Genomic DNA, 57,671 nt, shown 5'->3' on the forward strand with positions numbered 1-57,671 from the left:
GATGGCTCGACTCCAGCTCGGCCCGGCTCACGGCGGTGGTGCCCGCCAGCGCGAGCGAGCCGTGCGTGGCCAGCAGGAGTGCGGAGTCCTGGGCCTCCGAGCCGAGGGCGCCGGGGTGGTGGCTGTAGATGTTCAGTGCGCCGGGCATCCTGGGCGGGTTCGCGTCGGGCATCAGCACGGTGGACAGGATCGCGGTGTAGCCGTGCCGCACGGCCGCCGCGGAGAAATCCGGCCACCGCTTCTCCGCCTTCAGATCCTCACTGCGGATGTAGCCGGGGCTTCCGCTGTCGGCCGCATCGACGCAGGGCCCCGTTCCGGCGCGATACTGCACCTCGTCGAGCTCCAGCGCCACCTCGCCGGTCGAAACCGGGGTGTGGAAGGTCCCGTCCGGGGCACGGAGGGTGACCGACACCAGATCCGCGCCCGGGATCACCCAGTACGCGGCGGCGACGACCTGTTCGAGGACCTGGGCCGGTGTCGAGGCGGCAAGGAGCAGGCGCGTGAGTTCGACGAACTGGCCTGCCAGCGGGCCCGAGGTGTACTCGCCGGAGCCGAATCCGTCCTTGTCGCGTTGCCACAGTCTTTCGTCCGCCATCAGCTGACCATCCCAGTCGGGTTCGGTGTCCCTCGCGGGATACCCGGTGGTGCCGCCCGTCAACCCCATGACCGTCCTAAGTGGACGGTTCTACGCGCTTGCGAAGCAGGCAGAACACGTTTCCTTCGGGGTCGGCGAGCACGTGCCACGACTCCTCCCCGGTCTGTCCGACGTCGGCGGGCCGGGCCCCGGCGGCGAGCAGCCGCTCCAGCTCCGCGTCCTGGTCGCGGTCGGTGGGGTTCACGTCGATGTGCAGGGGGAGTTTGCCCGGTTTCGGGTCGTCGCTGCGGCTCAGGATCAACGTCGGCTGCGGGCCGCCGAAGCCGACGCCGGGCGGACCGATCTCGATGTCTTCGCCGTCCTTGCCGATCTCGACGTATCCGAGCACTTCGCACCAGAACGCCGCCATCCGGACCGGATCGGCGCAGTCGAGGATGAGTTCGGTGATACGGCAGGCCATACGGCCGAGGATAGCCCGGTTGAATCCGCGCGGAACGGGTATCCGGGTGCGTCGAGTTGATCCCGAACCGAGGAGGCGGCCGTGGCGGGCGACGTCGTGGACTTGATCATGCAGGACCACCGCGAGGTGGAGCGGCTGTTCCGCGAGCTCGAGCGGCATCCCGAGAAACGGCCACTGCTCGTCCCGGTGCTCTCGTCGCTGCTCACCGCGCACAGCCGCGCCGAGGAGGCCGAGGTGTACCCGGCCGCCAAGGGCGAGGAGGACGAGGCCGAAGACGTCGCGCACGGCCAGAAGGAACACGCCGAAGCGGAGCAGTTGCTCGCGAAGCTGAACGAAACCGAGCCCGAATCGAAGCAGTTCGAGAAGGTGCTCTCCGACCTCGTCGAGGCCGTCACGCATCACGTGAAGGAAGAGGAATCCACCGTCCTGCCGAAGATGCGGCGTGAGCTGAACGAAGCCCGGCGACGCGAGCTAGGGGAGGCTTTCGTGAGCAGCCGGACCGCGCATCTCGGCGACCGTCCCGGTGAGGCCACCAAACGGGAGTTGCTGACCCAGGCGCGCAACGCGGGCGTGACGGGTGCTTCGAAGATGGACAAGGACCAGATCGCGCGCGAGGTGGCCAAGTCTTCCTGATCGCGACGGTTGCGGACCGGACCGTCCCCTTCTACCGTCGATGAATGGCGATCGACTCCGAAGCAGGGCAGGCCGCTCCTCTCGTCGTGGTCGAGGCGGCCCGCTCCGAAGACGCGATCACCGTCGAGGTGGCGGGTGACATCGACATTTCGACCAGCCCCCGGCTCCGGGCCGAGCTGTTCGAGTTGGTGGCACACGGCCCCGGCACCGTGGTGGTCGACATGACCGGTGTCGGTTTCTGCGATTCGTCGGGGCTTTCCGTGCTGGTGCAACTGAACCGGCAGTGCCAGGAGTCCGGGGTGGACCTGCGTTTCGCGCCGTCCAAGGTCGTGCGCCGGGCCATCGAGCTCACCGGGCTCTCGGCGACGCTGAAGATGGCGGGCGACTAGCCGACGACGCGGACGGTGCCCAGCTCGGGATCCGCGGCATCGTAGATGAACATCCCCGCCCGCACGCCGGTGTGGAGATAGTCGATGATCGCCTCGGTGAACACCTCGCCGGGAGCGATCGCCGGAACCCCCGGGGGATAAGGGCTGATCATCTCCGCGCTGACGCGTCCCTCGGCCTTGTCCAGTGGTACGTGCTCGGCCTCGGCGAAGAACGCGTCGCGCGGCAGCATCCGCATTTCCAGCGTCAAGTCCGCCCCGGAGGGCAGGTCGACCGGCGGGCGCCGCTCGAAGTCGTGGTCCGTCAGCCCGCGCAAACCGTGCAGCAGGGCGGAAACGGTGTCCTCGTCGTCGGCGTGGGTGATCTGCGTCGCGATCCGCCGGTGATCGGACAACCCCACGTGCAGGTGGCGTTCGGCGAGATGGTCCGCCGCCTGATAACCGGTGATGCCGAGCTCGGCGACGTCGATCACGATCTTGAGGGGATCGTGTTCGAAGGCGAGCGGGTGGAACTCCTCCGCCAGCGCGTGGAGACCGGAGATGCCTTCGATCTCTTCGCGTGCCCGCGCCGCCAGCGTCAGCGCCTTGCCCAATAGTTCTTCGCCGTGCTCGACCATCTGCCTGCGCCAGCCGTCGAGGGAGGCGAACAGCAGGGCGGAAGTGCTGGTGGTGCCCAGCAGGTCCTCCCTGGCCTTGAGCAGGTCGGGTGAAACGCGGTCACCCCGCAGGTGGAACACCGAGGCCTGCTCCAGCCCGCCGCCCATCTTGTGCGTGCTGGTGACGCACAGGTCGGCTTCCCCGTCCATCGCCCAGGTCGGCAAGTCGTCGTGGAACGGGTAGTGCGCGCCCCACGCCTCGTCGACGATCAGCGGCTTGTCCGCGTCGTGCAGGGCACGGGCGACGCCCCGGATGTCGGCGCAGGTGCCGTAGTCGGTCGGCGTGATCAGCAGCATGCCTTTGACGTCGGGGGCCTCCGCCAGCGCCGCCTTGGTCTCTTCCGGGCCGGGCGGATGCGCCAGATGGTGCTCCTCGTCGTACCGGGGGCGCACCCAGACCGGATGCACCCCGCTGATCACCAGGCCGGCGACGACGGATTTGTGTGCGTTGCGCGACACCAGGAGCCGTTCGCCCGGGCCGGCGACGGCGAGCATGGCGCTTTTGACCGAAAGCGAACTCCCGCAGGTGGAGAAGAAGGTGTGCTCCGCGTCCACCGCGTCGGCCATCAGCTCCTGCGCCTGGCTGAGGATGCCGCGTGACATCCTGCGGTCGTCCAAACCGTTGAGGGTCAGCAGATCCGACGCGAACGCGTCGCGGCCGAGCAGGTCCAGCACACGCGGATCGGCGCCCCGGCCCTGTTTGTGACCCGGCGGGGTGAAGGCCAGGCCGCCCGCGCGGCGGTAGGCCTCGATGGCTTCCAGTACCGGTGCGCGCGAGTGGTCCATCCTGCCTCCGATCAGCGGCCGAGGGCGTTCTGCAGTTCCTTCTTGGTCATACTGGAACGGCCCTTGATGTTGCGCTTCTTGGCCTCGTTGTAGAGCTGATCCTTGGTCGGCCCGCCGGGACCCTTCCGGTTGCCGGACCGTTGCCCGCCGCGCTTCTGCGGGGAGGTGTCCTTGGTCGAGCTCTTGCTCGCCGTTTTCGATTCACCTGATTGCGCGCGGTTCTTGTTGACCGTTCGCGCCGCGATCTCCTCCGCGCGGCCGGTGCTCGCGCCGCGTTTCTTCTGCGACGACTTGATGTGCTCGTACTGACGTTCGCGTTTGTCGCTCCAGCTCTGTTCAGGCACGGCTCCTCCTTCGTCGTGACCTGCGGATACCCCTTTCGCGCGCCGGTGAATCGGAAGATCACCCGTCCAGGTCAGCGCGGTCGGCCCGGCGGCGGATGTTTGCCCTGCCCACATCCCGGGTATCAGCTCGACAACGCACGTACGGACGTATGTCAGTCCACAAGGGACGGAGGTTAACTTCGATGAGCGCCCCGCTCCTCATGGAAGACGTCGACCGGACCGTCTCACAGGAGCCCATGCCGCCCGCTCCCCGGGAGCGCCGAACACGGCGGAAGGACGACTACTCGCATTGCCGCCCCTGGTTCGACGAATTGGCCGCGCTGCCCGACGGCCACCCGGACCGGCGGCGCCTGCGGGAGCGGCTGATCCTCGAACTGCTGCCGATCGCCGAGCACATCGCCGTCCGGTTCAGCGGACGCGGCCAGCCGAGGGAAGACCTGATCCAGGTGGCGCGGATCGGTCTGATGAAGGCCGTCGACCGGTTCGACCCCGCACAGGGCGGGGAGTTCCTGGCGTACGCGGTGCCCACGGTGATGGGCGAGGTACGACGGTTCTTCCGCGACACCGGCTGGGCGGTGCACGTCCCGCGCGGGATGCAGGAACTGCGCACCCGGCTCACGCGGGCGACCACGGAACTGACCCAGACCCTCGGCCGCGCGCCGACCCCGTCCGAGCTCGCGGGGCATCTCGACGTGGACGTCGACACCGTCCGTGACGGCCTGCTCGCCGCGAACAGCTATCAGACCTCTTCTCTCGACCGGTCGGTCAACGACGGCGAGGGCTCGCTTCCCCTGTCCGACGTGATGGGGGAACTGGATTCCCGGTTCGAGCACATCGAGGACCGGCACACCGTGGTCCCGCTGCTCCAGCGGCTGCCGGAGCGGGAGCGGGCGATCGTCACGATGCGGTTCTTCGACGGGATGACCCAATCCCAGATCGCCGAACGTATCGGGATCTCGCAGATGCACGTTTCCCGCCTGCTCGCGAAGATCCTGCAGGATCTGCGCGGCAGTCTCAGCGGCTGAACAACGTCCCGAGGCCCTGCCGGACCGGCGGGGTGCCTAGTGTGTGCAGTGCGTCCCACAGGGTGACCGCGGTGGCCGTCAGCACGGGTTTGCCGAGGGCCGTTTCGAGGTCTTCGAGCAGGGGTGTCGTGTGCAACGCGGTTTCGGGGATCAGGACGGCTTCGGCGGCTTCATGGTCGGCCGCGGTCGCCAGTTCGGTGATCCGGCGGCGATCCCAGGTGGCAAGGGCGCGGTCCGAAGGCGCGTCGGCGGAAACCGAATGAACGGTCTCGATTCCAGCCTCGGCAAGGAAATCGACGAAAGTCGCGGTCGTGTCGCGGTGATAGACCGACGCGAGCGCCACCTGCTTGGTCCCGAGGTGGGCCAGCGCGGTGAGGTAGGCCAAGGAAGTACTGCGCGCGGGAACGCCGAGCCGCTCGCTGAGCACGCGCGCCTGTTCACGCGCGCCGGCGAGGCCGCGCGTGAAACTGCAGCTGGAACAGGCCCAGCTGACGATGTCCGGCGCCGTGCCGAACCGCGCGGCGGCCGCGAGCCTCTCCGGCGCACCGAGTTCGCGGACGGCTTCGTGCTTTTCGGCCGGATCGAGGTCGTCGACCCGGCCGATGTCCTCGCCCCACGGGACGTAGGCGAAGTCCACGGTGAGGTCCGGATCCAGTTTTCGCGCGCACGCGAGGAAATCGTCCTCGCCGCAGTCCCGCGTCGGGTACAGCAGGCCGATCACGGCTCACTCCTTCCGGGTCGGCGCACTTCGGAGGTACCCGACGCGAGCCGCCCTCACGCGGCGGGCACGGCGCGGAAATCCGGCGGGGTGAGCTGCCCGACACGATGGTCGTCCTCGCGGACGGCCTTGACGAAGCGCGCGACCTCGGCGGGCCGCGGCGTGGCGGACTTCCCGCCCAGGTAGCGGAGGACGATGAGGTCCTCGCCGGAATGGGTCTCGATCGCCACGGCCCAGCCGTGGACCTCGTCCCACAGCAGGGCGACGTCGCGCTCCGGATGGGTGGCGAGCCGCTCGTCGAGCGCGACATACGCCGAGACCGGGTCGTCGATGTCCACGGTGCAGGACTCGAGGCCGATGCCGAGCACGTCGGTGACCTCGCCGAGATAGCCCCACACGGCGTCCCGGGTGTGCGGGTGGCGGACAGGCATGGTGAGCAACGAGGATTTTCCTTTCTTCCCCGGTCTCGTTCGGTGCGGGACCCGGCGGCCCCGCACCGAACGGGACACTCAGGCCTGGATCTCCTTGCGGTCGGACGTGGCGCCGGAGATTTCGATGCGCCGCGGCTTGGCCTTCTCGGCGATGGGGATGCGCAGGGTCAGCACGCCTGCTTCGTAACCGGCCGCGATGTGGTCGGTGTCGAGGGCGTCGCCGAGGAACAGCTGGCGCGAGAAGACGCCGAGCGGGCGCTCGGAAACCTGCATCTGCACGTCCTTGCCGGGCGTGGGCCGGCGCTCCGCCTTGACCGTCAGGACGTTGCGTTCGACGTCCAGCTCGATGGCGTCCGCGGCCACGCCGGGCAGGTCGAAGCAGACGACGAACTCGTCGCCGTCGCGGTAGGCGTCCATCGGCATGGTGGCCGGCTTGGACCAGGTCCCCGGGGTCGCGGCGCCGAACATCTGCTGGGTCAGCCGGTCGAACTCGCGGAACGGGTCGGTGCGCATCAACATCGGGTTCCACCTCCTGGGTTCGTTGTCTCTGGTGTCAACACGCACCACTGTTCTAACATGTCATCGAAACGATGACAACCACCGAGTCGTCGATGGGATGACAAAGATGAACGAAGACCCCGCCCGGACCGTGCGTGCGGTGCGCGATGTCGTGGTAGAGGCCCGCTCCGGCGTCTCGGACCCGGAGCGGCTGTTGGCGGCTTTGACGGCGCTGAGGGACGTACGCGAACAACTGGCCGCGTGGGAACCGGAGCTGATCGCGGCGGCACGCGCGGGCGGGACCAGCTGGACCGCGCTCGCCCCGGCCTTGGGGGTCGCGAGCCGTCAGGCCGCGGAACGGCGGTTCCTGCGGTTGCGGCCGTCCGTCAGTGGCGAGAGGACGGGCGAGGCGCGGGTCGACGCGGAACGGGACCGGCGCGCCGGCGACCGCGCGGTCGCGGAGTGGGCCCGCCGCAATTCGGCGATCCTGCGGCAACTCGCCGGTCAGGCCGGCGCGCTACCCGGGCTGGACGCCGAGGCCAGGGAAAGCGCGGACAGGCTGAGCGCCGTGCTCGGCGAGGACGACGTCACCGGCCTCCTCGCCCCGATGGCCGACCTGCGCGCCCGCCTGCCGCGCGAGCACAACGGATTCGCCGAACGGCTCGGGGAGATCGGCATGCACACCGAGCAGGTCCGGCGGGAGGCCGTCGACGACCGGCGGGATCGCCAATCTTCACGGTGACGTGGGTGTGAAACCGGTGCGGAGCGGGTATCCGCGGCCGTCCCTCGAGCGAGCCGGAGGTCTTCCGATGCTGGTCCGATCCGATTCCCCGCCGACGGCCGACGTCATCGGTCTGGCGCTGGAAGTGCTTGCCGCGCAAGGACTGCGTGGGGAGGCCGCCCGTGCGGCGCTCGACGCGATGGCGCGGGAACGGGGGCTGCCGGTCAAGCGGTGCGCGGCGCTCATCGTGGCGGCCGTCGACGGCCGGACGGGGTAGTTCGCTCTCGCGTCCGAGGTGCGTGGGCCGAAGGCTCCCTTCGCCGCGTGTGATGCGACAAAAGGAGCCTTCGGCCCCCGCCGTCCGGGTGGTCGTGAGTGGCGTTTCGGGTTAGGGCGAGTGCCTTAAGTGCCTACTGGATTTGGCCGTAGCTGATCGCGGATCGGGTCCGTGAAGGCCTCCTTGCCTACCCTGAAGGTAGTGAAGGAGGCCTTCACTACCTTCAGTGATCGCCACCTGCAGCTCACCTGCACCAGCAACCACAGCAATCACCACGGCGGCGCGTGAAGGCCCCCTTCCTTGCGTCAGGCGCAAGGAAGGGGGCCTTCATGTACTTCCGGGACCAAGCCGGGTGGTCACGGCCAGTCCGCTACTGGCAGGCTTCGCAGTCCGGGTCGTCGATGCGGCAGGCGGCGCCGTCGGTGAGCGGGAAGTCGAAATCGTCGAGCGCGGGGACGGCCAGAGCGGTCTCTTCCGGCGTGGCGGTGGCGGACATGTCTCTCCCTAGGTACGGAACTGGTCTCATCTCTCTGTAGCGCTGAAGATCGCCGGTCATTCCGTGACCCGCGCCACAACGCTCAAACCGTCCGGAACAACGCCTCCGCGTCGTCCACCGCCTTCGCGAGGACATCCGCGCGCAACCCGGCGAGGATCGTGTCCATCTCACGCAGGCCCGCGCGCCGCAGCAGCCGTTTCTCGTTGGTGACCCACTCGCCGCGAGCCGCGAGGACGGCGTGCGCCGTCTCCATGGCGGCGGTGGCCAGCGCACCCGCTACCTCCGTGGCCTGCCCGCGCGGGACGAAGGCGCCGCGGGTGTAGCGCAGCGTCAGTTCGGCGCGGCCCCGCCACATCTTCGGAGCCGTCTCCCGTAACGCTTCCGGGTAGTCCGGTCGCGGCAGGTCGCCGCGCAGCACCCGATTGACCGCGAGTTCCGCGACGGGCAGGTAGCTCGGGACACCCGCGAGGTGGAACATCAGCGGCTCCCAGTGGAACCGGCCCTGCCGTGCTTCGGCGAGATGGTGCTCGACGGCGTCCAGGTCGCGGTAGTGGACGTCGACCTGCCTGCCGTCGATCGTGAGCCAGGCGCCGCCGTTGAACACGCCGCCGCCCCATGCGCCGATTTCGGAGACTTCACCGTCCCAGCCGACGGCGCGCAGATCGGCCGGATCGAAGCCGCCGCGGTAGTAGACGGCGAAATCCCAGTCGCTGCCGGGACCGTGCGTGTCCTGGGCGCGGGATCCGCCGAGCGTGACGGCTTGCACGGCGGGTAGCGCGGCCAGGCTGTCGGCCACGTGGGCAAGGAAGGTGTCGTCGTTCATCGCGTGAAGATCGTAGGGCCGTGCCCCGCGGGGAAGCGACGGGTTTTGAGCGCGCGGGCCCGTGTCCGCCCCCGTACGCTCGAACGATGACGACGATCCCGGGAAGATTCCGCGCGCCGCTGGCGTTCCTCCCGTTCCTGGCGGCGGTCGCGGTGGTGGCGGTCGTCGGCGGGCTCGCCGCGGCCGGTGCCCGCTCTGTCTACAGTGGACTCGAACTGCCGTCGTTCGCGCCGCCCGCCTGGCTGTTCGGTCCGGTGTGGACGGTCCTGTACCTCGCGATCGCGGTGTCGGGCTGGCTGTACTGGAAATCCGGCGGCGACCGCCGGGCCTTGCTCTGGTACGCGGGACAACTGGTCCTGAACGCCGCTTGGACGCCGCTGTTCTTCGCGGCCGGCGCGTACGGTTTGGCACTGGTGGACATCGTCCTGCTCGACGTCGCGATCGTCGTCACCGCGCTGTACTTCCGCCGGTCTTCCCGGGTTTCGGCCGCGTTGCTGGTGCCGTACCTCGCCTGGACGCTGTACGCGACCGCGCTCACCGCCGCGATCGTCGTGCTCAACTGACTCCGATCGGCAAGGTGGCGGCCACTCCCTTGGCGTGCCTGCCGTCGAGCCGCTCCAGCGTGATCCCGCCCCGGCGCGCGGCGAGTTCCAGGTCCCGCACCGCGTGGTCCACCGCCTGAACCCCCGCGGCCGCGACCCGGATCGCGGCGCTGACGCGGGGTTCGGTCTCGGCGGCGCTCCGGCGGGCGGTCACGGCCAGGGTCACCGCGGACCCGGGGGCGGCGGCGAGCAGACGGCGTGACAGATCCGCCGCGAGCACCGGGGGAAGCGTGTCCCAGCCGTCGAGTTGAAAGGTCGCCTGGCTGATCGGCCCGCTGTGCCAGAACCGCCAGTCTTCGCGGATCCGCGCCCGGCCCGCCGTGACGTGCGCCAGCGACGCGAGCGTGCCGAGTACCTCGTTCTCGCTGAGCGCCCGCACCGGCAGGCCGTCGCGGCGAAGCTGCCGACGCACGCGCCTGACCGTGTTCCCGAGCGCCTGCCGCACGTCGGCGTCGCGGTGGACGTCGGCGGTGCGCAGTGCCTGCAACGCGACCCAGCCTCGCGGAGGCCGGGAGCGGTCCGCGCCGACGTGGTGGATGACCTGCGCGGCGACGTCCAGGGCCTGCTCGCGGGACGGCGGCGGCAGCAACATCGGCGGCGACGGCATCGGCTGTTCGCGGGCGGCGGATTTCGGTTGCAGCACGGCGGTGATCCCGTCGGCGCGGCTGACCATGAACACCGTCTCGTCGCCGATCTCGCCGGTGATCCCCGTCGCTTCCGGCGAAAGCAGGCCCAGCAGCGCCCGGCCCGCCTCGCCCGCTTGCCGGAGATCCCGGTCGCGGTCGCGGGCCAGGTAGCCCGACGCCGAACCGAGCCAGGCGTAGAGCCAGCGTCCGCGAATCCGCACGGCGGTCAGCGCGAGCACCACCACGGCGGCGGTGACCACCGCGGCCGCCAGCGGCCAGGGCCGTCCCGCCACCAGGACCAGCGCGACGAGGACGAGCTGCCAGCAGACGATCTGGGCCACCCCGATCCCGACCGGCCGGCCTTGCCGGCGTCCTCGGCCAGGCGACGGCGGCGGCGGCGGACCGGGCGCGGGGGCGGGAACGGGCGCCGTCGCGGACCAGCGCGGTCGCTGCTCCGCCTGGCGAGCCGCCGTGAGCGCGGCCAGCGCGGCCTCACGGGCGGCTGCCCGCGCGGCGGGCGCGGCGTAGGCGAGCGGATCGGCCATGGCCTGGGCCGGCGGTGCGGCCGGGGCGATCCGGGGAAGCGGCGGGGGTGCCGCGGGGTACCGCCCGTCCGTCCTCGCCGCGCCGAGATCGGTCATCGTCCTGCCTCCTCCAACCGGGTCTGCTCAGCGTCCCCGGCGAACATGAGGTTTCGATGACACGGCGTCCGGGAGCGGCGAGACAGGCTGTTTCATCGAAATTTCATGGTCGCTCTCTAGCTTGATCGCGTGAACACCGACGAGCGGGGCACGAAGCGGTTCAGCGTGGTCGCCAGGACGAGAATGGCCGTGGCGCTGGTGGTCGCGGGCTGCCTGGCGCTGATCGGGCTGGCCGTGACCGGGCAGGCGGCGACGCCGGAACGGCTGGAGTTCGTCCAGGTCGGTCACTGGGTCTACAACGACGCCGCCCAGTCCGCGTTCCACGTCGACGGCTCGACGAACCGCGTCGACGCGCGCGCGGACGTGCCCGGCGCGAACGGCAGCCAGGTCGCGCAGGGCGACGGCTCCGGTTACGTGGTCGAGCGGAACCGCATCACGGAGTTCGACAAGGCGACGTTGAGCGTGGAGGAGTCCACGCCGCCGCCCGCGCCGGAAACGCCGTTCGTGATGGAGATCGCGGGTGGCCCGTACCTGGTCTACCGCAACGCCGGGCAGATCGTGCGGCTCGGGGACCCGGCCGCGACAGTGCCCGCAGGGGGGCCACTGTCCCGGCCGGTCGCGACCACCGACGGGACGGTGTGGGCGCACCGCGTCGACAGCGGCGCGATCTGCGATCTGCCCAAGGGCGCCGCCGTCATGACCTGTCCCGCGCAGCTTCCGCCAGGGCACGGCGGCGGGCTCACCCTCGTCGGCGACCGGCCGGTCGTGCTCGACACCACCGGCGACAGCCTCCACCGCGTCGGCCCGGACGGGCTCGGCGACGGACTTCCGCTCGGTATCAAGCTTTCGCCGTCGGCACAGGTCGCCAACAGCGCCGTCGGCGACCGGCTGGCCATCGCCGACCCCGAGCGCAACCAGCTCCACCTCATCGACATCAGCGGCCTCGACCAGGACCGCCCCTCCGCGAAGCCGATTTCGGTCGAGCTCACCAAGGGAAGCCGGTTCAACGGCCCGCTCTCGTCCTCGAACGTCGTCGCCATGGTCGACGAGACCCGCGGCGAGGTGCTGACCTACGACGCCGCGGGCAAGCTCAAGTCCACCGCGAAGGTACCTGGCCAGGGCACGCCGCCGAGGCTCGCCAAGGGCGAGGACAACCGCATCTACGTCGACAGTTCCGACGGCTCGCACGTGCTGGTCGTCAACGGTGACGACGGCACGGTGGTCGACGTCGACGTCGACAAGGCGGCCAACACCCAGACCGCCGGCGCGCCGTCGGCCGATCCGGAACCGTCCGGCGACCAGCCCCCGCCCCAGCAGGACCAGCGACAGCAGGCGCCGCCGAACACCCAGCAGGCGCCCCCGCCGGTGGCGAAGGCGACGCCGCCCGGCGCGCCGAGGAAGCTGAGCGCGAGTTCGGGCGACGGCTCGATCAAGGTCTCGTGGAGCCCGGCGGCGGACAACGGCGCGCGGATCACCGCCTACCGCGTGTCCTGGACCGGCGGTTCGACCCGGGTGAGCGGATCGTCACGGGGAACCACGATTTCGGGGCTGACCAACGGAACCCCGTACGTGGTCACCGTGGTCGCGGAGAACTCGGCGGGTCTCGGGGTCGGTGCCAGCGCCAAGGCGGTCATCCCGGGACCCGTGAACAGGCCTGCCACGGCACCGGTCGTCACCGCGAACGCCACCGCCGCCGGCAAGGTTTCGGTGAGCTGGACCCAGCCCGATCTCCGCGGCGGCACGCTCGTGCACTACCTGGTGAGCGTGACGGGCAAGGGACAGCGCACGGTTTCGGCCACGTCCGCGGAGTTCACCGGGGTCACCGGCACCGCGACCGTCACGGTCCGCGCGGTGACGAAGTTCGGCTCGGGAGCAGCGATCAACGGCGCCGCCGGGAGCCGGAAGGTCACCGTGCCGGTGCCGTCGGACCCGCCGACCATCACCATCACCGGTGTCCGCGTCGGGACCACGGGACTGATCGTTTCGGTGAACGCCAACGGGAAGGGCGCGCCCGCGACCTGCCAGGCGGAGTTCAACGGCGCGATGTCGGCCTCGAAGTCCTGCTCGGGCGCCACCAGCTTGAACATCAACAATGTGGCCTATTTCGGCGCCATCACGGTGAACGCCACCATCAAGACCTCCGGGGGGACCGGCAAGGACAGCTGGACCGGCGTGCCCAGTGCGGGCGGTGGCGCCCCCGGTGGCTCGCTGATCTGGCTCGGCCCGATCGCGATGGTCGGCCTGCGCCGACGAAAGGAAAAGGAACTTCTGTGACGCTCACACCCAGGGTCGCCTTCGAGCAGATCGCCGAGAACGTGCAATCGGTGGTGCGCGGGAAACCGGAGGTCGTCCGGCTCACCGTGGCGGCGCTGTTCGCCGAAGGGCATCTGCTGATGGAGGACGTTCCCGGCGTCGGCAAGACGACGATCGCGCGCTGCGTCGCCGCCAGCATCGGCGGCCGGTGGAGCCGGATCCAGTTCACCCCCGACCTGCTGCCCGGCGACATCACCGGCGTGATGGTCTACCACCAGAACAACGAACGGTTCCAGTTCCACCCCGGCGGCATCTTCGCCAACGTGGTGCTCGCGGACGAGATCAACCGGGGCACGCCCAAGACACAGGCCGCGCTGCTGGAGGTGATGGCCGAACGCCGGGTCACCGTCGATTCGGTCGGCCAAGCGGTGCCGAGGCCGTTCCTCGTGGTGGCCACGCAGAACCCGATCGAGCTGGAAGGCACCTACCGGCTGCCCGAAGCGCAGCTCGACCGGTTCCTCATGCGTATTTCGGTCGGCTACCCGGATCTGGAATCCGAGATGCGGGTGGTGATGGGGGATTGCGCCGGGGTCACGCCGGATGAGCTTAAGCCGGTGCTGGGCATCGCCGACGTCCAGTCGGTCATCGACGAGGTCCGCAAATCCCATCTGGCACCGGAGATCGTCAACTACGCGGTCCGGCTGGCCGCGGCCAGCCGATCGCATCCCGACGTCCGCTACGGCGCGAGCCCGCGCGGCAGTATCGCGCTGATCCGGGCGGCACAGGGACTCGCCGCCACCTTCGGCCGCGATTTCGTCACCCCGGACGACGTCAAGGACGTCGCGCATCCGGTGCTCGACCACCGGCTCGTGCTGACCCCCGACGCCGAACTCAACCAGCGGCGGACCGCGGACATCGTCGACGAACTCCTGGGCGCGACGGCCGCTCCCATGGCCGCGATGGGGAGGTAGGCGTGCGGCTCACCCGCCGCGGCGTCATCGTGCTGGCCTTTGCCGCCGGGTTCTACGCCCTCGGCGAGCTGGCCGGGTACACGTTTTTCCGTGCCTTCGCGGGGATCGCGGCCGGCGCGGTGCTGATCGCGCTGGCCACCACCAGGTTCCGGCCGAAGGTGGAGATCGGCCGGACCGTCCAGCCGGACCGGGTCGAACGCGGGAAACCCGCGCTGGCCTCGCTCGTCGTGCGCAACACCGATTCACGGCGGCACGGCGGTTTCGCCGCCGCGGACGGCATCGGCGGCGAGACGCACAGCCTGCGGGTCCGCCCGCTCGCGCCCGGCGCGGAGGCGACGTACCACTACGAACTTCCGACGACGAAACGCGGGAAGCTCCGGGTCGGCCCGCTCGTCGTGCACCGGCCCGACCTGTTCGACCTCGCGCGCGGCGACCAGACCGTCGGGGATTCCGCGTGGTTGTGGGTGCATCCGCGACGGCACGCGGTACGCGCGGCGCAGGCCGGGCATCCGCGCCACCACCACGAAGGCCCGATCACCGACCCGCCGCTGCGTGGTTCGGCGGATCTGCGCGCGGTGCGGGAGTACGTGGTCGGCGACGAGGTCCGGCATCTGCACTGGAAGGCGACCGCCAGGACCGGGCGGCTCATGGTGCGCGAATACGCCGACCCCGCCCAGCCCCGGTTCACCGCCGTGCTCGACACGCGGCCCGCGTCGATGAGCCCTGCCGTTTTCGAAGAAGCCGTCGAGGTGGCGGCTTCCCTGTTCTACGCGTCGGCGTCGGCGGGGCAGCACTGCCGTTTCATCACCTCCGCGGGCGCGGACACGCCGACCGACAGCGGGGTGCGCGCGGCGAGGACCCTGCTGGACGAACTCGCGCTCGTCACCCAGGACGCCGCGGACGACGCGCCGCTGCTGCCCTCGGCGCTGGCCGCCGCCGAACGCCCTGGCGGGGTGCTGGTGCTGATCACCGGTCCCGACGCCGATCTCGGTCACGCCGCCCGCTGGCGGCCCGACACCGTGGTCCGGATCGGTGATCTCCGGCCGTCGGCGGGCTCCCGCGGCCTGATCGTCGCGGTCGACGCCGCCGGTGCCGCGGCACAGTGGAATTCCTTGGTGGGTAAGTCATGAGCGACCGATTCGACCGGATCGCGGTCGCCGCGCTGCTCGCCGCGACCGGGATCGCCGGGCTGCTCTTCGCGCCCGTGTTCGGCTGGGCGGCGCTGCTCGTCCCGGTGCTCGTGGTCGTTCTCGTCGCGTACGGCTGCGCCGAGCTGACCGCGAAATTCCCCAAGCTGACCCCGTACCGGCCGTTGTTCGTCGCGCTGCTCGGCCTGCTCGGGCTGATCGAGACGGTGCTGACCTCGACCACGCTCGCCTTCCTGCCGACCGGCGATTCGCTGCGGGGGCTGGCGCGTGGTCTCACCGAAGGCTGGCGGCTCACGCTGCAGTCCACCTGGCCCGCGCGGCCGATCCCCGAACAGCTGTTGTTCGTGCCGCTTTCGGTGCTGATCGCCGTCGTGCTCGGGCTGGAACTGTTGCTGCGTCTCAAGAAGCCGCTCGTGGCGCTCGTGCCCAGCCTGGCCGTCGCCTGTCTCGCCCAGGCGTATCAGGCGTTGACGGGGGTTTTCGCGGTGGTCGCGGCACTGGGCTACGCGCTGCCCGCCGGGCTCCTGCTGTGGTCGGGTCGTCGGGTCCGGTCGGCGAGCCGGGCACCCGGTGGACCTCGGTTCTCCTGGCGGCTGACCGGCTCGGCGGTCTGGCCCGCACTGTCCACTGTGGTCGCACTCGTCGCCGGGGCGGTCGCGCTCGCCGGGCTCGATCCGGTCGGCCGGGATCCGTTGACGCTCAAGGACACCCAGGCCGCGCCGCCGCCGAGGAGCCGGGTCGGCAACCCGCTGGACGAGATCGCCCAGCGGCTCATCCGGCCGGGCGAGGAGGTGTTCCGTTATCGCGGTGACACCCCGGTCGACCAGTGGCGCCTGATCGTGCTGAACGGTTTCGACGGGGCGAACTGGCTGTCCGACTCCCGGCTCCGGCGGCTCGGCGCGGGCCTCGAAGGCGCTCCCGGCGTGAGTGGCAGCGCGGAACTGAAGGTGCGCGGGCTCTCCGGGCCGTGGCTGCCGAGCCATCAGGATCTGACCGGTGTGGACGGTCTGACGCCGTTGGTGGACGAGTCCGCGGGCACCCTGATGACGGAATCGCCATCGACGGGCCAGGAACGGAACTACCGGCTCAGCTGGTCGTCACCCGAGGTCGATCTCGGTGCCGGGGAGATCGACGCGCGGGCGCCGCTCGGCGGGCTCGGCGCGGTGCCGCCCGACGTGGAGGACGTGGCGAAGGACGCCGTGCGCGGTCTGCGCCCGACGTTCCAGTCCGCCTTGCAGCTGGAACGCTTTCTCAGCACGAACTATCAGGTCGCGACGGGCACGGAGGAGCTGCCGACCGGGCACGGCTGGCCGCAGCTGAGGCATTTCCTGCTGGAGAGCAAGCGGGGGACGAGCGAGCAGTTCGCCGCCGCGTACGTCGTCTTGGCGCGGATGAGCGGTATCCCGGCCCGGCTCGTCGTCGGGTTCAGGGGATCGGCCGAGACCGACGGCGGGATGCACGTCGTCCGCAACCGCGATGTCCTGGCGTGGCCCGAAGTCGCGGTCGCCGGAGCGGGCTGGGTGGCACTCGACCCGACCGCCGCGGCGGGCAAGGCGGAACGGAGCCAGGCAGGGCCAGGCAAGGCGGTCGCCCGCGCGCGGGCACAGCTGCCCGCCGAACAGCAACTGCGGCCGCCCCAGCTCCCACCGGGCACGCCCGCGGACTCCGGCGAGGATCAGAGCACCGAAGCGGGGATGAGCTGGTGGTGGCCGTCGCTCGTCGCCGCGATCGTCCTTTTCGGACTCCTGTGGCTCGTCGGGGTTCCGGCGGCGAAAGTCGTCCGCGCCCGGCGGCGTCGTCGCCGGTCCGGTGCCGAAGGCGTGCTCGGCGCGTGGGACGAGATCCGCGACCGGCTGCGCGCGCACGGCGTTCCGTTCCGGATCGGGATGACCCCGCGCGATCTCGCCGAATCGGCCGGATCGCTTGCCGGGGAGGGGATCCGCGAGCCGGTCGCGCGGCTGGCCAAGGTGCTGGACGTGACGCTCTGGTCCGGGGTCCCGGTGGGGGACGGTTCGGTCCGGCGGGCGTGGCAGGAGGTCGGCGAGGTACGGCGCGGGCTGGCCACCAGACCGTTCGCGGCTCGGGTGCTGGCGGCACTCGAGCCGCGGACCCTGGTGCCGATCCGCGGCCGGGCCTCTCGCGAGGGGTGAGGCTCTGGACGTGAAGGCCTTGCCCGGGGTTGTGAAAGCCACTTGCGCAACGTTGAAGGTTGCGAAAGTGGCTTTCGCAACGTCTGCCCTGGCCGGGCCTGTACCGCCTTGGCGATCATGTCGCGAAAGCCACTTTCGAGACGTCTGATGTCCCGAAAGTGGCTTTCGCGACACACCTTCCGGACCTCACGGACCGAAGCAGGCCATGGGCGGTGGGGTCGTGAGTGATAAAGAGCGTTAGAACGACCAATACCACTCACGACTCCCGCGCAAATCGACTACGGGTTGCAGCGGGCGCCGCGGATCGCGACCGGCTCGGTGGTGTAGATGTGCCGTCCGTCGGTCGCCCTCAGCTGGAAGCAGTACCGGCGCGCCGGGTCGACGGGGACGTCGAGGCTGCGCTGACGGTGGGCGACGAGCTGTTTCGTCTCGAGCCGCTCGCCCGCCATGATCACGACGAAGTCCAGTTCGCCTTGCGCGGTCCAGGTCAGCTGCACGTGATCGCTCTGGTCCTGCGGCGGCGCGAGCGCCAGTTTGACGTCCGGCGCCGGCGCGGAAGCCGCCGCGGGAGAAGGGATCGCGGCCGCCACCGGAACGGCCTGCCCGCCGATCTCCGCCGGGCCGAGGACCAGCGGCAGCACGGCGAGCCCGGCGGCGAGCACGCCGCCGCCCGCCAGCGCGACGGGCTTCCAGGGAAACCCGCGTTCGGTTTTGAGCGGACCGCTGAACTCGCGGATCAGGGTGCGGCCACCCCGCGGCGGCGCCTGCACCACCTGGACGGGCGCCGGGGCCGAGTGGACCGGGACCGCGGGCCGGTGGACTTCGGCGAAGTCGTCGAATTCGACCTCGACGTCTTCTTCTTCGCTTGCCAGGTCTGAGGAATCACCGGTGACGACCTCGCCGCCGGGACGGCTCAGCTTCGTGAACAGCCGTGCCAGCGACGCGACGTCCTGCGGCCGGTCGGCCGGTTCCTTGGCCAGCAACCGCAGGATCGTGGCGGCGAGTTCGCCGGGGACGGCCGGATCCTGGATCGGCGCGACCGGTTCCCGCAGTACCTGGAGGATCCGTTCGCCGGGCTGTTGCCCGGTGTGGCGCGGAAACGGAGGCGTCCCGGTCAACGCGACGTAGAGCACCGCGCCGAGACCATAAAGGTCGGACGCGGGGGAGAGCGTGTCGTCGCGCAGGGTTTCCGGCGCGGTGTACTCGACCGCGTACATCGGGTCGCGCGGGAATCGCCGCCGCAGGGCCACCCCGAAGTCGGCGAGCACGAACTCGCCGGACGCCCGGTACAACACGTTGTGCGGGTTCACGCCACCGTGCAGGACGTCCGCGCCGTGCGCCGCGGCGAGCGCCGACGCGATCGCGGCGCCGAGGGCGAGCACGTCGGGAATTCCCAGCCGGGCACCGGAATCCAGCACACCGGCGAGTGAACCCGGGCACAGTTCGCGGCGGACACCGGACCGGCCGTCGGGATGGGTCAGGACGTCGTCGATCTGCAGGATCGAGCGCGTCGAGCGCACCGCGGCCAGCGCCTTCCGCTCGCGTTCGAGCCACGCGGACGTTTCGCGGTCGAAGGTGCCGGGGAACATCTTGATCGCGAAGTCGTTGCCCGTGGCGGGATCCTTGCCCGCGTACACGGTCGCGATGGGGCCCTGGGCGAGCAGCCCTGTCTCGATGCTCATGACCCCATTGTCGCGCAAGAAGTCCGGATCCGGAGTACTTTCACCGCGGCAGGTTCCTGCCGCCGGTGCCCGGCGGCCCCGTCACTGGCCGACCCTTTTCCCATGCAGACTGCCGGCCTGGTCAGGGTCACCATCACCACTCCGCACCGGCGCATCGACATGGCGCTGCCGGAACACGCGTCCGTCGCCGAAATCCTCCCCGGCCTGCTCGCGCGGGCGGGGGAGGGGATGGCCGACGACGGGGTCGCCGGCGGCGGCTGGCAGTTGCGCCGCGCCGACGGGACGGCCTTCGATCTGGACCGGACGCTGGGCGCGCACCGGGTCCGGGACGGGGAGATCCTCCATCTGACGCCGCGCCGCGCCGAATGGCCGGAGCCCGAGTACGACGACCTCGTGGACGCCATCGCCACCGGCTCCGGCCGCACCGGAAAGGCCTGGGGGCCGCGGCACACGCGGCAGGCCGGGCTGGCCGTGGGCGCGGTGGCGATGTCGTTCGGTCTGCTCGCGGTCCTGCGCGCCGGTCCGCCGTGGACGTCACCGGCGGCCTGGGCGCTGGCGGTTTCCGCGCTGTTGCTGGCGTCGGGTGTGCTGCTCGCGCGGGCGCTGCGCGACGCCGGTGCCGGCGCGGTACTCGCCGCCGTCGCGCTCCCGTTCGCCTTCGCCGGCGGCGGTCTGCTGCTGGCGGGCGACGACCCGATCGGCGAGTTGTCCGCCGGGCACCTGTTGCTGGCGAGCGCGGCCTTGCTGCTCGCGGCCGTCGTCGGCCACCTGGGGGTGACCGCCGCGCCCGCCCTGTTCGCCGGAGCCGCCACGGTCGGCCTGCTCGGGGTGATCGGCGGCTGGCTGGCCACCTTCGACGACCTGGCGGGTTACCGGTCGGCGGCGGTGATCGGCGGTGGGGTGCTCGTGCTCTCGACCACGTTCGCGCCGCTGTCGCTGCGGCTCGGCCGGGTGCCGATGCCGGTGCTGCCGCGATCGACCGCGGATCTGGTCCGCGACGATCCCCAGCCGCCGCTCGACCTCGTGCACGCCGCCGTCGCCAGAGCGGACGCGCTGCTCACCGGGATGCTGGGCGGGGCGGCGATCGTCGCCATGTACTGCCAGCTGCAGCTGATCCGCAGCGACAGCGAGGCCGCGGTCGTCCTCGTCGCCCTGCTCGCGGCCGGATTCCTGGTGCGGGCACGGTTGTATCCGATCCTGCGGCAACGGACGCCGATCCTGGTGGCCGGGATCTTCGGCGCCGGCTGCCTGCTGGCGGGCCCGCTCATGGCGGACCGCTCGCTGCTGCTCGTCCTGGCCGGGCCGCTTTCGTTGGCGGTGGCGGCGGGCGTGATCGCCTCCGGTGTCGTGCTGAGCACCCGCGCCGCCAACCCGTATCTCGGCCGGATCGCCGAGTACTTCGAGATCCTGGTGACGATCGCCGTCGTCCCGGTGGCGTGTTCGGTGCTCGGCCTGTACGGCTACGTGCGCGGACTGGGGGGCTGAACCCATGGCGTCCAAACGGGATCAGCTGCAGGCTTACCAATTCCTGGTGCAGCGCGCGATCTCCGCGCTGGTGACGAGGGAGACCGACCCGGAGCAGCCGCCGTTCCGCCGCCCGTCCGGTGCCGCTTTCGCCGGTGTCGCACTGGCGATCGTGGCGCTGGCGTGCGTCGGGGTCTACGGGATGATCGTGCCCGGCGGGAACAACGCGTGGCGCAAGAACGCCGCCGTCATCGTGGAGAAGGAGAGCGGGACGCGGTACGTCTACCTGGACGAACGGCTGCATCCCGTCGCGAACTACGCGTCCGCCCTGTTGCTGCTCGGCGAACACGGCACCACGGAACGGGTTTCGCGCGAGTCGCTCGCCGGAGTCCCGCGAGGGCCCCGGATCGGCATCGCCGACGCGCCGGACGGCTTGCCCGGCCCCGAAAAACTGCTCACCGGATCGTGGTCGCTGTGCTCCGCGCCCGCGAGCGACCTGGCGGGCAGCCGGATCGAGGAATCGGTGCTGCTGGCCGGTGCCTCGCCGTCCGGTGGCGCGGAACTGGGCGACCAGGCGCTGCTGGTGGAATCGACGTCGACCGGCGACCGGTTCGTCGTGTGGCGCGGGCACCGGCACCGGATCACCGACTACGGCGCCGTCGGCACCGGCCTCGCGCTGACCGCCGAGCCGTGGGCGCGCGTCGGCCGGGCGTGGCTCGACGTGCTCCCGGAAGGCACGCCGATCGGCCCGCTGCCGGTGGCGGCGGCGGGCGAGGTGTCCACCGCGGTGCCGGGCCGGACCGACATCCGGAACGGCATGCTGCTGATGGTGCAGACCTCCGGTGGCGGGCAACAGCACTATCTGGCCGAACGGGACGCCCTGCGGCCGATCAGCGAACTGCAGTACGACGTCCAGCGCGCGAGCGCCCAGATGCTCGCCGCCTATCCCGGCGGTGAACCGAAAACCGTGCCGCTGCCGCCTTCGCTGGCGACCATGTCCCGGCAACTGGACCCCGTCCAGGCCGACGCGGGTGCCGCACCCGCCGCACGTCCGGCCATCGCGCGCCTGCGTGACCAGGACACCACCGTGTGCGCGACCTTCGGCGACGGTTCCGCGGCTCCTTCGCTGACCGTCGACCCCTCGATGCCGCCAGCGGACCCGATGTCCACCACCGCCCGCCGGACCGCCTCCGGAACCCCGCTCGCGGACCGTGTCCACGTGCCGCCCGGCAGCGCGATCGTCGTCGAAGCGATGCCCTCTCCTTCCGCGGCTGCCGGAACGCTCACCGTGGTGACCGACATGGGGCGCCGCTATCCGCTGGCTTCGCCCGATGTGCTGAAGATGCTGGGGTACCCGTCGGCGCGTCCGGTGCGGCTGCCCGCCGGTCTGGTGGCGCGGCTGCCCGAGGGACCGAGCCTCGACCCGGCCGCCGCGCGGCGCCAAACCCTGGGCGGCTGACCCCCCAAGTACGTGAAGGCCCCCTTCACTGCGTCTAGCGCAGTGAAGGGGGCCTTCACGTACAGCGGCTCAGCGAGGGTTCGTCCACCACAGGTCTTCATCGAGCAACTGCACGGAACCCGACTCCGACTCCGCCGGCTGCCGGCCCTGTGCCAGCGTGAACCCGGAGTCCGGATTGCCGCTGGCCGCACGGCCCCGCAGCTTCACCGGAACACCGTCGCTCCCACCGGAAGCGGCCCTGCGGCTGGATCCGTTCCGCCCCGTCGGCTGGTCGCTCGAACCGGGCCGCAGCGTGCCCGCCGTGGCCTGGCCGCCACCACCGTGCGGCGACATCATCGGCGGAACCCCCGTCCCCGCGGACTTCGCTCCCGCCGGGGTCGCCGCACCGGGCTGGATCTCCGAGGCCAGGCTGGGCGCCCGCTTACCCGCGACCGGCTTCGCCGCGCCCGGGAGACCACCGAGGCCGCCCGCCGCGCCCAACCCGCCGAGTAACCCCGACGGCATCGGCGGGAGCCCCGAACCGCCGGGAAGTCCACCGGGAAGACCGCCGAGCGACGGAAGTGAGCCCGCGCCGGAGGGCAGGGGAGCGAGCCCCGCCAGCGAGATCCCGGAGGAACCGTTCTGCCCGCTCAAACCATCGGTCGCCGGGAGTTCGGAACCTGACCCGCCGCCGAAGGAACTCGCCGTCTCGGCGAGACTCTGGAGTTCGGTGAGCGCGGTCATCCCGGCCTCCGCAGCCGCGAGGAAGTCGGTCGGGGAGTTTCCCTCCGCCGACACGGTTTCCTGACCGGGAACCAGATCGGCGGGGGACTCGATGCCCGCGGCCGCGCAGACGCTGAGCATCGAGGTGTCGAAGTTCCCGCCCAGTTCGGTCATTTTCATGCCCGACGCCTGCTGAAGACCGAAAGCCTCCAGTGCGCCGAACGGGGTGAGGGTGGCGATGCGGTACGCCGCGTAGAACCCCGCCACCTCCGCCGCCGTCACCGAGACATGGGAAGCGAGCGACGTCAGCCTTTCGGCGGGTTTGGCCGCGTCGATCCGGTCACCCCAGAACTTGAGCTCCGCGAGTGTCCGCTGCGCCTTCTCTTCGTGCTGTCGTCCGGCGTCGTCCGTCCATTCCGGGGAGAGCTCGCCGACCCGGGTGCTGAGTTCGGCCGCGGTGGTGTCGATCCAGCCGCGTACTTCGGTCCACATGGTCGCGGCTTCGAGCAGAGCAGGGACTTTTTTGGCCTCGGCACCGGCCATCTCGACGTGCATTTCGATGGGAAGCAGCTGGTAGGGAATCATCGATCGCTCCTCAGACACTCGCCTGCGAGCCGTCGGCCGCGGGCGCCTCGGTGGATTCGTCTTGGGACTTCGGGGCTTGGCTGATCGAGCTCGATGCCTGCTTCAGCAGGCTCAGGCCCTGCTGGGCGACCTTGAACGACGACGCGGCCAGTGTCAGCGCGCTCGCCGCGTCTGCGGCGGTGTAGCCCGCGGCGATGGCCTTGACCTTCGTCGAATCCGTGACGAGGTCTTCGGTGATCTTCGCCAGAAAGGCCGTCATCTCGGCCGTCGCGGCCTTGTCCAGCAAGGACATCGCGATGCCCTCGAACAACCCGGTCGCGTTCAGGCCGTCTCCCACCCGGTGAAGCGAACCAGGCATCTCCGGCGCCTTGAGCAGCCCCGAGTAAGCGGCCATCGCCTCGGGATCACCATCGACGAAATCGGGCATGAGCCCCCTCCTTTACTGTCCGGTGCGGTATTTCGGTTCGTCGTGCCCGGCCGGGCCGACCTGCCACAGTTCCTCGTCGAGCAACTGGACGGTGTTTTCGCCGTCCCAGCGCCGTTCGGCGGCGGGTGGCGGGGTGGCCGCGCCCGTCCGTCCGGTCCGGCCCCGCAACGACACACCGGGAGTGCTGTCCGGTTTCCGCGATCGGACGGCGTTGACCTGTTCGGCGGCTCCCGGCCGGATCCCGCTCGACGAATTCGCGCCGCCTGCGTGCGGCGAGTGCATCGCGGGCATCATGCCCGGGCCCGCCATCCCGCCCCCCGCCGCGCGCGCCGAGCCCGCGGCAGCCGCCGTTCCGGCTCCGGGGAGCGGAGCTCCCGGCATCGACGTGCCGAGACCCGTGCCGGACAGAGGAACCTGGCCCGCCGTCGAAGGCACGCCGCCTCCACCTGAACCGGCTCCGGCCGCGCCGCCGTCGAAGCCCGCCAGACTCGGAAGTCCCGAGGAATCACCCGGCAGGCCAACGGAACCCAGGGGATCGGGCAGGGGCGCCAGCGGGGACAACTCGCCGGGTTCGAGACGGCCGAGTTCACCGCCGATATCCGTACCGCCGACCTGCTGCAGGAGCCCGCTCGCCGCCTCCAAGGCATTGGAACCGCTGTCCAGCAAGGACGAAGCGGCGTCCATGAGGGACTGAGGGGTTTCCTGCTCTCCGGGGGATTCCGGAGTGGTCGGTTTCGCGGGCTCGGCCGGTGTCGCGGGTTCGGCGGGTGTCCCGTTCGTTCCGGTCCCGTCGGTGCCGAGGCCCGGTCCGGTTGCAGAGGGATCCGGAGACATCGTCGAGGGCACATGGGCTCGGGGGCCGGTCCAGGCAGCGCCCGTCGCTTGGGGGAGAACCCAGGTGTACAGGGCGACGTAGCTGAGCCCGAGTGTGTTCAGTTCCGTGGCCATCTTTTGCCGATAGAGCGGTTCGTTCTGACCCTTCAGCTTGAGGTCGGCGTCATATTTCTGGTGGAAGTCGTCGTGCAGTAATTTCAAGTTGTTGTACGTGGTTCGAACGTCACTTGCCAGAGTGCGCAGCGCGCCGGCCACATTGGACCGGGTTATTCCGAGGGTATAGGCGACATCCACTTTCAACTCGCCGTTGGTGAAGCCGCCGACCGGATAGGCCGCGCCCGGGACCTCCGCCGTCGCCTGTGTCCACGAGCGCAGCGACTCGATGTCCTTCTCCGCCCGGGTGGCGAAAAGCTCACCGGCGCCGTCCATCCATCCTTGCTCGCCGCGGAGATTCTGTATCTCTCCGCGAAAACGGCTGATCTTGTCGTCGATCCATGCGCGGGCCTCGTCCCACATCTTCGCTGCCTCGTCGAACTTGGCAGCGTGGGGAAGTTCCGCTTCGATCTTCGCGAAGAGCGCGTCGACGGACAAGTCTTCGTTCGACATGTGAATGCTCCCTACTTCGGCTGGACCACTGCGGGCGGGAACTCCGGAGAGACCTCCGGCAACCCGGTGTCCTGCCTTTGCGCCAGATTTTTGAGAATCTCCTTCTTGGCATCCTCGGCCGCCGCGAGGTACTTCGTTCCTTCGTTCCGAACGAACATGGCGTAAGCGCTCAAGCCGTACCCGACGTCAGTGATGAACTTTTGAAGCTCCTTCGTGACCAAAGCGTCCATTCTGACCACCTCGCCGCATTGATCCAGGCCGCCGGCGCAAGCGGGTTCCACCACGCGACGGAGAGCGCCTTCGGGAACTTCCTGAGCGATGGCCACAACCCGTTGCGAGAACACCTCCATCGCTTCGGTATTGCCGTCCGTGTAGTCGCCGAGCCCCATTTCTCACCCCTGAAGTCGAGTCTTCACTGAAAAAACGATGACGTCTCCGCCACGACAGAAACCGGCCTAGGCCGACGGTGGCAGCCAGCCCAGCTGGACCAGGCCCTTGGTGCCGCGCCGGTCGATCAGCCAGCCACGGCCAGGCGGCAGTACCTGTGCGCGCATACCACCGAGCAACGGGCCCTCGTCGCGGTCGCCGGACATCATCAAGCCGGGCGCGCCGACTTCCCTGATCCGGCTGAAGAACGGTTCGAAGATCCCCCGCCCGGCGCCACCGGTCCGGCGGGCCAGCACGAAGTGCAAGCCGACGTCCGAGCCGTGTGCGACGAGGTTCAGCAGAGGCAGCAGCGGATGTTCCTTGTGCGTGGCCACCATGTCGTAGTCGTCGACGAGAACGAAGATCTCCGGGCCCTGCCACCAGTCGCGCGCACGCAGCTGTTCCGGCGTGATGTCGGGGCCGGGCAGCCGTTGTTCGCAGATCCCCGCCAGTTCGGTCAGGAGACCGCGGCTGTACGTGTCGCCGGTGCCGTAGGCGAGCAGGTGTTCGTTGCCGACTTCGCCGAGCAGGCCGCGCCGGTGGTCGATGAGCACGATCTTCGCCTGCTCGGGGGTGTAGGCACGGGTGATCCGGCGGGCCAGCAAGCGCAGGAACGCGGTCTTGCCGGACTCCGTGTCGGCCAGCAGGAGGAAATGCGGGTCCGCGGCGAAGTCGAGCCGGAACGGCGAGAGGTCCTTCTCGTGGATCCCGACGGTGAGTCCGGCGTTCGGTCCGGTGAGTTCGTCGGTCTCGGGAAGTTCCTCGTACGCGAGAACGCCGGGCAGCAGGCGGACCGAGGGCGCGGGTTCGCCCGGCCAGGCCTTGCGGACCGCCTCGACCAGGGCGGCGAGCCCTTCGGCGAGGTCGTCAGGATCGGCTTTGCCGTCGATCCGGGGCAGGGCGATCAGCATCTGGTGGCCCTGCGTGGCGAGCCCCCGGCCCGGCGCGCCGGAGGGCACGCTCATCGCGGCGCGACGGTCGATGGCCGAGTCGATCGGGTCGCCGATCTTCAGTTCGAGCCTGCTGGCGAACAGGTCACGCACGTTCATCCGCAGATCGAACGAGCGGGTGCACGAGGCAACCACGTGCACGCCGAACGACAGGCCGCGCGCGGTGATGTCGTTGACGATGTCCTCCAGCTCCGGGAAGTCGTTGCGCAGTGTCAGCCAGCCGTCGACGATCAGGAAGACGTCGCCGTGCGGGTCTTCGGGGAATTCGCCCCCGGCCCGGAGCCGCCGGTAGGTGACGATGCCGTCGATCCGATGTTCGGCGAACATCCGTTCCCGCTGGGCCAGCACGGCGGCCACTTCGGCGATCGTGCGGCGGACCGCGCCGGTGTCGAGCCGGCCGGACACCCCGGAGACGTGCGGGAGAGCACTGATCGAAGCGAGCGTGCCACCGCCGAAGTCCAGGCAGTAGAACTGGACTTCGCGCGGGGTGTGGGTGAGTGCGAGGCTCGTGATCAGCGTGCGCAGGGCGGTGCTCTTGCCGGTCTGCGGCGCGCCGAGCACCATCAAGTGGCCAGCGGCGCCGGACAGGTCGAGCACCAGCGGATCGCGCCGCTGCTCGAACGGCCGGTCGACGATGCCGAGTGTCGGCCGGAGCGCGCCCGCCTGGTCGGCTGAGCCGGCGGTCAGCCCGCGCCGGGGGTGGACGAGCAGGCCCGGCAGCAGCCCGTCGAGGGTCGGCGACTCGTCCAGTGGCGGCAGCCAAACCTGGTGCGCGGGAGTGCCCTGGCCCTCCAACCGGTCGACCAGGATGTCGAGGAGCGTCTCGCCGACGGCCGTGTCGTCTTCCTCCTGCGCAGCGTCCACTTCTTCGTCGAAGCCGACCGCCGGAGCGACATACGACGTCGTGTACTCGTGCAGCTCCAGTTGTTCCCGCCCGGCCGAGAGCACCGGCACACCGGTGTCGCGCTGGTGGACGCCAGACACGTAGGCGGCGCGGAACCGGTCCATCGGCTCGGTACCGACCTTGAGGAAGCCGTGCCCCGGTGCCCGTGGCAGGTGGAACGCGTCGGCCACGCCGAGTACCGCACGACTGTCCATTTCGGAAAACGTCCGCAAGCCGACCCGATACGAGAGGTGGGCCTCGAGTCCGCGCAGCCTGCCCTCGTCGAGCCGTTGCGAGGCGAGGAGAAGGTGCACTCCCAGCGAACGCCCCACTCGGCCGATCTGGACGAACATGTCGATGAAATCGGGTTTGGCGGACAGCAGCTCCGAGAACTCGTCGCAGATCACCAGCAGGGTCGGGACTTCGGGCAGCGGGGCTCCGGCGGCCCGCGCCTTCTCGTAGTCGCGCAACGAGGAGAAGTTCCCCGCCGCGCGCAACAGTTCCTGACGGCGGATGAGCTCACCGTTGATCGCGTCGGTCATGCGGTCGACCAGATGCAGTTCGTCGGCCAGGTTGGTGATCACCGCGCTGGTGTGCGGAAGCGCGTCCAGCCGGGCGAAAGTGGCCCCGCCCTTGAAGTCGACCAGCGCGAAGTTCAGCGAGTTCGGCGGGTGCGTGACGGCCAGCGCGAGCACCAGCGTCCGCAACAGCTCGGATTTACCGGAACCGGTCGCGCCGATCAGCAGACCGTGCGGCCCCATCCCTTCCTGGGCCGACTCCTTCAGGTCGATCTCGATCGGTGTGCCGTCCTCCTGGATGCCGAGCTTCACTCGCAGCCGGTCCCGGTTCGGCCGGGGCAGCCAGGTGTCGGCCGGGTCGAAGTCGTAGGGGTCGCCGAGTTGCAGCAGTTCGGCCAGGCCCAGTTCGGAGGTCAATGGGGCTTCGCCCCGCAGTCCCGCCGTCAGGCGAAGAGGCGCCAGTTGCCTGGCCAGGCCTTCCGCCGCGACCGCGCCGAGCGTGTCCGCCTGTCCGAGCGGGGCCTCGCCGTCGATCGTCTCGCTGACGAGCGTGCCGTCGGCGTCCACCGCCAGCACGACCGAGGTCCGGTCCAAGGCACGCGGCGGCATCGTGGTGAGGTCCACCACCGTCACCCCTTCCACGCCACCGCCGGTCATCAAGTGATCGGAGCCCGCGACCGATCCGCCGTCGAGCACGACGACCACGTGCGGGCCGGGAACGCGGACGTCCACCTCCGGGTCGAACCGCGGACGTTTGACCAGTTCCTCCTCCAGCATCGATTCCAGCCCCTGGATGCCGGCCGCGAGCAGGCGCAGCGGGCCGAGCGCGTCGGTGCGCTCCGGGTGCAGCGCGTGCGGCAGCCATTTGATCCAGTCCCAGTCGGCGCGCCGGTCTTCGCCGACGCAGACCGCGACGCGCAGGTCGTCGGGCGAATGCAAGGTGGCCAGCTGGGCCAGCATCGCCCGCAGGACGCCGAGCGAGGCACCGCGGTCACCGCGGAGGAAGATCCGGCTGAAGCCGTTGACCGCGATCGCGATGGGCAGCCTGCCCACCGTGGTGTAGGTGGTGATGAACCGGCGCAAAGCCAGCGCCGACAACGGTTCGAGCTCTTCGAGTGGTTTGGTGTCGGGCGCGATCAGGGCCAGTGTCGGGGCCTGCGGGCCGCGGCCGATCCGGGCGACGCCGAAGTCCTGGTCGTTCTTGCGCCGCTCCCACAGCCGGTAGCTCGCGGCCAGTGACCAGAGCGTGGCGGGGTCCGGGTGCAGGTACTCCATCGCCTCGCGCTGACGTCGGACCGAACGGCGCAGCCGCAACCGGTGCTGCGACAGATGGCGCAGGTACTTTCGCCGCGCGTAGGCCATTTCCCGTTTGCTCGGACCGCCGCCCTGCAGGAATCCGGTGACGACCATGCCGAGCATGCCGACGCCCATCAGACCGTAGATGACGAACCGGATCTGCCCGGTCATGCTGCTCGAGTACATCAGCAGCATCGCCGCCATCATGGCGACCATCGGCAGCACCATGAAGATCTGCGTCCACTGCCTGGCGGGCGGCGGCGGAATCTCCGGCGGCGGCTGCAGGATCAGCTCACCGGCGGGTAGTTCCGGAGCCGGCCGACGGCTCGGCCTTTTCACCATGATTGTCGCCACGGCACCGATCGTCCGCGAAGACGGAGCCTGCCGGGCGTCGATGGCAGGAACGTGCCGCGGACCCGGGCGCGGCGTCCCGGCGACCTAGCCTTTCGGAAGAGTGCGAGAGCACGGAAAGGAGAACCGAGCATGTCGTATTGGGATTTGATCGACGACAACACCGCCGCGTTGCGCGCCCAGTCGTCGCGTTTCTCGGAATTCGGCCAGACCATGGCCGACGGTTCGAAGAAGGTCGCCAGTGCGGTCGACGAGGGTGCGGCCGCGTGCAGCGGAACGTTCGTTCCCGCCATGTGCGACGTGGATTCGTCGCGGCGTGGGGAGACCGGTTTCCACGTCGGGCGGACGACCGACACTTCGGACGGGATGATGACCGCGGCGGGCATCATCGTCGACCACGACTCGGAAGCGGCGCGGCAGACCCAGGGATCGGCGACCTACGGCCTCGCGGCCAGGATGTAACTCGGAAAGGAGACTCGTTATGGCGATGAATTCCGAACGCGTCACCGCGCACCGGGAAACCGGTGAAATGATGGTGAACGCCCTCACCACCGACGCGAATCAGCAGATCGACAACGTCAGTCAGCAACAGAACGAATTCGGCTTCCTGTACGACTCGGAAGTGCGCTCCGGTTTCGGTCACGAACTGCTGGAGCACGTGCGGGGTGACATGGCGAAGGCCAGCGAAACCTTCCACACCCAGATCGGGCAGGCGCGCGGTACGCGTGACGGGTTCGAAACCCTGCTGGACGCCCCGCGTCAAGCGGCGCAGGTGCTCAGGTCGATCTGAGTCGGCTGTCCACTGAGGACGGAGGCCCCGGCGAGCTCGGCTCGCCGGGGCCTCTGCCGTCCTTGCCGCTCACGAGGCCCGGTATCGCTTCGGCGGTCGCGCGTGTTCGAGGGGACGGCACGCGTGATCAGGTGGACGACACGCGTGACTGGACGGACGACACGCGCGTCGCCGCGCTCGTCCGAATCGCCACGCACGGGACCAGGTCACCGTTCGGAGAGCAGGAACATCTGCTCCGGGGGTTCCACCGCGGGCGGTTCGGCGGGCAGTGGTGCGGCGCGGCCGGGCCGCCAGCGGCGTCGTCGGCCGCGCAACCCGAGTGCCACCCCCAGTGCGGCCACGACGATTCCGGCGATCGCGGCGGCCGTGAGCCATTTCGCGGCCGCCCCGGTCTCTCTGAGCCGTTCGGCCCGGTCGAGGGCCGCCTGGTCGACCGGCCCCGGAGCATAGGCGGGCAGAGCCGCGGGCTTCTCCGGGTCGAGTCCGTCGGTCACCGCGCGGTAGGGATCGGCCAGGCCCGCGCCGTACGCGGCGCTGGCCCGGCCGCCCCGCGCCGGACTCGCCGTCGCCTTCAGCCGTTCGACGACCTGCGCGGCGGACAAGTCCGGCCACGCGGACCGCACCAGCGCGGCCGTCGCGGAGACGAACGGCGCGGCGAAACTGGTTCCGTCGACGTAGGCGTGGCCCGCCACGCGGGTCGTCGCGAGCACCTTCGCGCCCGGCGCCATGATCCCGACATACGGGCCGATCTGAGAAGCGTTCATCCGGGCACCGTCGATGTCCACCGCGCCCACCCCGAGCACACCGGGATAGCCTGCCGGATAGGACGGCAGCCCGGCGTTCGCGTCCCGCTGGGAGTTGCCCGCGGCGGCCACCACGACCGCGTCTCTGCTGACGGCGTAGGCGACCGCGTCGCGGATGACCGCGAAGTCGCTCAGCCCCGCCAGGGACAGGTTGATCACTTTGGCGTTCTGGTCGGCCGCGTACCGGATCCCGTCGGCCACCACCCGCGGGTCGATCCGCAACGAATCGCCCTGGTCGCTCAAATCCCGGTCGGTGATCCGGACCGGGAGGATCTCCGCGTCCGGGGCGATACCGTGGAAACCGATGCCGGGCACCGGATCGGCGGCGATGACGCCGGCCACCCCGGTGCCGTGCGAAACACAGTCGAACGAACCCGGCAGCCCGCCCGGCAGATAGAAGTCCCTGCCCTGGCGCACCTTCCCCGGCCTGCGGAGCTGGGGATGGTCGGCGTCGACCCCGGAGTCCACGACCGCCACCAGCACCCCGGCGCCGCGGCTTCGCGGCCAAACCCGTTCCGGGGAGAGCAAGCGCTGTGCCCAGGGTTCGGCTTGGACCTCCGCGTGCGCCGGCTCCGGATCACGGCAGGCGCCCGCGGGCGGTGCCGCGTACGCCGGTGCCGCGACCGTGCCGCAGTGAAGCGCGACCAACGCCGTCGCGGCGGCGAGCATCCGATGTCTTTTCACCCTGGCAATCGTCGGACGGCGACCGGTGGACCGGTGCCGGCTGGCCGCAACCTGCCAAGGCGCCGTAGCCGGGGCCCGGTGGCCGCAGACTGGCCAGGAGACGAGGTGGGAGGCACCGTGGAGACGTCCGTCAACAGGTACGACGACTACCGGCGAATGGCCGAGGAACTCCGTGCCGCCCAAGACCGGATCGCGGAGCTGCGGGTCACCGCCGAGTCCGACGACGGGTTGATCAGCGCGACAGTCGGCGGTTACGGCGAACTGGTGGAGCTGCGCCTGGATCCCCGCATCTACCGCGTTCCCGACTCCGCCGAACTGTCGCGCTCCATCAAGGACACGATTCACCGCGCCACTGAGCGCGCCCAGGAACAATGCGCGGCGCTCGTCGCCGGCCACTTGCCGGGCAAGGCCGAGCCTGGTGCGGCCGAGCTGCGGTTCGGACCCGCTTTGCACGTACTCGACCGGCAGATCACGGGGGAGCGCCGATGACCTGGCTGAGCCTGAACGGTGACGACGTCGCCGACATGGACCCGGACGCGACGAACACCTTCATGGGGAACCTGCGTGGCGCTTCCGCGGATCTCCGTGACGCCTGGACCCGTGACAACAACCGGATCGTCGCCGCCACGAGGGTCGGGGAAGGCCTGCTGGGCAAGACGTTCCACGCGCTGTTGACGAACGAGGCGAAGGAGTTCGCGCCGGACAAGGCCAGGGCGGCCGTGGGCACCGTTCCCGGCTTCTACACCAATGTCGCGGATCTCGGCGGGCTGCTGGTGCCGGTCTACGTCGCCCATGACGCCGAGGCCGCCAGGGCCATCTGGTCGTCGGTCAACCGCTGATCGGCGCTCGCGGTCATGGAGGACAAAGCCCCGCCGTCGGGTGACTTCTGGAACCTGATCCTGTCGGAAGGCGGCGGGACCGTCGACGACTACTACCCCCCGGACAGCGCGGTACACGCGCACGAAAAGGCCGAGGGGTTCAAGGACGCCGGGCGGCAGGTACAGCAAGCCGTGACGAGGACGAACGACATCGTGACCCGCCTGCACGGCACCGCGTGGCGGGACCGTGGCGGCGCCAGCTTGCGCGATCTGGTCCAGAACAACAACAACGGCGAGAACGGCATCCATCAGATCGCCGCCGGTCTGGACTCCATCGGCGGTGCGTACGAGTCGTACGCGAACCTCCTGGTCGACGTCAAGGACAAGATCCATGACACCTACGACCGCAACCACCTGATCTACATCGCGCTGGGCTGCAATCTTCCGGGGGTGCGTGGCTACTACCGGCGGAAGCTGGCGGAAGGGGTGGCCAAGGACATCAAGGACATGATCAGCGAAACCGCGGCGAACATGCGGAACCCCAAGGAGGCGGATCCGACACCGCACGACGGGTTCTTCGGTGGTCTCTGGGATTCGGCCGTGGTGCAGTTCCAGGCGATCATCGGGCTCGCCGGATTCGGCGAGGGTGGCTGGTCCCTCTACAACATCGAGAAGTCCTGGGGAAACCTGGGCATGCTGGTCGGCGGAGCGCTGTTGTACGGCCTGGACCCGGAGGTGGGAGGGTTCCTCGACGACAAGCTGTTCAAGGGCGTACTCGGTGACACGCTCGAGGAATTCGGCAAGAACTTCGTCGACCACGGTGCCTGGGGAAAGGACTGGTGGCATGTCGCCGGTTACACCACCGGCAACGTCATCGGCCTGATCGGCACCCGAGGGGCGGGTGCGGGTATCGCCCGCGGCGCACGTGCGCTGGGGAAAGGTGCCAAAGCGGCCGACCTCACCGGATTCCCGAAAGGACTCCACAAGGTCGGGGAAGTCGTCGGCAAGGCGAATCTCACCGGTGCGGCCAAGTACGGCCTCGGCAAGGTCGCTCAGGTCGTCGACGGTGTTCGCAGTTTCCGCCGGGCCGAGGACGCCGCGCCCGGGGTCCCGCCCGCCAAGGAGACCACGCCTCCTACGCGCCCTGGCGAGCAGGCGCCGAAGGGTGACGGCCCCCAACCACCGAACCAGGGACCACCGCGCGACGGGGATCCGCCGCCTCCCAAGCCACGTGACGGTGACCCGGCGCCTCCCAAGCCGCGCGATGGCGAGCCAGTGATCCCCACGGCGCAGGAAAAGGAGCTGCTCCGCAACGGCGTCGAGCAGAACCTCCTCGACGCGCACAGCCGATCCGGCGGCAACACGGTCCCGTCTCCCCACGATCTCGTGCGGCCGTCCGAAGTCTCGCCCACTCCGTCGCACGGTGGGGCACCCCCGGAGCACCACGGTGGCGCCCCGAACCGGCACGGTGGACCGGATCCCGTGCACCAGGCGGATCGCCCGCTGTCCGAGGCCGAGCCGAAGGCGCCGTCGGAGTCCCACCGGGGCGCCGACGACACCGTGTCCCGTGACGCTCAGGCCGGGCACGCGCAGCCGAACGCGGACGCACCACCGCACGGCCTGCGTGACCAGCTCGGTCCCGGGCAAAGCGGTCTGTTCGACAAGGCGTGGGAGGAGTCCGCTCAGTCCGGCTACCCGGCGAGGGTGCGCGAGGAGTTCGCCTACTGGCGGGCGACGGGGCACGTTTCGCCCAACATCGGTCACGGCTTCCGCATGGAGGTCATCGATTCGATGCGCAAGGCGGACGTCGACCCTCCGCCGTCGAAGCTGTCCCGGGACTCCGTCACGAAGGAAGATGTCCGAGACGGCGCGATCGGGCGTGACGCGGCGGACATGACCCGGCACGATCTGAAGCACCTCGGGCGCGAGGGACCGGCGCCCGCGAAGAGTCTGGACGGTCTCCGCGACCGCGGAACCGGGCAGCCGGGGGAGACCCGCGCCGGGAAGCACGGGGAAGACGGGCCGGTCGATCGCCGGAATCCGGCCTCCGAAGAGGCAGGCCGTGGCTCGAAGGACGGCACGGCAGGTGATCGGGACGGGACGCGAGGCGAGAAGCGCGGGGACGACGGTGGTCCCCCCGATCGCGTCAAGGACGACGAGGTGGCTCTCCGCGAACGGCGCGAGCGGTTCGAGACGCCGATCGACCAGTTCGCGAAGAAGCACATGCCGGACGAATACGCCAAGCGTCACGGGGACGACGGGCCGATCGACGGCGTGGGGCCGGGCGGTGGCGAACCGATAACGCCGGCCCCGCGACCGGGTGGCGGCAGTGGTGCGGCCGCGCCGCGTCCGTCGACGGTCGGCCTCCTCGACGGTGCCGCGCCCGCGGCCGCGCACGAAGGCGCGCCCGCGCGGGGTGCCGCGGAGCACGCGGGATCGTCGACCGTGAAACCCAAGCCGTTTCCTCAGGGACCCATCGCCGGGCTGCGCGAAGCCGAACCCATGAGTCTCAGGGAGCGCGCCGCGAAGTCCGAAGACGCGCCTCCCAAGCCGGAAAAGATGAAGATCTGGCAAGTGGAGCGGCTGGAGGAAGCGGATTCGGCCCGGGTTCCCGCTGAGCCACCGGCTTCTCCACCGCCCCGTCCGCCGGGGCGGATCACCCCGGAGCCGGACGCACCGTCACGGCAGCCCGGTCGCGCGGTCGACGGTCCGGCCGCGGGCCCGGTGTCGCGAGCCATCGACGAGACGACGACTCCGCGGGAGGCTCCTCGGACGCGCCCTCCCACGGCGTTGCCCGCGGTGCGGCCACCCGAGGTCGTACCCCGCCCACCCGACGGATTCCCGGCGGCGCGGCCCGCGGAGTTCCCGCAGCCGAAGCATCTGGACCACCGGCTCGTCCGTCCGCTGGATCCCGCGCCGTCGCCAGGGCTTCCCATCGGTCCGGCGACGCACGTGCCGCCTGGCGACTTGCCCCGCCCCGCACCGGGGAAGCCGCCTGGTCCCGAGCTCCCCCTCCATCGGCCACCGCAGCCGGAAAGGCCGACGCCGATCGAGCTTCCCGCACGACCGGAGCATGATGCCCCCGCGTCGCCGCAGGGGCCCGCTCGACCTGGAGATCCCGTCGCACCGGGTGTTCCGCGCCCATCGGTCCCCGAATGGCCCGACGAGTTCCCGATGCGGATCGATCGCCCGGACCCGCTCGCGCCGGAGATCCCGGCCTGGCCCGGCAGGGACGACGGTGCCGTCGACCCGGAAACCGATCCCTTCGCCGAGGTCCCGCCCGAAGTGCTGGAGCGACTGACCGACTCGGAGCGCGAGGCGCTGCGGAACCTGGCCGCGGGGCTCGGCTGGAACGCGGCGCAGGTGCTGCACCGCGTTCTCGACGAGATCATCGACCGGCTCGTCCTGCACCCCCGGCCAGGCGAGCCGCGCCGGGTGATCTCCCGTAACGCCGAACTGGGCGAAAAGCTCAAGTTTTTGGAGGAGTACGAAGAGCGCGAATGGCTCGGCGAGCGGCTGGCCGAGTTGACCGGCACTCGGCCGGAGAAACCGAGGATGGTTCGACCGGAACGCGGCGGCGGCGGGATTCTCGCGCCCCGGAGCATGCCGATTTCGCTGGGCCCTTGGGGATTCGCCGACGCCGCGGTGCGGGAGCAGCAGGAGATCGACGCTCTTCTGCGGTTCGCGGCGTATCTGGCCGATCCGGTGAACAACCCGCTCAGCGACCGCGAACGCGCGGCGATCCGCGAGATCCTCGCCTACCGTGCTCAGCGGGTGCGCGGGGAAGACCCGGCGCTGGACACCTTGTACGAGCTCATCCTGGAGAATCCCGACTGGCTCGCCGGCGCGGAGATCGAGGGCGAGCCCAGGCCCGTGTTCGACGAACGGGGCGAGCCGACCGGGATGGTGGAGGTCGACGGCAGACTGGCCGGGCTCACCGGCTTGCGGATCCTGATCATCCCGGCGCGCGACCTCCGGGAGGGCTCCGCGGCCCGCGGCGAAGCGGTGGACCGGGCCAGGATCTGGCTCGACGCGGCACCGGACGGCGTCCGGAACAGCGTCGTGCTCGACGGCAGGTACCCGAAGGACAAGGATCCCGAAACGACGTCGCTGTCCCAAGAGTTGATGGACCTCGGTTTCGAGGCGGTGTTCCAGCACCGCGAGTTCCATGGCAGGGAAGCGAAAGCGGCTCCGTACGAGGTGCTGGACTCCCTGCCGCACACGACGAATTCGTTCCCGGAGAAGGCGACGGCGATCGCGGACCGGCCGATGCGTTCTCCGGGACTGGCCAAGGCCCTGGGCGAGGAAGCGGCGGTGAGGGCGAGGCAGTTCGTCGAGCGGCACTCGCCGGAGCGGGCGCTCGCGGGCGATCTGAGCCGGCTGGACAACGGGCAGCTCACCGACGCGCTGCTCGTGGGCGCCGAGATCGTCCATGTCGTGCGCCCGGACCTGGACGCGCACGGCAGGCCCACCGGTTTCCCGTGGGTCGTGGTCCGGCTCGCCGACGGCAGCCTGGCACGAATCCTGACGGCCGATCTCCGAGGAGCAGGCGACGGCGCCCACCAGGATCTGCTGCGGCGGGCACGGGAAGATCTCGCGAACCGGCCCTTCGGCAAACGCGATTTCCTGGTGGTCAACGGCGCGGCGGTTTGGACCGACCAGCCCGGCCTGCGGGAGATCGCCCGGCAGCTGACGGAAGGTCCGGGGCGACGGTTCGCCGGCGTGCTGTATCGCCAGAACTGGGAAGGACCGAGAACGCCGGGGAAGGATTCGCCGTTCACCCTCCTGACGCCGAACCCCCGCCTCAAGGGCAAACTGCTCGCCGCTCCTCCCCGCGAGCCGGTGGTGACGGAGCCGGCGAACGAGCCCCCGGCGCCGAAAGAGATCACGGAAGCCGACCGGCTGGCCGAGTTCCGCGCGCTGGCCGACGGCATGGCCGGGCTGTACGAGCGACTCGCCCAGGAGGCGGGGCCGTCGGTCGCTCCGGACGACGTCTTCGCGGTGTTCAGGGAGAACAACCCGGAACTGTTCGCCCATCTCGAGGAAGCAGGCGCGGCGGCAGGCGTCGACGCGGGCAGGCTGGCCGATCTGCTGGGTGAGGGCATCGAGCGGCGGGAATGGTCCGCGGCGGCACCGGAGAATCATCTGGACAACGTGGCGCTCGGCATCGGGCGCGGCTGGGACCTGACCGGCCCGGAACGCGAACACCTGGCGGCGATGGACGCCTACGCGCCCGAACTCCCCGCCTTCCGTCGCGAGTTCGGCGCACTTCTCGACCGGGTCCGGCAGACCATGCCCGAAAACCTCGAGCAGTTGCTCAGGGATCTCGGCGACGAGGCGTACTCCATCGACGAGAAGATGCTTCTCGCGAAGAAGTACTTCGCCGTCTTCCTCGACGCCGGCGACAAACCCGGTTCGCATCCTCCGGACAAGCTGCCGAGGCAGCTCGAAGAGGCCGCCCCGTTGGTGTCGGCCCTGCTGGAGCAGGAAGCCGCGCTGGGCACGCTCTCGCCCGAGGCGGTCCAGCGGCGGACGACGTCGTGGGCGGGCTTCGTCGCCCAGGCCGCCGAGCTGCGTGACTCGATCGCCGCCGCCGAACGCACGCAGGATGTGCGGCCGGTGCTGAAATCGCTGCGCGCCCTCAGCGACTCCCTGCGTGCCTACGCCAGGGAGCATGCGGGTTCTCCCGTGCCCGCCTGGGCGGAGGTCGCCGGTTTCGATCTCCTCGACCCGCACCGGATGCGTTTCCTGCAGCCGTCGGTGACCGAAAACGGCCGGTTCGACGTGGTGACCCGAGCGATCACCCGCCATTGGCTCGAAGTGATGTTCGGTCCGGAAGGAGTGGATTTCGCGCACGGCCTCACCGAGACGGCGGTGCCTTGGCACGGCCCGTCGATCGCGAACCATCCCAAGCGGGACGCGATCCGGGCCGAGATCGGCGAAGAGAAGCCCTTCGATCAGCTGAAGCGGCGCGCGGTGGCACTGCCCGAACTGGGGCTGAGCCTGATCCGCCCGGAGGTCGGACTCGGCGAGCTCGTGACCACTCTGGTGCACGAGTGCGTGGTCCACGGGATGCAGGAGCCGAAGCCCGTCAACCTGTACCGGGGCCTTGCCGGTGAGTGGTTCGAGACCCTGATCCACGCTTCGCACGAGTTCCAGGGGCGCAGCGGCGAACTGCTGGCGGTCGAGGCGTTGCGAGCCGGGACCGAGGGGTCGGTCGTGCCACGGGAACTGCGCGCCGACGTCGTTCCGCCTTCGTTGCGGGTGCCACCGTCCGAATGGGACGCCTTCTGGATGGGCCGGGTCATCGGCATCGAGTCCGGTCGCCTCGGCGAAGCCGGCCGGGCCGCGCTGTTCGGGCAGCAGGTGGAGATCGGCTTCGGTCACGAAGGCGACGCCGCCCGGATCAGGCGGGCCGTCACCGATCCGCTCCACCCGCGCATCGAGACGCCGGCCGTCCAGGAGTTCAAGGCCGATCCGGCCGCCTTCTCGGCCAAGTACCCGCCACCTTCACCGGCGATCCGGCCGGAAATGCCACCGGCCCCGCCACGGCCGCAGATCGGTCCGGGGGACCTGATCTGGCCGGATCCGATGATCGGCGGGCATCGCACTCCCGACTTCGGTGCCCCGTGGCAACCGGGGAAGCGACCACGGCATCCCCAGCGCCAGGCACCGCATCCCCGGCGCGGCGGAGTGTCCCTCCCGCCGGGGCTGCCCGACTCACTGGCGGGCTTCTGGACGGCGCTGCGGCCGGGGGACCGCCGTGCGCTCGCGGATCTCGCCGCGGAGGTGGGACCGAGGGCCGGGCTTCCCCTGCTGAAGAACTTCACCACGTTGCTGGCACGAAAGAACGGCTTCCCGGTGAAGACGGGCGAAGCACTGGCCCACTGGCTGGCACAGGTCGCCCCTCCGGCGGGACTCCCGCCCGAGTGGTCCCCGGTCTGGCACGCGCTCCCGGCCACCGTGCAACACGCTTTCTCTGAGCTGATCACCGCCGCCGGCGCGGCCGCGGCAACGGGCGAACTGATCGAGCGGGTCGCCGGTCTGACCGCCCAGCAGGGCGGGATCCTCGAACAGATCGCGGACCTACGAGGGCATCCGGAGCGCATCGGCGTCCTCGCCCGGCAGCTGACCGCGGCGATCGCCTCGTTGCCGTCGGCCGCACCGGCGGTGCCCCCGGCACTCCGGCCCGCTCCCACACCGGTCGCGGCGGACCCGGTCGCCATCGAGGCGGGCAAGCCGGTGCAGGGGAAGATCCGCCCCGAGAAAGTCCTGGAGGCGTTGTGGCGCACGTTCCCCGAAGCGGTGAAGGCCGCCGGGATGACGATCGTCGGGCAGGACCCTCGGTCGATCACGGTCGCCGATCCACGAGGGCGGAGGATCGATGTCGTCCTCGACCTCGCCGATCTCGAGGACGCGGCGGGCCAGTGGTCGGTATCGCGGCGCTACCCGGGCCAGAGCCCGGTGCTAGGGACGATCAGGATCGCCGCTTCGACCCGGATGCCGCTCGGCGTCGCCCTCCGCGTGGGCGTGCACGGCCTCGTCGCCGGGTACGCGCACCTGACGGGAGAACCCACCGCCGACCCCGGCGCCAGGTTCCTGAGCCCGGAAGGGAATCTGGACGGCCTGCCGCGGCCGACCGCCGCCGACCGTGGCTATCTGGCCCAGCTCGTCGTCCTCGGACGTGCCTTCGACGCCGCGAAGTGGAACCTTCCCCAGCGCTACCGCCTCCGGAAGGAGATCCGGGACGTGATCGGCAAACTCGGTCTCGACCCGAACCAGGCCGACCATGGATACCGCCTGGCCGCGCTCGGACGCGAACCCGTCACCTTGATGATCAAGCGTCACCTCCCGCCCAAGGTCACGGACGGCTACCCCGCGACGCGGACCCATATAGCCACGGGTCTCATCACCGGTTTCCTGCCCTCGGGTAGCGCGGCGGTGGTCTTCGCGGCGTCGGGATCGCCGGCCAGCGGCGTCGCGTGGGGCGTTTTCGGTCTGGTCAACGCCGTCTACGGCGGGTTCCTCGCCCGTGAGTGGGAGATCAAGAAGGACGCGCAGGTCGCGGAGGTACGGAAATACGACGCCAAGGCCCGCGAGATCGACGCCGTCGCGGCGCCCGCCGAGCGGGTGCGTTCGCTGCTGGAAGTCCTGGGCTGGGCTCCGGAAGAAGGCCCCGGCGTCCCGGCGGCCAAGCAGGCGATGGGTCCCCGGCCCGACCTCGCCCAGCCCCTGCGCAAACACGGGGCACGGTTCAGCGTCCCGCAGTTGACGGCGCTCGGCGCGGGGACCGCGGCCGCCGTGCCCTTCGAAATCTGGGCGAGCACGGGGATCGGGCTGGCCTCTTGGCTCAGTCTCACCGTGTACGCGGTCGGCGCCGCGGTCTTCCTGCCCCTCGCCGAGCGCGCCCGTACCCGCGTCCAGAAAGGGGCGGAACTCAAGGAGATCGACAAGCGGGCCAGGGGACTGGACAAGGCCGAGGCCGACGTCTACGCGGCCATGGGGCAGCGGCTCGGTCTGGAGCGGCCGCCGGAGCCGGGCGAGATCCCCGACCCGCACGACGTCAGCCGGTCCATGCCCGAACTGGGCATCATGGCCAATCTGCCGGACTTCTCCCAGTACTTCAGCGAGATCGTGCGGCGAGGGCTGCGGCCCACCGCGTCGGGCACGATCGACAACACCGCGCTGCTGTCCCAGCATCTGACGTTGTTCCAGGCGCTCGGTGCCTATGGAGCGGGGAAGAGCCTGCTCATGCTGCCGATCGCGATCTGGCAGCTGAACAAGCTGGACCAGCTCGAGCTCGGGTACACAGTGGACAGAAGGTTCTTCGACGAGCGGGACATCCGGCGGTTGATGCGGCCGGACGTGTTCGCGGAGCGCATGGCGTTGCTCGAACAGGTCGAAAAGATGATCGCCCCGCGGCGGCCCGGCCTGTTGCGGCGGTTCCGCGAGGCGCTTCCCTTCATCGGGCAACCGCGGCCGGAACCGGTGCGCTCGGTCGTTCCGGGCGCGCCGGCGATCGAGACGCGGCCGAAGTTCGCGCCGCGCGCCGAGTTCATGAAGACCTATACGAGGATTTCGATCGTCAGCACCGGGGTGACCATCGGTTTCGTGGAGGTGTTCGGGGTCAGCCAATCGCTGGCGCTGGCCGCGCTGACGGCGGGCCTGTACGGGCCGGTGATCGGCTGGCGCAAGTGGTGGCACCGGAAACACGAACTGGCACTGAGCGACAAGGACATCGCCGAGACCAACAAGGTGAAGGCGGCCGAACGCGTCGCGACGCAGATGGCGGCGTCGGCTTTCGTGGACTCCCAGGTGGTCCTCTCCGCCACGACCGTGATGGCGGAACTGGAGCGGCCAGGCCGGTCGGCCGCCCCTCAGACCGGACCGGTGGGGACGGCCGCCCCTGAGTTCACCGCGATCAGGATCGACGTGCACGACTATCCGCACGGGAACTGGGCGGGTACTTACCAAGCCGCCCTTCATGACCTGCGGAGTTCGCTCGGCGCGGAGGCGGCGCGACTGGACCCGAACCGTCCACGACGGGATTGGGGTGACTACCGGACGCTCGGTGATCGGCGGCTCGCGATCGCGGAACTCGTCGCCCTCGCCGAACGGGCGGCGACCTATCTGGCCGACTATCACCGGACCGGGAACGGCCTGCCGGTCTGGGAAGCCAACGCCGACCTGAGCAACGCCGTCGACCGGTACCTCTGGCTGTACTCGCCCGAGTGGCCGAAGGAACTGGATCCGGCGCCGGACGCTCCTCGTCGTCCTGAAGACGATCCGGAGGTGAAGCAGGCCGAAGAAGCGGCCATGAGGCATCTCCAGTACCGCGATCCGCAGCTTCGGCACCCTGGGGGGTGGGAGGGCCGATCCGGGCGAGCGGACGGCCGGAATCCCAGGCTTCCGGAGAGGCACGACATCGCGCGATACATCCGGGAACATCACCCCCAACTGCCTCTCGTGAATCCGAAGTATCACGCGCCCGACGCGTACCTGGACGGCTACCGGACCAACTGCACCCGCGCCGTCGTCTACTACGTGCGAAGGCTGCGCGGTGAGGACGTGACGGCCCCACCGCTGGGTCCGGCGGATTCCGCCGCGCTGGGCACTCTGGAGTACGTCTCGGATCGGCTCGGCGGCACCTGGGAGCACGGTCACGGCACGGATTACGAAAGCGTCGTCGCCGCGATGCTGCGCCGCCCTCCCGGCGCGATGGCCGTGCTGGCGGTGGAATACCGCCTGGCGGGCGGACAGCCGAAACGGCATGTCGCGCTGGTGGCCAACGACGGGGGCAGGGTCGTTTTCCTCGATCCTCAAGACGGCTGGCTGCTGAGCCTGCCGAAGGAACCGGTCGGTGTGGCCCTGTTGCCCTTCACCGATGCGGAACTGCCTCCCGCCGGTGCGCCGGCGGGCGCTCGGCCGCCGACCGGCGATCTTCACCTGCCGGAGCCTCGGAAGGCCGCGGTCCCGTCGGCGGGGAACGGGTATCGCGGCAAGGAAGACGAAGTGCGGCTCGGTCCGGCCGAGGTGGAAGCCGCCTCCGCGCGGGAGACCGGCCATGCCGCCTACCGGGAGAACGCCGGATCGGCGGCGGGGCCGTATCGGGAATCCGCACTGTTCCGGACGACGCGGCGCAACGCACTGCCCGCGATGCACGCGAAAACCGTGATCGGCCGGTGGCCCGCAGCCGTTTCCTACCTGCTCTCGAAGTATCCCCAGGTGCCCGCGACCAATCCGCACTACTACTCGCCGGACGCCCTCGACGACGGCTACCTGACCAACTGCACCCGTGCCGTCGTCTACTACGTGCGGCGCCTGCGCGGCGAAGACGTGACGGCGCCACCGGTGCCACTGGAGCGGTTATTGGAGATGTCGAGCCTGGAGTACATCTCCGACCGGCTCGGCGGGACGTGGGACCACGGTCACGGCACGAGTTACGACAGCGTCATCGTCGCGATGCTGGACCGGCCGGTGGGGGCGCTGGCCGTCATCCACGTGACCTCGACCGAGCGCGGCGGTTCGGTCCGCGACCACGTCGCGCTGGTGAGCCGGGACGAGAACGGGGTCGTCTTCCTCGAGCCGCACAACGGCTGGCTGATGCGCTTGCCGAAGCGGGTGACCGGAATCGGCCTGCTGACCTTCACCGACGCGGAGCTGCCCCCGCGCGGAGACGCCGAGATCTTCACCGCGGCGACGGCCGAGGTGGCGCGGCGTGGCGCGGACGAGATCCTGCGGGAGAGCGTGCTGGCGTCTCCTCCTGGTCCGATCGACCTGACCGACGCGCAGTGGGCGGCCGTCCGGGCCGTGCGCGAGCGTGTCGACGGCATCCCGGACGAGCTCCCCACCGCCGAGTTCCGGCCGGAGGACCGGGAAAGCGTGAACGAACTCGCCGATCGGCTGGCGGAGGCCGCCGGTGGCACCTCGGGCCACGGTGACGCCGAGACGGTCGCCGCGTTCGTGGTGTTCGAGAAGGTGTCCTGGGCTTACCAGGCGTTGGACGTCCTACGGGAGCGGCTCGACGCAGAGCCGATGGAGATCGTGGGCCTCGAAGACCGGTTCTTCCGGCCGCGGCACGACGGCTACCGCGATCTCCGGCTGGTGCTGCGGCTGCCGAGCGGGAACCTCGCCGAACTCCACTTGCGGCTCAGGGCGATCGAGGAGGTCGCGGAGACCGCGCGTGCGCTCGACGAAACCGTCGGCACGCTCGTCGGCCGGTCCGAAGAACAGACGCGGCCGTTGACGCGTGAAGAGGAGGCGCTGGAGGTGGTGATCCTGCGTCGCAGGTCCGAATTGTTCGACGAGGCGACGAAACGTGGCCTGCCCGCGCCTCCGCCGCCGGGACCGGAAACGTTCGGGGACGCGGCCGAGGCCGCGATGGCGTCGGCCGAACCGGTCGACTGCGTCGAGTTCGGTGACGGGCGCCAAAGCGCCAACACCACCTATCACCTGACCTACGCCGGCCATCCGCGCACCATCTACAAACCCGCGTCGGGGGAGACCCGGGCACTCGGAGGGCATCTTCCGTTGGCAGGACAGGGATTCCGTGAGAACGCCATGTACCGGCTCGCACGGGCCGTCGGCTCGGACGCCGTCCCGCCGACCGCCTACATCGACGGCCCGCTGGGGCCCGGTTCCAGCCAGATGTGGCGAGGGGATGCCGGCCCCGCACTGGAAGTGACCGCCTATCCGCGTGAGCAACAACAGCTGATCGCCTTCCTGGACTACGTCGCGGCCAGTTCGGACAGAAGCCCGAGCGACTGCCTGACCGGCCCGGACGGGGAAGCGATCGTGATCGACAACGGCCAGTCCTTTCCGGACTACGCCGATCCGCTGGTCGGGATCAGGTCCGGCTTCGTGGCGGCCTGGTTCGATGAGCCGTTCGACGACGCCGTACTCGCGGCGATCCGGGCGATCGACCCGGCTTGGCTCGTCCGGATGCTCCTCGCGACCGGAATCGGGGATGAGGCGGCGGAGGGCGCGCGGGAACGGCTGGAGGAGATCCAGCGGCTGGGCCGGATCGCCGGGCAGACCTGGTCCGCCCGTATCTGGGACCACGAGTGGAAACTGGTGAGGGAGTTCAAGTGAGGGACACGGCGGGAGGACTGATCGTGCGGGCTTCCGAAGCGATCGCCAAGGTCGAACAGTGGCTGAGGGCAGGGAATCCGGTCGACCTGACCGCCGGGGAGCACGCGGTACGGGTCGATCACCAGAACCTGCTGCGAATTCCGGAGGGCTGGTTCGTGCCCTACGACGCGGTTCGCGCGTTGGACGGCGGCGAACGGCTGGCGGCGCTCGTTCCCAAACCCGCGTTGATCGTGCGCGAGGACGGGAGCCTGCGTCATCCGGACCCTGGGCCCGACGGCACCGGGCCGAGTGTCGCGGTGGCCGTCGCCGGTCATGACGACTGGCAGGAGATCCTGGAACCGGAGTTCGCGCGGAGCGGGGTGGCGCACCTCGGTGTCCCGGTGAGCGCGATCATGGCCTGGCGCAAACGAGGGCCTGACGGCGGGGAGATCCGGGTCAACCCGGACTACCGGCTCGGGCCCGAACGGCTCGGGCATCCGGCCATGGACACCACCGCGGAGCAGTTGCTCGGCTGCTGGGAGACGGGGCGGTTCGACCGGGCGCGCTACCTGGCCGGCCTGCTGACCGCGGAACTCTACTGCCCCCTCGACCACCGGACCGGGCAACCCCTCGCCGCGCTGTGGCAAGAGCAGCCCCGCGTGCTGACGGTGTTCAGCTCCCGCAGGCGACTGCCGCCCGGCACCGCGAAATGGGTGCGAGCGGACGTGCTGTCACTCGCCGCGGAGTTCCCCGGAACCGGGTTGGCGATCAATCCGGGTGCCTTCCCCTCGGACGTCGTCAGTGCCGTCGAACTCGCGCGGACCCGCGAGCAGTGGCCGAATTTCCGGCCTGCCGTCCGGACCGTGGAACTGTCGCCCGAATACTCGGCGGAGGTGGCGAAAGCTGCGGATGAGATAAGGGTGGAACTCGGCCTCACCGAACCCGTCTCCGGACTGGCGGAAGCGGCGGGCAAGGCCAGGGCCGCCGGATTCGAACTGTCCACTGAAGACTGTGTGCGGTTCGTCCGCGGCCGGGCCTGGGAGCAACGCAACGGGGTGGCACCCACCGGGGTCGACTCGCCGGACGACGACGTCTCCGGCCAGTCGTGGCCGTCCGACCTGCGGGCCAACGGGCTGGCCGCGGGGTACGACGCGGCGGGCAGGGTCCGGCCGCACGCGGCGACTTCCGGCAAGTTCTTCCGTCAGGACGCCGACGGCACGGATTTCGCCTGGCACCGCGTCGCCGGCGCCTTCGCCGGGTTCGCGCTCGGGGAGTCGCTGGGGGCCGCCGTGGACACCCTGAGCCTTCCGGAGATCCGCGCGCGGTTCGGCGAGGACGGGATCCTGGAACCCACCGGGACGATCGGCCCGCTCACCCGGCAGTTGCTGTTCCACACCGAGGGTTTGGTGCGCGGGCTGCCCGCCCCGTTCGGCGGCGCCGCTCCCGGCGGGCTGATGGCGTTGGGTGCCTTGTCCGTGCGGCGCGGGCAAGACGCGCAGCGGGGAGTGCGCGATGGTTGGCTCTCCCACGTCCCGGAACTGTGCGTGCCGGGGGACGCCGGGCCGTCGACCGCCGACGACGTCGCCTTCCTCGTACCGGGATTGGTCGCGGCGCTCTGTGGCGGTGGCCCGGAATCCGATGTGGACACCGCGGCGCAGGTGGGCCGCCTGCTGGCCATGGGCGGCGGCGCAGACGGTCCGACCGCCGACGCGGCCGGGGTGGTCGCCGCCCTGTTCGGCCGCTTGTTCCGGCGCGGGGAACCGTCACCGCCGCATACCCTGCTCCAGGAGATCACCCGGCGCGGTCCCGCACCCGGCCCGGTGACGGACATCCTGGCCAACGCGGTGCGCGCGCGCAAGGAACTGGTCCGCACTGACCCCGAAGAACTGGACGCCGTGGGCAGGGGCGACACCGCCGTCGACGCGTTGGGCCGGGCCATGATCGCGGTGACGCGCCGGTTCTTCGACCCACGGTGGGCGATGCAGGCCGCGGTCGACCACGCGGGCCGCAGCGCGATCACGGGTGCGATCGCCGGCGCGGTGGTCGGCGCGCGGACCGGCATTCCCGGCCTGCCGCCCGGATGGTTCGACCGGCTCGCGGCCGCCGACCTGGTGGAAACCGTGGCCGGGGACGCGTTCTGGCACTTCTCGGCGCAGCCCCCGTCGACGGATCGGCGCTATGCCGCGGAATGGGCCCGGCGCTACCCGCGCACCTAGCCGACAACGCGGTTCCGCCGCGGAAACCTCACGACCACCGGAGGATCTCGTCCAGCTCCTCGGAGGGGGAACGACGGCCGGAGCCGAGCCGGAACCAGGCGGCCTCGCGGCCCGGCATGCCGAGCATCTTCACCTCGGCGGCCGGAGGAGGCTCCTTCGCTCCGACGGTCTCGTGCCCGACGAGGAGGCCGTAGGGGACGGCGGGCAGCGTCGGTGTGCTCGACCGCAGGCCGCCCCGTCTGCCGGGATGGGTGGTGACCAGCATCTGCCGTACGAGGGGGGCCAGTGCCGTGGCCAGCGTTTCGATGGCCTCCTGCCGTACCGTTCCGGCCGCCGGACCGGCGAGTTCGATCTCTTCGAGCACGCCGCCATCCACTGTGGACACCCGCAGTCGTCCGGTGATCCCCGGACCGACGACGACCAGTCCGCTCGGTTCGGGCGCGTGGTCCCGGCAGAACGCGGCGACTTCGGCCGCCGACCAGGGTTCGGTCGCCGGCTCGGCGACACCCCAGCCGGTCGGTTCGGCGCCGGTGAGCACCGACACGACCGCCTGGACGATCTCGCCGAGCCGGAGCGGTTGCCCGGCCGGGTGCAGGGCGGTGATCCGCACCTCCACTTCTCCCGAGCCCACCGTGGCGTCGGGAGGGGAAGGTGAAGCACCAGGCTCGCGCACGAACCGGCCACCGTTCCAGGTGAGCGGGATTCCGCTGAGACCCTCGCGATGCCGCCCTCGGCCGTCGCGTACCACCCACTCGCCCCCGACCTCCGAGAGCAGCTTTTCGAGCGGATAGGTGATTCCGCTGTCGTCGGCGGTGACCACCTGGAGCGTCCGCCCGGATTCGACGGCCGCCCAAGCGGCGTCGATCAGTCTGGGGGAGGCGGGGACCACGGTGCGGAACTGCTCGAAGACCAGCGCTTCCCTCAGCGGTTCGACCATGTCAGCCCTCCGGTCCCGGCGACCAGCGCGGTGGTGAACGTCCTGGCGACGGCCTCCGCTTCGGGATCGCCGTCGGGAGCGTGGACTTCCACCCACCACACCGGATGCGGCACCTCGACGTCGTCGCCGATGCCGAGCACCCGCCGTGCTTCGCCGTGGACCCGGACCAGGTGGACGTCCTCGACGGTGGCCATGAGCCTGCCGTCGGGGTGGAGCAGCCGGATGAGCGGCCGCTCGTCACGGATGTCCGCGCCGAGTTCCTCCCCGGCCGCCGCCAGCGCGGGCAGGACGGTCGCGGGACCGGGTTCGTCGCGGCACAAGCCGATGATGTCGAACGTCATGCCACTCCTCAGTTCGGGCTGACCGGGAACCGCAGTTCGAAGATCGCGCCGCCCTCGTCGGCGTTGTACACCGCGAGCGTGCCGCCGTGCGCCTGCGCGACCCACCGCACGATCGACAGCCCGAGCCCGGAAGACCCGCCGGTGCTGGCGAACCGGTCGAACGCGTCGCCCGCCATGGTCGTGTCGATCCCCGGGCCGTGGTCGGCGACGGTCACGGTGCCGCCGGCGACGGTCAGGTGCACGAACGCCTTCGCGCCCGGGTGGCGGCCGTAGCGCATGGCGTTGTCGAGAAGGTTGCCGATCGCCCGTTGCAGCAGCGCGGGATCGGCGTTGACCTTCGTGGGCGCGGCGGTGACGGTGACTTCGGCGCCGTCGGTCGCGGTGTCCTCGACGATGCCCACCACCAGCTGATCGAGCCAGATCGGCTGGATGCTCAGCTGTTCCACGCCCGCGGCCAGCCGGGCTCGGACGAGCAGGTCGTCGATGATCCCGCCCATCCGCGCGGCGAGCCGGACGGTGCGCGGCAGGAGTTCCGCGGACTGCGCGGGGTTGGCCATCGCGGTTTCGGCGAGCGCGCGCAGGGCGGCGACGGGGGTGCGGAGGTCGTGCGCGGTTTCGGCGAGCAGGACTTCCTGCTGCTGCAGGGCCGCGGCCGCGGGGCGGATCGAGCGGCCGGACAGCAGGTGGCCCGCGAAGCCGAGGATCGCGACCAGCAGCACGGTGCCACCGATCACCAGCAGCGTGAACCGAGTGTGCGCGGAGTCTTCGGCCTCGGTGGACTGCACCGCGACGACGGCCGCGAACGTCTTGCCGTCGCCGTCGCGCAGCGGTTCGGCACGGACCTTGACCATGGCGCCGTCGGACGCCTTTTGGTGCCCCTGCACCAGCTTGCCGGTCTTCACCGCCTCGGTCGCCAGGGCGTTCAGCAGCTGCGTGCCCATCGGGACGCAGTTCGCCCGGGAGAAATGCGGCTGGAACGCGGGCGCCCCGCCGGACAGGATCGCGAACTGGGGGCAGCGGTCGTTCAGCACGTCGGTGTTGACCAGACCGAAGCCGACGGTGCCGTCGAATTCGACCAGCCTGCTGACCGAAGACGTGACCTGGGTCAGCGCGGCGTCGATCCGTTCGTCGCCCTGGTCGCCGTCCTCGTTGATGAGCAGCCACGCGAAGACGACCAGCCCCAGCGTGTTCATCACAGTGAACAACGCCGTCAGCGTCCAGCGCAGCCTGCGAAGCCGGTCGGCCGAGGAGTGGGTGTTCACCGGGCGCCCAGCCGGTAGCCGAGGCCGCGGACGGCGTGGATCAGCTCGGGTTCCTTCAGCTTGCGGCGCAACCGCTTCACCACCACATCGACCACATTGGACATCGGATCGGCCTGCGCGTCCCAGCAGTGCTCGATCAGATCGGCCCGCTGCACGGGCAGGCCCGCCCTGGTGAGCAGGTATTCGAGCACCGCGTACTCCTTGTTGGTCAAGGTGAGCAGCACGCCCGCGCGCCGCACCTCACGCCGCGCGCAGTCCATCACCAGATCTTCGTGCTGCAGCACCGATGGCCGGTCGAACGCCGACCGGTGGCACAGATTCGCCACCCGCTCGGTCAGCTCGGCCATCACGAACGGCTTCACGAGGTAGTCGTCGCCGCCGTGCTCGAAACCCGCCACCCGGTCGGCGAGCGCGTCGCGCGCGGTGAGGAACAGCACCGGCGCCCGCCAGCCCAGCTGCCGCCGCATGTGCACGTAGTCGATGGCGTCGCCGTCCGGCAGCATCCGGTCCAGCACCACGCAGTCGTGGTGCGCTCCGCGCAGCAGCCGGTCCGCGGTCGCGATGTCGCCCGCCTCGTCGACGACGAAGCCGGCCGCGCGCAGCTGCGTGACCAGTGCGAGCCGCAGATTCCCGTCGTCTTCGACGACCATCACCCGTGTCATCAAAACCTCATGTTCGGACAGCGAAAGTAGACGCGTGCAGTTCCCGGTGCCCCTGAACGCTAACGCGTCGGGTGCCCGTGACCGCCCCGGTGGCGGGGAACTGGCATGAACAGGACGTCGTCGGCGGCACCGCGCCGGGGGAAGAGGGAGGTACCTGCGATGACCGTGCAGACCGGCCAGCTCAGTCTGGTCACGGGAGCGGGCCCGGGCGGCGACCGGGCGGGGCTCGGCGAACTGCTCGCGGAAGCGACCGGCGAGGTGCTCGTCATGAGCACGGGAACGGGCACCGCGTTCCAGCGGATCGCGCTCGGAGGCGTGCGCCCGGGCGTACGCCACAAGGTGCTCTTCCCCGACTCCGCACGGATGTCCGGCGCGCTGAACCGGATGTCGCGGGCGGGCGCCGAGGTGCGGACCGACGCCGAGGTCCCGATGGACGCGCTGGTGATCGACCGGACCTCGGTCGTCCTCCCGGCGGAAGGCAGGCAGGCCGGTTCCGCGGTGTTCCGGCTGCCCGGTGTGGTCACCGCGACGGTCGGGCTGTTCGAGCGGATCTGGCAGGCCGCCGCCCCGCTCGTCCCGCTGGATCTCCCCGAATCCGAGAACGCTTCGATCCTGACCTGCCGCGAACAGGAACTGCTGACGCTGCTCTTCTCCGGCACGACCGACGAATCCGCCGCCGCGCGGCTCGGCGTCTCGGTGCGGACGGTGCGCCGGATGGTCGCCGACATCATGAACCGGCTCGGTGCCCGCAGCCGTTTCCAGGCCGGTGCCAAGGCCGTCGACCGCGGCTGGCTGATGGCGAAGGCGGGCTGATGACCACCTCGACCTCCGGCCGCGTCCTGCTGGTGGCCCAGCGGCCCGGCGCGTACCCGACCATCGGCGACGCGCTGGTGGACGCGTCCGACGGCGCCGTCATCACCATCGCGGGCGGCGAATACGCCGAGACCGTCGAACTCGCCGGTCTCCGGGTGACGTTGGCCGCGGCGGACGGCGCCACCGTCGTCGTCGACGGTCGAGGGGCCGACCGGCCGGTTTTCCGCACCACAGGAGGAGCTCTCGCGCTCGAAGGGATCGAAGTCCTGGCGGGCGGCGCTTCCGCGATCCAGGCCGACGACACGGAACTGACCGTCCGGAACTGCACCGTCTCCGGCGGCCGCGGTCCGGCGATCGCGATCCGCGGCACGACGGCGTTCGCCGTGAGCGGTTGCGTGATTTCGGCTGCGGAGCAGGGGATTCTCGTCGACGGTTCGCCGGGGAGGATCGAGGACACCACCGTCGAAGACGTGCTGGGGGACGGGATCACCGTCGGACAGGGCGCGGATCCGGTCGTCACCGGATGCACGGTGACCGGCTGCGGGCTTAGGGGCGTCTACGTCTACCAATACGCCCGGCCGGTCGTCGAAGGCTGCACCGTCTCGCACACCGGTCACGAAGGCATCGCCGTGGCGCACCACGGGGTGCCGGTGATCAAACGGTGCACGGTCACCGACACCCGGGGCCCGGGGATCTCGTTCGCGTCCGGTTGCGGTGGCGAGATCTCCGCTTGCCGGGTCTCGAACACGGCGGAACCGGGGATCGCCATCGCCGAAGGGGCGACGCCGACGGTCGGGGAGACCGCGGAGCCCGGCGCGGTGGGGGACGACGCGTTGGACGAGATGCTCGCCGAACTCGACTCGATGATCGGCCTTCCCGGGGTCAAGGAAGAAGTCCGTTCGCTGGTCGACGAGTTGCAGGTCAACGAATGGCGCCGCCGGGCCGGGCTGCCGGTCGGGGCGGCCGGGCACCATCTGATCTTCGCGGGCGCGCCCGGCACGGGGAAGACGACGGTCGCCCGGATCTACGGCAAACTGCTGAAGGCGCTGGGAGTCCTGCCGGTCGGCCAGTTCCGAGAGGTGTCGCGCCGGGATCTCGTCGGGCAGTACATCGGGCACACCGCGGAAAAGACCGCGACGGTCTTCGAGGAGGCCAAAGGCGGGGTCCTGTTCATCGACGAGGCGTACACGCTCACCCGGCTCGCCGGCTCCGGCGGCGATTTCGGCCAGGAGGCGATCGACACCCTGGTGCCGTTGATGGAGGAACATCGCGACGAGGTGGCGGTGATCGTGGCCGGGTACACCGGCGAGATGGTCGATTTCCTCGCCGCCAACCCCGGTCTCGCGTCGCGCTTCGGCAAGACGATCGAGTTCGAGAACTACAGCCCTGACGAACTGCTCGCCATCTTCGGTCGGATGGCGTCCGCCGGGGACTACGAACTCGATCCCGCCGCCGGCCCGGTGCTGACCGGCCATTTCCGGCGCGTTTCCGGCGACGTCAACTTCGGCAACGCGCGGGACGCGCGCCTGCTGTTCGAGAAGGCGCGTACGGCTCAGTCGCAACGTTTGCGGCTGCTGGGCCGGATGCCCGCGATCGAGGAACTGCGCGGGTTGCACGTGGCCGACGTGGAGGCCGCGATCACGCGATAACGTTTCCGGTGTGCGGGTGCTGGTGACCGAGGACGACGAGAACTTGCGGGTGGCGCTGGAATTCGCGCTGCGCGGCGACGGCTTCGCGGTGGACACCGCCGCCGATCTGCCGGGCGCGGACGAAGCGTTGACGGTGAACGCGTACGACTGCGCTGTGTTCGACCGGATGCTGCCTTCGGGTGACGCACTGGCCTACGTCCGCAACCGGCGCAGCGCCGGCTGGCCGATGCCGGTGCTGTTCCTGACCGCCCGCGACAGCGTCGCTGACCGGATCGACGGTTTACGCGTCGGCGGCGGCGACTACCTGGTCAAGCCGTTCGCTATGCCGGAACTGATCGCGCGGGTGCGCAGCCTTTGCCGCCGCGACATGGCCGGGCAGGCGGTGATCCTGCGTTGCGCCGACGTCGAACTCGACACCGGCAGGCACCAGATCTCGCGGGCGGGCGTGCTGCTCACCGTGACCCGCAAGGAGTATCTCGTCATGGAGCGGCTGATGGCCGCGACCGGGCGGCCGGTCTCGCGGCGGGAACTGATCCGGTACGCGTGGGACGAGATGGCCGATCCGGCGTCCAACGTGCTGGACGTCGTCATCGCGCGCCTGCGGCGGAAGCTCAAGGACCCGCCGCTGATCCACACGGTGCGAGGGTCCGGTTACCGCATGGCGCCGCTTCAGTAGGCCGGAGGAATCGTTGCCTCACCAGTCCCCGCCGCCTCGTGAGTCACAGAGCTGACGTGACGGGATGGACGACACGCGTGCTCCAACGGACGACACGCGTGATCGAACCCGGCCGCGCCCCGTGTCGTCCGTCCAGTCACGCTTGTCGTCCGTCTGATCACGCGTGTCGTCCCTCCTGTCACGGGAAACCGCCGCCCGGCCCGCCCGAATGAGACCGTCGACACCCCGCGCGCCCCGGATGTGCCATGCTCGACAGCGCACGAGGCGGCGAAACCGAGAGGTGACGAGGGTGTCCATCTGGGCAGGCGTGATCAATTTCGTCCGGGCGCGGTACGAGGTGCTCGAAGAGCGGGACGGCTGGCTCCGGTTCCGCGTCGACACCGGCGACGGCCGCGGCCAGCAGGTGTCCTTGCACCACTTGCCCGACCACGACGGCGCGGAGTGGGTGGAGATCTCGTCTCCGGTCGGCTGGGCCGACAAGATCGACCTGCGGCGCCTGCTCGAACTGGCGGGCGGTGATTCGGTCGGCGGCGCGGCGGTGGTCGACGGTGTCGCGCTGCTCAAGCACACGATCCCGCTGGTCGACCTGAATCTGGTCAACGAATTCGAACATCCGCTGAACTCCCTCGTCACGCGTGCCGACACCCTCGAACACGAGCTGACCAAGGCCGACGAGTTCTGATAGGACCCTTCGGAAGTACGTGAAGGCCCCCTGCGCCGCAGGGGGCCTTCACTCGTTTCGAGGGGTCAGAGGCGCTCCTGCAGCGCGTCCGCGGCGGCGAGGAGGTCCGCGGCCCAGCGTGCCCCCGGCTTACGCCCTATCCGTTCGATGGGCCCGGAAACCGACACCGCGGCGACGACGGTGCCCGTCGAATCCCGTACCGGCGCCGAGACACTCGCCACACCCGGTTCCCGTTCGGCCACGCTCTGGGCCCAGCCGCGACGGCGGACTTCGAGCAGGGTGCGCTCCCCGTACACCGCCTCGGTGAGGATCGTGCGCTGGGTGTGCGGATCCGACCACGCGGCGAGCACCTTCGCGCCGGAGCCCGCGGTCATCGGCAGCCGTGAACCGATCGGCACCGTGTCACGCAGCCCGCTCGGCGGTTCCGCCGTCGAAACGCAGACGCGCTGGACGCCGTCGCGGCGGTACAGCTGAACGCTTTCGCCGGTGATGTCGCGCAGTTTCGGCAACACCGAACTCGCCGCGTCGAGCAGCGGGTCGGTCGAACCGCCCGCCAGTTCCGCGAGTGCGGTACCCGGGCGCCAGCGGCCGTCGGGGCCGCGCCGCAACAGGCGATGCACTTCGAGGCCGACCGCGAGCCGATGCGCCGTCGCGCGCGGCAAACCGGTCCGCGTGCACAGTTCCGCCAGGCCACAAGGATCTTCGGCCACGGCCTGAAGCACGGCCACGGCCTTGTCGAGTACTCCGATACCGCTATGCTGTCCCACAAGCCGATACTATCTTCCCGAAGTTTGAGATGTCCAGATGGTGGGAAGCACCTATTCCATCGCATGTGAGGAGCCGGAAATGCCCCGGACACTGGCCGAGAAAGTGTGGGAGTCGCACCTGGTGCGGCGCGGCGAGGGGGCCGAGCCCGACCTGCTCTACATCGATCTCCACCTGCTGCACGAGGTCACCAGCCCCCAGGCGTTCGACGGACTCCGCCTGGCCGGACGGAAACTGCGCCGCCCCGACCTCACCATCGCCACCGAGGACCACAACGTCCCGACGATCGACATCGAGCTGCCGATCGCGGATCCCGTTTCCCGTACCCAGGTCGACACCCTTCGCGCCAACTGCAAGGAGTTCGGCGTCCGGCTGCACCCGATGGGCGACGCCGAGCAGGGCATCGTGCACGTCATCGGCCCGCAGCTGGGCCTGACCCAGCCCGGGATGACCGTGGTGTGCGGTGACAGTCACACTTCGACGCACGGTGCCTTCGGCGCCATGGCGTTCGGCATCGGCACCTCCGAGGTCGAACACGTGATGGCCACGCAGACCCTGCCGCTCCGTCCATTCAAGACGATGGCGATCACGGTCGACGGGCAACTGCGGCCCGGTGTCACGGCGAAGGACATCATCCTCGCGGTGATCGCGAAGATCGGCACCGGCGGCGGGCAGGGCTACGTCCTCGAGTACCGCGGCGAGGCCATCGAAAAGCTGTCGATGGAAGCCCGGATGACGGTGTGCAACATGTCCATCGAAGCCGGCGCGCGCGCCGGGCTCATCGCGCCGGACGAGACGACGTTCGCGTATCTGAAGGGCCGTCCGCACGCGCCGCAGGGCGCCGATTGGGACGCCGCCGTCGAGAACTGGCGCGAACTCCGCACGGACGACGACGCCGTCTTCGACGCCGAGGTGCGCCTGAACGCCGACGAGCTCACGCCTTTCGTGACCTGGGGCACGAACCCGGGCCAGGGGCTCCCGCTGGGCGCCGAGGTGCCCGACCCGGAGCGCATCGGCGACGAGAACGAGCGCATCGCCGCTGAAAAGGCCCTGTCCTATATGGACCTGAAGCCGGGCACGCCGCTGCGCGAGATCGCGGTGGACACCGTCTTCCTCGGCTCGTGCACGAACGGCCGCATCGAGGATCTGCGGGCCGCCGCGGACGTCCTGCGCGGGCACAAGGTCGCCGATTCGGTGCGGATGCTCGTGGTCCCCGGCTCGATGCGCGTCCGCCAGGCGGCGGAAGCCGAAGGGCTGGACCGGGTCTTCACCGAAGCGGGCGCGGAATGGCGTCAGGCGGGCTGCTCGATGTGCCTCGGCATGAACCCGGACCAGCTCAAGCCGGGCGAGCGCAGCGCGTCGACCTCGAACCGCAACTTCGAAGGCAGGCAGGGCAAGGGCGGCCGGACGCATCTGGTGTCGCCGCTCGTGGCGGCCGCCACGGCCGTGCGGGGAACGCTGTCCAGCCCCGAAGACCTCCAGCCCGCCGCCGCTCGCTGACATCGCTGACATCCGCGAAGGAGTTCCCAACATGGACGCGTTCACCCACCACACCGGCGTCGGGGTCCCGCTGCGCAGGTCCAACGTGGACACTGACCAGATCATCCCGGCGGTCTACCTCAAGCGCGTGAGCCGCACCGGCTTCGAGGACGGGCTCTTCGCCGCCTGGCGGTCCGACGAGTCGTTCATCCTCAACCAAGAGCCCTTCAAGAACGGGTCGGTCCTGGTCGCGGGCCCGGACTTCGGCACCGGTTCTTCCCGCGAGCACGCGGTCTGGGCCTTGATGGACTACGGCTTCCGGGTCGTGATCTCCTCCCGGTTCGCGGACATCTTCCGCGGCAACTCGGGCAAGCAGGGCCTTGTCGCCGCTCAGGTCGAGCAGGCGGACGTCGAACTGCTGTGGAAGCTGCTCGAAAACGAGCCCGGCACGGAGGTCACGGTGGACCTCGAGTCGAAGACGGTACGGGCCAAGGACTTCACCGCGCCCTTCCAGATCGACGACTACACCCGCTGGCGGCTCCTCGAAGGGCTCGACGACATCGCCCTGACACTCCGCCACGCGGATGAGATCGACACTTTCGAGACCGGGCGCCCCTCCTGGAAGCCCGTGACCCTCCCGGCGGCCTCCTCCTAGGGCCGGTCGAAGGGGGGCGGATTCCCTTGCTGAGCAGGGAATCCGCACCCCGGCCGGGGGGCTTGGACACCGCCCCGAAACCACACCGAACGGCACCTCCGGAGGCCCTCAAGGGGTCCCTCGGGAGGCGGAACAGCCCCCGAGACAAGGGAAATTTCCGCGCGTCGTTTGGAATTTGTGCTGCATTGGTAATACCGTGTGCGCTAAGTCGGCCGACGGGGCCGTGTACAAGTAGTTCTTCTTGGAGGACTGGAATGGCCAACAAGGCCCAGCTGATCGAGGCGCTGTCGGAGCGCCTGGGCGACAAGAAGGTCGCGTCGGAGGCCGTCGATGGCCTTGTCGACATCATCATCCGGACGGTCAACAAGGGCGAGAAGGTGAACATCACCGGCTTCGGTGTGTTCGAGAAGCGCGCCCGCGCCGCCCGCACCGCGCGGAACCCGCGC

At 70.3% G+C, this 57,671-nt stretch carries 47 protein-coding genes (2 of these 47 running past the window's edge); 25 read left to right on the top strand and 22 right to left on the bottom strand.

Annotated features, from left to right (window positions below):
• Window positions 1-595, bottom strand: the 5' portion of a protein-coding gene (locus ED92_RS23275; protein WP_037342579.1) for a GAF and ANTAR domain-containing protein. The gene continues 185 nt to the left of window position 1, outside the view; only the first 595 of its 780 coding nucleotides appear in the window; it begins with the start codon at window positions 593-595; its stop codon lies beyond the left edge, outside the window.
• Between the two features lie 76 nt (window positions 596-671).
• Window positions 672-1,055, bottom strand: coding sequence for a VOC family protein (locus ED92_RS23280; protein WP_037342001.1), 384 nt, complete (start codon window positions 1,053-1,055; stop codon window positions 672-674).
• A gap of 81 nt (window positions 1,056-1,136) precedes the next feature.
• Between ED92_RS23280 and ED92_RS23285 the strand changes: the two genes are divergently transcribed.
• Together ED92_RS23285 and ED92_RS23290 are read left to right on the top strand one after the other, a co-directional pair.
• On the top strand, window positions 1,137-1,688 hold the full coding sequence (locus ED92_RS23285) for a hemerythrin domain-containing protein (RefSeq protein WP_037342003.1): 552 nt from the start codon (window positions 1,137-1,139) through the stop codon (window positions 1,686-1,688).
• 44 nt (window positions 1,689-1,732) lie between these two features.
• Entirely contained in the window at window positions 1,733-2,077 is a 345-nt protein-coding gene (locus tag ED92_RS23290; protein WP_052120819.1) for an STAS domain-containing protein, read from the top strand.
• On the opposite strand, the gene ED92_RS23295 is transcribed toward ED92_RS23290, so the two are convergent.
• On the bottom strand, window positions 2,074-3,516 hold the full coding sequence (locus tag ED92_RS23295; RefSeq protein WP_037342004.1) for an aminotransferase class I/II-fold pyridoxal phosphate-dependent enzyme: 1,443 nt from the start codon (window positions 3,514-3,516) through the stop codon (window positions 2,074-2,076). The two genes, ED92_RS23290 and ED92_RS23295, sit on opposite strands and share 4 nt — an antisense overlap.
• Window positions 3,517-3,527: 11 nt before the next feature.
• The gene (locus ED92_RS23300; RefSeq protein WP_037342007.1) at window positions 3,528-3,860 is read right to left on the bottom strand and encodes a hypothetical protein; all 333 of its coding nucleotides are present in this window, start codon (window positions 3,858-3,860) and stop codon (window positions 3,528-3,530) included.
• 236 nt (window positions 3,861-4,096) lie between these two features.
• Here ED92_RS23300 and ED92_RS23305 point away from each other — a divergent pair, with 236 nt between their 5' ends.
• On the top strand, window positions 4,097-4,885 hold the full coding sequence (locus ED92_RS23305) for a SigB/SigF/SigG family RNA polymerase sigma factor (protein ID WP_037342582.1): 789 nt from the start codon (window positions 4,097-4,099) through the stop codon (window positions 4,883-4,885).
• On the opposite strand, the gene ED92_RS23310 is transcribed toward ED92_RS23305, so the two are convergent.
• The 3 genes from ED92_RS23310 to ED92_RS23320 form a co-directional block, all read right to left on the bottom strand.
• Window positions 4,875-5,606: a decarboxylase gene (locus tag ED92_RS23310; RefSeq protein ID WP_037342009.1), complete on the bottom strand. Its 732-nt coding sequence runs from the start codon at window positions 5,604-5,606 to the stop codon at window positions 4,875-4,877. The two genes, ED92_RS23305 and ED92_RS23310, sit on opposite strands and share 11 nt — an antisense overlap.
• A gap of 53 nt (window positions 5,607-5,659) precedes the next feature.
• Complete coding sequence (locus ED92_RS23315; protein WP_037342012.1) at window positions 5,660-6,034, bottom strand: DUF6292 family protein; 375 nt, start codon at window positions 6,032-6,034, stop codon at window positions 5,660-5,662.
• A gap of 78 nt (window positions 6,035-6,112) precedes the next feature.
• Window positions 6,113-6,553 carry an Hsp20/alpha crystallin family protein gene (locus ED92_RS23320; protein ID WP_037342015.1) on the bottom strand — a complete coding sequence of 147 codons (441 nt, stop codon included), beginning with the start codon at window positions 6,551-6,553 and terminating at the stop codon, window positions 6,113-6,115.
• A gap of 106 nt (window positions 6,554-6,659) precedes the next feature.
• On the opposite strand from ED92_RS23320, the gene ED92_RS23325 reads away from it, so the two are divergent.
• The gene (locus ED92_RS23325; protein WP_037342017.1) at window positions 6,660-7,274 is read left to right on the top strand and encodes a hypothetical protein; all 615 of its coding nucleotides are present in this window, start codon (window positions 6,660-6,662) and stop codon (window positions 7,272-7,274) included.
• A gap of 67 nt (window positions 7,275-7,341) precedes the next feature.
• Window positions 7,342-7,530, top strand: coding sequence for a hypothetical protein (locus ED92_RS23330; protein WP_037342583.1), 189 nt, complete (start codon window positions 7,342-7,344; stop codon window positions 7,528-7,530).
• Window positions 7,531-7,900: 370 nt separating this feature from the next.
• On the opposite strand, the gene ED92_RS43675 is transcribed toward ED92_RS23330, so the two are convergent.
• A complete protein-coding gene (locus tag ED92_RS43675; RefSeq protein ID WP_007031507.1) occupies window positions 7,901-8,026 on the bottom strand; it encodes a hypothetical protein in 126 nt (41 codons plus the stop codon).
• 82 nt (window positions 8,027-8,108) lie between these two features.
• On the bottom strand, window positions 8,109-8,849 hold the full coding sequence (locus tag ED92_RS23335) for a nucleotidyltransferase domain-containing protein (protein WP_037342020.1): 741 nt from the start codon (window positions 8,847-8,849) through the stop codon (window positions 8,109-8,111).
• Window positions 8,850-8,935: 86 nt separating this feature from the next.
• On the opposite strand from ED92_RS23335, the gene ED92_RS23340 reads away from it, so the two are divergent.
• A complete protein-coding gene (locus tag ED92_RS23340) occupies window positions 8,936-9,412 on the top strand; it encodes a TspO/MBR family protein (RefSeq protein WP_037342022.1) in 477 nt (158 codons plus the stop codon).
• On the opposite strand, the gene ED92_RS23345 is transcribed toward ED92_RS23340, so the two are convergent.
• The gene (locus ED92_RS23345; protein WP_235213352.1) at window positions 9,405-10,718 is read right to left on the bottom strand and encodes a type VII secretion protein EccE; all 1,314 of its coding nucleotides are present in this window, start codon (window positions 10,716-10,718) and stop codon (window positions 9,405-9,407) included. The genes ED92_RS23340 and ED92_RS23345 overlap by 8 nt on opposite strands.
• A gap of 129 nt (window positions 10,719-10,847) precedes the next feature.
• On the opposite strand from ED92_RS23345, the gene ED92_RS23350 reads away from it, so the two are divergent.
• From ED92_RS23350 to ED92_RS23365, 4 genes are read left to right on the top strand one after another with little or no spacing between them, the layout of a single operon-like run.
• Window positions 10,848-12,992 (top strand): fibronectin type III domain-containing protein, encoded by a 2,145-nt coding sequence (locus ED92_RS23350; RefSeq protein WP_037342024.1) that lies wholly within the window; start codon window positions 10,848-10,850, stop codon window positions 12,990-12,992.
• A complete protein-coding gene (locus ED92_RS23355; RefSeq protein ID WP_016336476.1) occupies window positions 12,989-13,942 on the top strand; it encodes a MoxR family ATPase in 954 nt (317 codons plus the stop codon). Before ED92_RS23350 ends, ED92_RS23355 begins: the two co-directional genes overlap by 4 nt.
• Window positions 13,943-13,944: 2 nt before the next feature.
• Window positions 13,945-15,072, top strand: coding sequence for a DUF58 domain-containing protein (locus tag ED92_RS23360; protein ID WP_037342028.1), 1,128 nt, complete (start codon window positions 13,945-13,947; stop codon window positions 15,070-15,072).
• Window positions 15,069-17,240 carry a transglutaminaseTgpA domain-containing protein gene (locus ED92_RS23365; RefSeq protein ID WP_037342029.1) on the top strand — a complete coding sequence of 724 codons (2,172 nt, stop codon included), beginning with the start codon at window positions 15,069-15,071 and terminating at the stop codon, window positions 17,238-17,240. The genes ED92_RS23360 and ED92_RS23365 overlap by 4 nt, the downstream gene beginning before the upstream one ends.
• Window positions 17,241-17,518: 278 nt before the next feature.
• Here ED92_RS23365 and ED92_RS23370 read toward each other — a convergent pair whose 3' ends face one another.
• On the bottom strand, window positions 17,519-18,922 hold the full coding sequence (locus tag ED92_RS23370) for a protein kinase (RefSeq protein WP_037342031.1): 1,404 nt from the start codon (window positions 18,920-18,922) through the stop codon (window positions 17,519-17,521).
• A gap of 102 nt (window positions 18,923-19,024) precedes the next feature.
• On the opposite strand from ED92_RS23370, the gene eccD reads away from it, so the two are divergent.
• Window positions 19,025-20,407 carry a type VII secretion integral membrane protein EccD gene (eccD, locus tag ED92_RS23375; RefSeq protein WP_037342033.1) on the top strand — a complete coding sequence of 461 codons (1,383 nt, stop codon included), beginning with the start codon at window positions 19,025-19,027 and terminating at the stop codon, window positions 20,405-20,407.
• 4 nt (window positions 20,408-20,411) lie between these two features.
• Window positions 20,412-21,845, top strand: a complete 1,434-nt coding sequence (gene eccB, locus ED92_RS23380) for a type VII secretion protein EccB (RefSeq protein ID WP_037342035.1) — start codon at window positions 20,412-20,414, stop codon at window positions 21,843-21,845.
• Between the two features lie 69 nt (window positions 21,846-21,914).
• Here the strand turns inward: eccB and ED92_RS23385 are convergent, their stop codons facing one another.
• The 5 genes from ED92_RS23385 to ED92_RS23405 form a co-directional block, all read right to left on the bottom strand.
• On the bottom strand, window positions 21,915-23,132 hold the full coding sequence (locus ED92_RS23385; RefSeq protein ID WP_037342036.1) for a hypothetical protein: 1,218 nt from the start codon (window positions 23,130-23,132) through the stop codon (window positions 21,915-21,917).
• Between the two features lie 10 nt (window positions 23,133-23,142).
• Complete coding sequence (locus ED92_RS23390) at window positions 23,143-23,559, bottom strand: hypothetical protein (RefSeq protein WP_037342038.1); 417 nt, start codon at window positions 23,557-23,559, stop codon at window positions 23,143-23,145.
• Window positions 23,560-23,571: 12 nt separating this feature from the next.
• Complete coding sequence (locus ED92_RS23395) at window positions 23,572-24,999, bottom strand: hypothetical protein (RefSeq protein WP_037342039.1); 1,428 nt, start codon at window positions 24,997-24,999, stop codon at window positions 23,572-23,574.
• Window positions 25,000-25,010: 11 nt separating this feature from the next.
• Window positions 25,011-25,388, bottom strand: coding sequence for a hypothetical protein (locus ED92_RS23400; protein WP_037342041.1), 378 nt, complete (start codon window positions 25,386-25,388; stop codon window positions 25,011-25,013).
• A gap of 66 nt (window positions 25,389-25,454) precedes the next feature.
• Window positions 25,455-29,426, bottom strand: coding sequence for a type VII secretion protein EccC (locus ED92_RS23405; protein ID WP_037342042.1), 3,972 nt, complete (start codon window positions 29,424-29,426; stop codon window positions 25,455-25,457).
• A 129-nt stretch (window positions 29,427-29,555) separates the two neighbouring features.
• On the opposite strand from ED92_RS23405, the gene ED92_RS23410 reads away from it, so the two are divergent.
• Together ED92_RS23410 and ED92_RS23415 are read left to right on the top strand one after the other, a co-directional pair.
• The gene (locus ED92_RS23410; protein WP_037342043.1) at window positions 29,556-29,885 is read left to right on the top strand and encodes a hypothetical protein; all 330 of its coding nucleotides are present in this window, start codon (window positions 29,556-29,558) and stop codon (window positions 29,883-29,885) included.
• Window positions 29,886-29,904: 19 nt separating this feature from the next.
• Window positions 29,905-30,213, top strand: coding sequence for a hypothetical protein (locus ED92_RS23415; RefSeq protein ID WP_037342044.1), 309 nt, complete (start codon window positions 29,905-29,907; stop codon window positions 30,211-30,213).
• 206 nt (window positions 30,214-30,419) lie between these two features.
• Here the strand turns inward: ED92_RS23415 and mycP are convergent, their stop codons facing one another.
• Complete coding sequence (mycP, locus tag ED92_RS23420) at window positions 30,420-31,685, bottom strand: type VII secretion-associated serine protease mycosin (RefSeq protein ID WP_037342045.1); 1,266 nt, start codon at window positions 31,683-31,685, stop codon at window positions 30,420-30,422.
• Window positions 31,686-31,805: 120 nt separating this feature from the next.
• On the opposite strand from mycP, the gene ED92_RS23425 reads away from it, so the two are divergent.
• The 4 genes from ED92_RS23425 to ED92_RS23440 are packed head-to-tail and all read left to right on the top strand — an operon-like array spanning window position 31,806 to window position 47,304.
• Window positions 31,806-32,189, top strand: a complete 384-nt coding sequence (locus ED92_RS23425) for a YbaB/EbfC family nucleoid-associated protein (protein WP_081975894.1) — start codon at window positions 31,806-31,808, stop codon at window positions 32,187-32,189.
• Window positions 32,186-32,539, top strand: coding sequence for a hypothetical protein (locus ED92_RS23430; protein ID WP_037342046.1), 354 nt, complete (start codon window positions 32,186-32,188; stop codon window positions 32,537-32,539). The genes ED92_RS23425 and ED92_RS23430 overlap by 4 nt, the downstream gene beginning before the upstream one ends.
• A gap of 15 nt (window positions 32,540-32,554) precedes the next feature.
• Window positions 32,555-45,109 (top strand): toxin glutamine deamidase domain-containing protein, encoded by a 12,555-nt coding sequence (locus ED92_RS23435; protein WP_037342048.1) that lies wholly within the window; start codon window positions 32,555-32,557, stop codon window positions 45,107-45,109.
• Window positions 45,106-47,304: an ADP-ribosylglycohydrolase family protein gene (locus ED92_RS23440; RefSeq protein WP_235213353.1), complete on the top strand. Its 2,199-nt coding sequence runs from the start codon at window positions 45,106-45,108 to the stop codon at window positions 47,302-47,304. Before ED92_RS23435 ends, ED92_RS23440 begins: the two co-directional genes overlap by 4 nt.
• Window positions 47,305-47,332: 28 nt before the next feature.
• Here ED92_RS23440 and ED92_RS23445 read toward each other — a convergent pair whose 3' ends face one another.
• The 4 genes from ED92_RS23445 to ED92_RS23460 are packed head-to-tail and all read right to left on the bottom strand — an operon-like array spanning window position 47,333 to window position 50,506.
• Complete coding sequence (locus ED92_RS23445; RefSeq protein WP_037342049.1) at window positions 47,333-48,241, bottom strand: DUF6177 family protein; 909 nt, start codon at window positions 48,239-48,241, stop codon at window positions 47,333-47,335.
• Window positions 48,226-48,582: a hypothetical protein gene (locus ED92_RS23450; RefSeq protein WP_037342051.1), complete on the bottom strand. Its 357-nt coding sequence runs from the start codon at window positions 48,580-48,582 to the stop codon at window positions 48,226-48,228. Before ED92_RS23450 ends, ED92_RS23445 begins: the two co-directional genes overlap by 16 nt.
• An 8-nt stretch (window positions 48,583-48,590) precedes the next feature.
• A complete protein-coding gene (locus ED92_RS23455; RefSeq protein WP_037342052.1) occupies window positions 48,591-49,844 on the bottom strand; it encodes a sensor histidine kinase KdpD in 1,254 nt (417 codons plus the stop codon).
• Window positions 49,841-50,506: a response regulator transcription factor gene (locus ED92_RS23460; RefSeq protein ID WP_200882739.1), complete on the bottom strand. Its 666-nt coding sequence runs from the start codon at window positions 50,504-50,506 to the stop codon at window positions 49,841-49,843. Before ED92_RS23460 ends, ED92_RS23455 begins: the two co-directional genes overlap by 4 nt.
• A gap of 159 nt (window positions 50,507-50,665) precedes the next feature.
• On the opposite strand from ED92_RS23460, the gene ED92_RS23465 reads away from it, so the two are divergent.
• The 4 genes from ED92_RS23465 to ED92_RS23480 all read left to right on the top strand — a co-directional run bounded on the left by ED92_RS23465 (window position 50,666) and on the right by ED92_RS23480 (window position 54,326).
• A complete protein-coding gene (locus ED92_RS23465; protein WP_037342054.1) occupies window positions 50,666-51,319 on the top strand; it encodes a helix-turn-helix transcriptional regulator in 654 nt (217 codons plus the stop codon).
• Entirely contained in the window at window positions 51,319-52,968 is a 1,650-nt protein-coding gene (locus ED92_RS23470; RefSeq protein WP_037342055.1) for a right-handed parallel beta-helix repeat-containing protein, read from the top strand. The genes ED92_RS23465 and ED92_RS23470 overlap by 1 nt, the downstream gene beginning before the upstream one ends.
• 10 nt (window positions 52,969-52,978) lie before the next feature.
• Window positions 52,979-53,644: a response regulator transcription factor gene (locus tag ED92_RS23475; RefSeq protein ID WP_037342057.1), complete on the top strand. Its 666-nt coding sequence runs from the start codon at window positions 52,979-52,981 to the stop codon at window positions 53,642-53,644.
• A gap of 289 nt (window positions 53,645-53,933) precedes the next feature.
• The gene (locus ED92_RS23480) at window positions 53,934-54,326 is read left to right on the top strand and encodes a hypothetical protein (protein WP_037342590.1); all 393 of its coding nucleotides are present in this window, start codon (window positions 53,934-53,936) and stop codon (window positions 54,324-54,326) included.
• 65 nt (window positions 54,327-54,391) lie between these two features.
• Here the strand turns inward: ED92_RS23480 and ED92_RS23485 are convergent, their stop codons facing one another.
• Entirely contained in the window at window positions 54,392-55,093 is a 702-nt protein-coding gene (locus ED92_RS23485) for an IclR family transcriptional regulator (RefSeq protein WP_007031477.1), read from the bottom strand.
• 79 nt (window positions 55,094-55,172) lie between these two features.
• Here ED92_RS23485 and leuC point away from each other — a divergent pair, with 79 nt between their 5' ends.
• The 3 genes from leuC to ED92_RS23500 all read left to right on the top strand — a co-directional run.
• On the top strand, window positions 55,173-56,591 hold the full coding sequence (leuC, locus tag ED92_RS23490) for a 3-isopropylmalate dehydratase large subunit (protein ID WP_037342059.1): 1,419 nt from the start codon (window positions 55,173-55,175) through the stop codon (window positions 56,589-56,591).
• 31 nt (window positions 56,592-56,622) lie between these two features.
• Entirely contained in the window at window positions 56,623-57,225 is a 603-nt protein-coding gene (leuD, locus tag ED92_RS23495; protein ID WP_037342060.1) for a 3-isopropylmalate dehydratase small subunit, read from the top strand.
• Between the two features lie 254 nt (window positions 57,226-57,479).
• Window positions 57,480-57,671: the start of an HU family DNA-binding protein gene (locus ED92_RS23500; protein ID WP_037342062.1), read on the top strand. 474 nt of this gene lie beyond the right edge of the window; only the first 192 of its 666 coding nucleotides appear in the window; it begins with the start codon at window positions 57,480-57,482; its stop codon lies beyond the right edge, outside the window.

Origin of the sequence: Amycolatopsis sp. MJM2582 (assembly GCF_000754115.1) — a bacterium.
Classification (GTDB): domain Bacteria; phylum Actinomycetota; class Actinomycetes; order Mycobacteriales; family Pseudonocardiaceae; genus Amycolatopsis; species Amycolatopsis japonica.

Bases quoted from the DNA above. Each gene is read 5' to 3' on its own strand.
- ED92_RS23340 (WP_037342022.1), top strand. From the start codon at position 8,936: ATGACGACGATCCCGGGAAGATTCCGCGCGCCGCTGGCGTTCCTCCCG.
- ED92_RS23320 (WP_037342015.1), bottom strand. From the start codon at position 6,553: ATGTTGATGCGCACCGACCCGTTCCGCGAGTTCGACCGGCTGACCCAG.
- ED92_RS23460 (WP_200882739.1), bottom strand. From the start codon at position 50,506: ATGACACGGGTGATGGTCGTCGAAGACGACGGGAATCTGCGGCTCGCA.
- ED92_RS23450 (WP_037342051.1), bottom strand. From the start codon at position 48,582: ATGACGTTCGACATCATCGGCTTGTGCCGCGACGAACCCGGTCCCGCG.
- eccB (WP_037342035.1), top strand. From the start codon at position 20,412: ATGGCGTCCAAACGGGATCAGCTGCAGGCTTACCAATTCCTGGTGCAG.
- ED92_RS43675 (WP_007031507.1), bottom strand. From the start codon at position 8,026: ATGTCCGCCACCGCCACGCCGGAAGAGACCGCTCTGGCCGTCCCCGCG.
- ED92_RS23465 (WP_037342054.1), top strand. From the start codon at position 50,666: ATGACCGTGCAGACCGGCCAGCTCAGTCTGGTCACGGGAGCGGGCCCG.
- ED92_RS23395 (WP_037342039.1), bottom strand. From the start codon at position 24,999: ATGTCGAACGAAGACTTGTCCGTCGACGCGCTCTTCGCGAAGATCGAA.
- ED92_RS23325 (WP_037342017.1), top strand. From the start codon at position 6,660: ATGAACGAAGACCCCGCCCGGACCGTGCGTGCGGTGCGCGATGTCGTG.
- mycP (WP_037342045.1), bottom strand. From the start codon at position 31,685: ATGCTCGCCGCCGCGACGGCGTTGGTCGCGCTTCACTGCGGCACGGTC.
- ED92_RS23305 (WP_037342582.1), top strand. From the start codon at position 4,097: ATGCCGCCCGCTCCCCGGGAGCGCCGAACACGGCGGAAGGACGACTAC.
- ED92_RS23415 (WP_037342044.1), top strand. From the start codon at position 29,905: ATGGCGATGAATTCCGAACGCGTCACCGCGCACCGGGAAACCGGTGAA.
- ED92_RS23470 (WP_037342055.1), top strand. From the start codon at position 51,319: ATGACCACCTCGACCTCCGGCCGCGTCCTGCTGGTGGCCCAGCGGCCC.
- leuC (WP_037342059.1), top strand. From the start codon at position 55,173: ATGCCCCGGACACTGGCCGAGAAAGTGTGGGAGTCGCACCTGGTGCGG.
- ED92_RS23400 (WP_037342041.1), bottom strand. From the start codon at position 25,388: ATGGGGCTCGGCGACTACACGGACGGCAATACCGAAGCGATGGAGGTG.
- ED92_RS23330 (WP_037342583.1), top strand. From the start codon at position 7,342: ATGCTGGTCCGATCCGATTCCCCGCCGACGGCCGACGTCATCGGTCTG.
- ED92_RS23435 (WP_037342048.1), top strand. From the start codon at position 32,555: ATGGAGGACAAAGCCCCGCCGTCGGGTGACTTCTGGAACCTGATCCTG.
- ED92_RS23370 (WP_037342031.1), bottom strand. From the start codon at position 18,922: ATGAGCATCGAGACAGGGCTGCTCGCCCAGGGCCCCATCGCGACCGTG.
- ED92_RS23295 (WP_037342004.1), bottom strand. From the start codon at position 3,516: ATGGACCACTCGCGCGCACCGGTACTGGAAGCCATCGAGGCCTACCGC.
- ED92_RS23445 (WP_037342049.1), bottom strand. From the start codon at position 48,241: ATGGTCGAACCGCTGAGGGAAGCGCTGGTCTTCGAGCAGTTCCGCACC.
- ED92_RS23410 (WP_037342043.1), top strand. From the start codon at position 29,556: ATGTCGTATTGGGATTTGATCGACGACAACACCGCCGCGTTGCGCGCC.
- ED92_RS23385 (WP_037342036.1), bottom strand. From the start codon at position 23,132: ATGATTCCCTACCAGCTGCTTCCCATCGAAATGCACGTCGAGATGGCC.
- leuD (WP_037342060.1), top strand. From the start codon at position 56,623: ATGGACGCGTTCACCCACCACACCGGCGTCGGGGTCCCGCTGCGCAGG.
- ED92_RS23390 (WP_037342038.1), bottom strand. From the start codon at position 23,559: ATGCCCGATTTCGTCGATGGTGATCCCGAGGCGATGGCCGCTTACTCG.
- ED92_RS23290 (WP_052120819.1), top strand. From the start codon at position 1,733: ATGGCGATCGACTCCGAAGCAGGGCAGGCCGCTCCTCTCGTCGTGGTC.
- eccD (WP_037342033.1), top strand. From the start codon at position 19,025: ATGCAGACTGCCGGCCTGGTCAGGGTCACCATCACCACTCCGCACCGG.
- ED92_RS23335 (WP_037342020.1), bottom strand. From the start codon at position 8,849: ATGAACGACGACACCTTCCTTGCCCACGTGGCCGACAGCCTGGCCGCG.
- ED92_RS23365 (WP_037342029.1), top strand. From the start codon at position 15,069: ATGAGCGACCGATTCGACCGGATCGCGGTCGCCGCGCTGCTCGCCGCG.
- ED92_RS23345 (WP_235213352.1), bottom strand. From the start codon at position 10,718: ATGACCGATCTCGGCGCGGCGAGGACGGACGGGCGGTACCCCGCGGCA.
- ED92_RS23280 (WP_037342001.1), bottom strand. From the start codon at position 1,055: ATGGCCTGCCGTATCACCGAACTCATCCTCGACTGCGCCGATCCGGTC.
- ED92_RS23430 (WP_037342046.1), top strand. From the start codon at position 32,186: ATGACCTGGCTGAGCCTGAACGGTGACGACGTCGCCGACATGGACCCG.
- ED92_RS23315 (WP_037342012.1), bottom strand. From the start codon at position 6,034: ATGCCTGTCCGCCACCCGCACACCCGGGACGCCGTGTGGGGCTATCTC.